Below are 56,892 nucleotides of genomic sequence, written 5' to 3'. Positions count from 1 at the left end.
AGTCGAGTCGGCCTGCGCGGAAGATTTAACGGGGCTCAAACCATACACCGAAGCTACGGGTATCACTTAGGTGATGCGGTAGAGGAGCGTTCTGTAAGCCTGTGAAGGTGAGTTGAGAAGCTTGCTGGAGGTATCAGAAGTGCGAATGCTGACATGAGTAACGATAATGGGTGTGAAAAACACCCACGCCGAAAGACCAAGGTTTCCTGCGCAACGTTAATCGACGCAGGGTTAGTCGGTCCCTAAGGCGAGGCTGAAAAGCGTAGTCGATGGAAAACAGGTTAATATTCCTGTACTTCTGGTTATTGCGATGGAGGGACGGAGAAGGCTAGGCCAGCTTGGCGTTGGTTGTCCAAGTTTAAGGTGGTAGGCTGGAATCTTAGGTAAATCCGGGATTCTAAGGCCGAGAGCTGATGACGAGTTAACTTTTAGTTAACGAAGTGGTTGATGCCATGCTTCCAAGAAAAGCTTCTAAGCTTCAGGTAACCAGGAACCGTACCCCAAACCGACACAGGTGGTTGGGTAGAGAATACCAAGGCGCTTGAGAGAACTCGGGTGAAGGAACTAGGCAAAATGGCACCGTAACTTCGGGAGAAGGTGCGCCGGTGAGGGTGAAGCATTTACTGCGTAAGCCCACGCCGGTCGAAGATACCAGGCCGCTGCGACTGTTTATTAAAAACACAGCACTCTGCAAACACGAAAGTGGACGTATAGGGTGTGACGCCTGCCCGGTGCCGGAAGGTTAATTGATGGGGTTAGCTAACGCGAAGCTCTTGATCGAAGCCCCGGTAAACGGCGGCCGTAACTATAACGGTCCTAAGGTAGCGAAATTCCTTGTCGGGTAAGTTCCGACCTGCACGAATGGCGTAACGATGGCGGCGCTGTCTCCACCCGAGACTCAGTGAAATTGAAATCGCTGTGAAGATGCAGTGTATCCGCGGCTAGACGGAAAGACCCCGTGAACCTTTACTATAGCTTTGCACTGGACTTTGAATTTGCTTGTGTAGGATAGGTGGGAGGCTTTGAAGTGTGGACGCCAGTCTGCATGGAGCCAACCTTGAAATACCACCCTGGCAACTTTGAGGTTCTAACTCAGGTCCGTTATCCGGATCGAGGACAGTGTATGGTGGGTAGTTTGACTGGGGCGGTCTCCTCCTAAAGAGTAACGGAGGAGTACGAAGGTGCGCTCAGACCGGTCGGAAATCGGTCGTAGAGTATAAAGGCAAAAGCGCGCTTGACTGCGAGACAGACACGTCGAGCAGGTACGAAAGTAGGTCTTAGTGATCCGGTGGTTCTGTATGGAAGGGCCATCGCTCAACGGATAAAAGGTACTCCGGGGATAACAGGCTGATACCGCCCAAGAGTTCATATCGACGGCGGTGTTTGGCACCTCGATGTCGGCTCATCACATCCTGGGGCTGAAGCCGGTCCCAAGGGTATGGCTGTTCGCCATTTAAAGTGGTACGCGAGCTGGGTTTAGAACGTCGTGAGACAGTTCGGTCCCTATCTGCCGTGGACGTTTGAGATTTGAGAGGGGCTGCTCCTAGTACGAGAGGACCGGAGTGGACGAACCTCTGGTGTTCCGGTTGTCACGCCAGTGGCATTGCCGGGTAGCTATGTTCGGGAAAGATAACCGCTGAAAGCATCTAAGCGGGAAACTTGCCTCAAGATGAGATCTCACTGGAACCTTGAGTTCCCTAAAGGGCCGTCGAAGACTACGACGTTGATAGGTTGGGTGTGTAAGCGCTGTGAGGCGTTGAGCTAACCAATACTAATTGCCCGTGAGGCTTGACCATATAACACCCAAGCAATTTGCGCCCTTGAATACAAGAGCCTGCAAGTTGCGGTGTGTGAAGACGATACAAACCGAAAGTTTGCGACTCACAAAACACCACTCTATTACATACCCATTCGCTGGAGCGTAAGCCGAAAGGCAAACGACCTGGCTACAGAATTTCTTGACGACCATAGAGCATTGGAACCACCTGATCCCATCCCGAACTCAGTAGTGAAACGATGCATCGCCGATGGTAGTGTGGGGTTTCCCCATGTGAGAGTAGGTCATCGTCAAGATTAAATTCCAAAATCCCTGTCTGCTCACGCAGTCGGGGATTTTGTTTTTGTATAAGTACAAGCTTTGTAAAAAGCGTGTGCTGTTAACCAGGCCATTTGCCTGGCTAACAAGTAGATTGAACGTAGCAGGAAATAAGGTGTTGACAGCAGCGTGTAACGCTGTAGAATTCGCCTCCCGCTAACGAGAGATCGAAAGCGCAAGTGGTTGATGTTACAAAGGAAACTTTGAAAACATCTTAAAATAACCGCTTGACAGCAACAGAGGCTGCTGTAGAATGCGCGCCTCGGTTCAGCGAAAGCTAACCAACCGCTCTTTAACAACTGAATCAAGCAATTCGTGTGGGTGCTTGTGGAGTCAGACTGATAGTCAACAAGATTATCAGCATCACAAGTTACTCCGCGAGAAATCAAAGATGTAACCAACGATTGCTGAGCCAAGTTTAGGGTTTCTTAAAAACCCAAAGATGTTTGAACTGAAGAGTTTGATCATGGCTCAGATTGAACGCTGGCGGCAGGCCTAACACATGCAAGTCGAGCGGTAGAGAGAAGCTTGCTTCTCTTGAGAGCGGCGGACGGGTGAGTAATACCTAGGAATCTGCCTGATAGTGGGGGATAACGTTCGGAAACGGACGCTAATACCGCATACGTCCTACGGGAGAAAGCAGGGGACCTTCGGGCCTTGCGCTATCAGATGAGCCTAGGTCGGATTAGCTAGTTGGTGAGGTAATGGCTCACCAAGGCTACGATCCGTAACTGGTCTGAGAGGATGATCAGTCACACTGGAACTGAGACACGGTCCAGACTCCTACGGGAGGCAGCAGTGGGGAATATTGGACAATGGGCGAAAGCCTGATCCAGCCATGCCGCGTGTGTGAAGAAGGTCTTCGGATTGTAAAGCACTTTAAGTTGGGAGGAAGGGCAGTTACCTAATACGTGACTGTCTTGACGTTACCGACAGAATAAGCACCGGCTAACTCTGTGCCAGCAGCCGCGGTAATACAGAGGGTGCAAGCGTTAATCGGAATTACTGGGCGTAAAGCGCGCGTAGGTGGTTTGTTAAGTTGAATGTGAAATCCCCGGGCTCAACCTGGGAACTGCATCCAAAACTGGCAAGCTAGAGTATGGTAGAGGGTAGTGGAATTTCCTGTGTAGCGGTGAAATGCGTAGATATAGGAAGGAACACCAGTGGCGAAGGCGACTACCTGGACTGATACTGACACTGAGGTGCGAAAGCGTGGGGAGCAAACAGGATTAGATACCCTGGTAGTCCACGCCGTAAACGATGTCAACTAGCCGTTGGGAGTCTTGAACTCTTAGTGGCGCAGCTAACGCATTAAGTTGACCGCCTGGGGAGTACGGCCGCAAGGTTAAAACTCAAATGAATTGACGGGGGCCCGCACAAGCGGTGGAGCATGTGGTTTAATTCGAAGCAACGCGAAGAACCTTACCAGGCCTTGACATCCAATGAACTTTCTAGAGATAGATTGGTGCCTTCGGGAACATTGAGACAGGTGCTGCATGGCTGTCGTCAGCTCGTGTCGTGAGATGTTGGGTTAAGTCCCGTAACGAGCGCAACCCTTGTCCTTAGTTACCAGCACGTAATGGTGGGCACTCTAAGGAGACTGCCGGTGACAAACCGGAGGAAGGTGGGGATGACGTCAAGTCATCATGGCCCTTACGGCCTGGGCTACACACGTGCTACAATGGTCGGTACAAAGGGTTGCCAAGCCGCGAGGTGGAGCTAATCCCATAAAACCGATCGTAGTCCGGATCGCAGTCTGCAACTCGACTGCGTGAAGTCGGAATCGCTAGTAATCGTGAATCAGAATGTCACGGTGAATACGTTCCCGGGCCTTGTACACACCGCCCGTCACACCATGGGAGTGGGTTGCACCAGAAGTAGCTAGTCTAACCTTCGGGAGGACGGTTACCACGGTGTGATTCATGACTGGGGTGAAGTCGTAACAAGGTAGCCGTAGGGGAACCTGCGGCTGGATCACCTCCTTAATCGACGACATCAGCTGCTCCGTAAGTTCCCACACGAATTGCTTGATTCATTGAAGAAGACGATAGAAGTAGATCAAAATTGGGTCTGTAGCTCAGTTGGTTAGAGCGCACCCCTGATAAGGGTGAGGTCGGCAGTTCGAATCTGCCCAGACCCACCAATTTTGTTTGGAAATTACCTGTAGAAATATGGGGCCATAGCTCAGCTGGGAGAGCGCCTGCCTTGCACGCAGGAGGTCAACGGTTCGATCCCGTTTGGCTCCACCATTACTGCTTCTGTATCGCAAAGCTTAGAAATGAACATTTTCTCGAAAGAGAGTGAATGTTGATTTCTGATCTTTTGATTAGATCGTTCTTTAAAAATTTGGGTATGTAATAGAAAGTTAGACTGGATAACACTTTCACTGGTGTTTATTCAGGCTAAGGTAAAATTTGTGAAGTTCTTAATTGAACATGCGAATTTTCGGCGAATGTCGTCTTCATAGTATAACCAGATTGCTTGGGGTTATATGGTCAAGTGAAGAAGCGCATACGGTGGATGCCTTGGCAGTCAGAGGCGATGAAAGACGTGGTAGCCTGCGAAAAGCTTCGGGGAGTCGGCAAACAGACTTTGATCCGGAGATGTCTGAATGGGGGAACCCACCTAACATAAGTTAGGTATCTTAAGCTGAATACATAGGCTTAAGAAGCGAACCAGGGGAACTGAAACATCTAAGTACCCTGAGGAAAAGAAATCAACCGAGATTCCCTTAGTAGTGGCGAGCGAACGGGGACCAGCCCTTAAGCTGTATTGATGTTAGCGGAACGCTCTGGAAAGTGCGGCCATAGTGGGTGATAGCCCTGTACGCGAAAACATCTTTGCAGTGAAATCGAGTAGGACGGAGCACGAGAAACTTTGTCTGAATATGGGGGGACCATCCTCCAAGGCTAAATACTACTGACTGACCGATAGTGAACTAGTACCGTGAGGGAAAGGCGAAAAGAACCCCGGAGAGGGGAGTGAAATAGATCCTGAAACCGTATGCGTACAAGCAGTGGGAGCCTACTTTGTTGGGTGACTGCGTACCTTTTGTATAATGGGTCAGCGACTTATTTTCAGTGGCAAGCTTAACCGAATAGGGGAGGCGTAGCGAAAGCGAGTCTTAATAGGGCGTCTAGTCGCTGGGAATAGACCCGAAACCGGGCGATCTATCCATGGGCAGGTTGAAGGTTGGGTAACACTAACTGGAGGACCGAACCGACTACCGTTGAAAAGTTAGCGGATGACCTGTGGATCGGAGTGAAAGGCTAATCAAGCTCGGAGATAGCTGGTTCTCCTCGAAAGCTATTTAGGTAGCGCCTCATGTATCACTGTAGGGGGTAGAGCACTGTTTCGGCTAGGGGGTCATCCCGACTTACCAAACCGATGCAAACTCCGAATACCTACAAGTGCCGAGCATGGGAGACACACGGCGGGTGCTAACGTCCGTCGTGAAAAGGGAAACAACCCAGACCGTCAGCTAAGGTCCCAAAGTTATGGTTAAGTGGGAAACGATGTGGGAAGGCTTAGACAGCTAGGAGGTTGGCTTAGAAGCAGCCACCCTTTAAAGAAAGCGTAATAGCTCACTAGTCGAGTCGGCCTGCGCGGAAGATTTAACGGGGCTCAAACCATACACCGAAGCTACGGGTATCACTTAGGTGATGCGGTAGAGGAGCGTTCTGTAAGCCTGTGAAGGTGAGTTGAGAAGCTTGCTGGAGGTATCAGAAGTGCGAATGCTGACATGAGTAACGATAATGGGTGTGAAAAACACCCACGCCGAAAGACCAAGGTTTCCTGCGCAACGTTAATCGACGCAGGGTTAGTCGGTCCCTAAGGCGAGGCTGAAAAGCGTAGTCGATGGAAAACAGGTTAATATTCCTGTACTTCTGGTTATTGCGATGGAGGGACGGAGAAGGCTAGGCCAGCTTGGCGTTGGTTGTCCAAGTTTAAGGTGGTAGGCTGGAATCTTAGGTAAATCCGGGATTCTAAGGCCGAGAGCTGATGACGAGTTAACTTTTAGTTAACGAAGTGGTTGATGCCATGCTTCCAAGAAAAGCTTCTAAGCTTCAGGTAACCAGGAACCGTACCCCAAACCGACACAGGTGGTTGGGTAGAGAATACCAAGGCGCTTGAGAGAACTCGGGTGAAGGAACTAGGCAAAATGGCACCGTAACTTCGGGAGAAGGTGCGCCGGTGAGGGTGAAGCATTTACTGCGTAAGCCCACGCCGGTCGAAGATACCAGGCCGCTGCGACTGTTTATTAAAAACACAGCACTCTGCAAACACGAAAGTGGACGTATAGGGTGTGACGCCTGCCCGGTGCCGGAAGGTTAATTGATGGGGTTAGCTAACGCGAAGCTCTTGATCGAAGCCCCGGTAAACGGCGGCCGTAACTATAACGGTCCTAAGGTAGCGAAATTCCTTGTCGGGTAAGTTCCGACCTGCACGAATGGCGTAACGATGGCGGCGCTGTCTCCACCCGAGACTCAGTGAAATTGAAATCGCTGTGAAGATGCAGTGTATCCGCGGCTAGACGGAAAGACCCCGTGAACCTTTACTATAGCTTTGCACTGGACTTTGAATTTGCTTGTGTAGGATAGGTGGGAGGCTTTGAAGTGTGGACGCCAGTCTGCATGGAGCCAACCTTGAAATACCACCCTGGCAACTTTGAGGTTCTAACTCAGGTCCGTTATCCGGATCGAGGACAGTGTATGGTGGGTAGTTTGACTGGGGCGGTCTCCTCCTAAAGAGTAACGGAGGAGTACGAAGGTGCGCTCAGACCGGTCGGAAATCGGTCGTAGAGTATAAAGGCAAAAGCGCGCTTGACTGCGAGACAGACACGTCGAGCAGGTACGAAAGTAGGTCTTAGTGATCCGGTGGTTCTGTATGGAAGGGCCATCGCTCAACGGATAAAAGGTACTCCGGGGATAACAGGCTGATACCGCCCAAGAGTTCATATCGACGGCGGTGTTTGGCACCTCGATGTCGGCTCATCACATCCTGGGGCTGAAGCCGGTCCCAAGGGTATGGCTGTTCGCCATTTAAAGTGGTACGCGAGCTGGGTTTAGAACGTCGTGAGACAGTTCGGTCCCTATCTGCCGTGGACGTTTGAGATTTGAGAGGGGCTGCTCCTAGTACGAGAGGACCGGAGTGGACGAACCTCTGGTGTTCCGGTTGTCACGCCAGTGGCATTGCCGGGTAGCTATGTTCGGGAAAGATAACCGCTGAAAGCATCTAAGCGGGAAACTTGCCTCAAGATGAGATCTCACTGGAACCTTGAGTTCCCTAAAGGGCCGTCGAAGACTACGACGTTGATAGGTTGGGTGTGTAAGCGCTGTGAGGCGTTGAGCTAACCAATACTAATTGCCCGTGAGGCTTGACCATATAACACCCAAGCAATTTGCGCCCTTGAATACAAGAGCCTGCAAGTTGCGGTGTGTGAAGACGATACAAACCGAAAGTTTGCGATTCACAAAACACCCCTCTATTACATACCCATTCGCTGGAGCGTAAGCCGAAAGGCAAACGACCTGGCTACCGAATTTCTTGACGACCATAGAGCATTGGAACCACCTGATCCCATCCCGAACTCAGTAGTGAAACGATGCATCGCCGATGGTAGTGTGGGGTTTCCCCATGTGAGAGTAGGTCATCGTCAAGATTAAATTCCAAACCCCCTGTCTGCTCACGCAGACAGGGGGTTTGTTTTTGTGCCGAGAAAAGTTGCAGGCAACCTGCATCAGCATCCCCCTAAGCCCAAGCACTCTGCCTTGCAGCTTGAACTCCACCAATCTTGCCGAGCAATGTTAAGGTTCGCCTTTGGATTTTGCCTTCTCCTAAGGATGCCGTCATGCCGGTTGCTACGTCCCTCAATGCGGGTTTTATGGTGGTTCACGGTAACCGCCTCGATGAGTTACGCAGCCTGGTCGTCAGTTGGATGCGCCGCTATCCCCTGGCGCCTTTGGAGAACGAAATTGCTCTGGTGCAGAGTAATGGCATTGCCCAATGGTTGAAGCTGGCCCTGGCTGAAGACGCTAGGGACGATGACCTCGGTGGCTGCGGTATCGCCGCAGCAGTGGACGTGCAACTGCCAGGCAGCTTTTTGTGGCAGCTTTACCGACTTGTATTAGGCAGCGAAGAAATCCCCGCCAAGTCCTTGCTCGATAAAGCCCCGCTGACTTGGCGCCTGATGCGCCTGCTTCCGGCCCTTATCGATCAGCCGCACTTCGAGCCGCTGCAGCGCTTCCTGACTCACGACACCGATTTGCGCAAACGCTATCAACTGTCAGAGCGCCTGGCTGACCTGTTCGACCAATATCAGGTCTATCGCGCCGACTGGCTGGAAGACTGGGCTGCTGGCCGTCTTCAACTGCGCAACGCACGAGGCGAAAGCCCGGCCTTGAGCCCGGCTAACTGTTGGCAAGCAGAGCTGTGGCGAGCGCTATTGCTCGATGTCGGTGAAGAGGGCATGTCCCAGAGCCGGGCCGGGGTTCACCAGCGGTTTATGGACAAGATCAGCAGCCTTGAGCAAGCCCCGCCCGGTTTACCTGCGCGGGTGATCGTCTTCGGTATCTCTTCATTGCCCGCTCAGGCACTCGAAGCACTGGCTGGACTCGCGCGGTTCAGCCAAGTGCTGCTCTGTGTGCATAACCCATGTCGTCATCATTGGTCTGACATCGTTGCCGACAAAGATCTGCTGCGCCATCAGTACAAACGTCAGGCCCGCAAAAGCGGAATGCCTACAGCGCTTGATCTGGACACCCTGCATCAACATGCGCACCCATTGCTCGCCGCCTGGGGCAAGCAAGGTCGCGACTATATCAACCTGCTCGACAGCTACGACGATCCCAACAGCTACCGTGCTGCCTTTCGTGATGGCCGCATCGATCTGTTCAGCGAAGTCGAACCACTCAACCTGCTCAACCAGTTGCAGGACGACATTCTTGAACTGCGGCCACTCAACGAAACCCGCGAGTTGTGGCCCGCAATTGATTTGGAAAAAGATCGCTCAATCCGCTTCCACATTGCTCACAGCGCACAACGGGAAGTCGAGATCCTCCACGACCAGCTACTTGCACGATTTAGCGAAAACCCTCAATTGCAGCCACGCGATGTGATTGTGATGGTGCCGGATGTCGACAGTTACGCGCCGCATATCCGTGCCGTGTTCGGGCAGATCGAGCGTGATGATCGGCGCTTTATCCCCTTCACCTTGGCCGACCAGGGCCAGCGTGGCCGTGATCCGTTGCTGATTGCTCTCGAGCATCTGCTCAAGCTGCCCGACAGTCGATTCCCCGTCAGTGAAATTCTCGACTTGCTCGATGTTCCTTCGCTGCGGGCCCGCTTCAACGTGCAAGAGCGCGACCTGCCAACCCTGCATCGCTGGATCGAAGGTGCGGGGATTCGGTGGGGCTTGAATGCCGCGCAGCGCGCCGGCCTTGGCTTACCGCAACAACTGGAGCAAAACAGTTGGCGTTTCGGCCTGCGCCGCATGCTGCTTGGCTATGCCGTAGGCAGTGGCGAAGCCTGCGATGGCATAGAGCCTTACGATGAAATAGGCGGTCTGGATGCAGTGCTGATCGGCCCGCTTGTGGCTTTGCTCGATGCGCTGGAAATCGCCCATCAGGAGCTTTCGCAACCTGCGCTGCCGCAGCAATGGGGCGAGCGGCTGCAAGCGCTGGTGCAGCTGTTTTTCCAGGCCGAAACTGAACACGATGACTATTTGCTGGCCCAGCTTGAAGAGCTGCGTGAGACCTGGCTCGAAACCTGTGAGCTGGTTGGTTTGCAAGACGAGTTACCACTGACGGTAGTACGCGAGGCTTGGTTAACCGGACTGGACCAAGGCAAATTGTCACAACGCTTTCTGGCCGGGGCGGTCAATTTCTGCACCTTGATGCCGATGCGTGCGATCCCCTTCAAACTTGTCTGCCTGCTGGGCATGAACGATGGCGACTACCCGCGTGCACAACCGCCGCTGGACTTCGATTTAATGGGCAGCGACTACCGCCCTGGGGACCGTTCCCGCCGCGAAGATGACCGATACCTGCTTCTCGAAGCACTACTCTCCGCACGCGAGCAGCTCTATATCAGCTGGGTTGGGCGCAGTATTCGCGACAACAGCGAACGCCCGGCCTGCGTCCTGATCGGCCAGCTGCGTGACCACCTCGCCAGTGGCTGGCAACTGCAAGGGGGCGGTGACCTGCTCGCGGCCATGACCCAAGAGCATCCGCTGCAACCCTTCAGTACCCGCTACTTTCATGAGGGCAATAGCAACCTGTTCAGCTATGCCCGCGAATGGCAGCGACTGCACGCGCCACAGCCGGAGCCCGTTCAACCCGGCACGCTGGCAGCACACGAACAGGAAGAGCCGCTAAATCTGACGCAGTTGCAGGATTTTCTGCGCAACCCGGTGCGCCACTTCTTCAGTCAGCGCTTGAAAGTCTTCTTTGAAGCAGCCGAAGTGCCTCTGGCCGATGAAGAACCTTTCGTACTCGATGCACTGCAGCGCTACACCTTGAGCGACAGCCTGCTCGAAGCTGCACTGGCGCAGCCCGACGAGATTGAACACGCCTTGTATACCCGCGCCCAGCGTCTGCAAGGTAGTGGCTTGTTGCCTATGGCCGGGTTTGGTGAATGCCTGCAACACGAACTGATCGAACCCTTGCCGGATGTACTACAGCGCTATCAGCAGCTGTTGGCTCTTTGGCCTACACCGCTAAATAGCGCGTTGCCTGTCAGCTTTGAGGATCAAGGTCTGACACTGGAAGGTTGGCTCGGTAACCTGCACCAGCGCAGCGACAAGGGCCTACTGTCCGTTACCACCATTCCTAATAGCATCGGTGCGATTAAAACCCGCAAGTGGCACCGGTTAACCCGGCCTTGGGTAAACCATCTGGCGGCCTGCGCCAGTGGCCTGCCGATGTCCACTGCTCTGGTAGCCAGCGATGACACCCTGCTGCTTGACCCTCTGGACCCCAAGCAGGCCGGTGAAATACTCGGCAACTTGCTGGTAGCCTGGAAAGTCGGCATGAGCCACCCGCTGCCAATCGCCGTGAAAACCGCCTTCGCATGGCTCGCACAGACAGACCCGGCGAAGGCTGACGCGGCGGCACAAAAAGCCTACGAAGGTGATGGTCAAACCAGCGACGGCGAACGCCGCGAAAGCGCGGCTCTGGCCCGCCAGTTCCCTGACTATGTGGCTTTGATGGCTGCTGGAACATTTGAGGAGTGGTGCGATGCCCTCTATCGACCACTTTTTGATGCGCCTTGGCGCTCATTAAACAGCGAGGCGTCACGCTAATGAGCGAGCAAACATTACCGCTGGCCTTGGCCTTTCCCCTACGTGGCAGCCAACTGATTGAAGCCAGCGCCGGCACCGGCAAAACCTTCACCATCTCGGCGCTATACCTGCGTTTGATCCTGGGGCATGGCGGTGAGGGGTCAGGCTTTGGTCGTGAGTTATTGCCGCCGCAAATTCTCGTTGTGACCTTTACCGATGCGGCTACCAAAGAGCTGCGCGATCGCATCCGCACTCGATTGGCAGAAGCCGCGCGGTTCTTTCGTGGCGAGATCGAAGCCCCGGATGCCCTGGTCGAGCAACTGCGTGAGCAGTTTGCTCCCGAGCAGTGGGCCGCTTGCGCAGGACGCCTCGATATCGCGGCCCAGTGGATGGACGAGGCGGCGGTTTCGACCATCCACAGTTGGTGTCAGCGGATGTTGCGTGAGCATGCCTTCGACAGCGGCAGCCTGTTTACCCAGACCCTGGAAACCGACCACAGCGACTTACTGGGTGAAGTGCTGCGCGATTACTGGCGACTGTTCTGCTACCCCATGCACGGCGACGCGTTGAACTGGGTGCGCGCCAACTGGAGTGGCCCGGCCGCCTTGTTGCCGCGCGTGCGTGCACTGTTTGGCAGCTCGCGCTCGCCCGCCAGCACAGAGCAGACCCCAGCGCACATGATCGAAGCCTGCTTGCAAGAGCGCCGTGAGGCGCTATCACAGCTCAAAACGCCATGGCTGCAATGGGCACAGGAATTACGCGATATCTGCCTTCAGGGTGTGGCTAGTAAAGCGGTCGACGGTCGCAAGATGCAGGCTCGCTATTTCGAGCCATGGTTTGAAAAACTCAGTGCCTGGGCGGCCGATGACGCTCAGGAGCAGCTTGATCTCGGCACCGGTTTCACCCGCCTGACCCCCGATGGCATGGCTGAAGCCTGGAAAGGCGCGCCGCCGCAGCATCCGGGGCTGGATGCCATGCATGGCCTCAAGGCCGCGCTAGATGCCTTGCCGACCCCGGATGCGGCAGTTCTGCAACATGCCGCGAATTGGGTAAGCGTGCGTTTCGAGGAAGAAAAACGCCGCCGTGCCGAAATGGGTTTTGACGACATGTTGCTGCGCCTCGACGCGGCATTGCAGGCAGAAGGCGGCGAGCGCCTGGCGACCCTGATTCGTGAGCAGTTCCCGGTGGCACTGATCGACGAGTTTCAGGACACCGACCCCGTGCAGTACCGCATCTTCGAGACCATCTACCGGATTGAAGACAACAGCCCCGACACCGGCCTGTTCCTGATCGGCGACCCGAAACAGGCGATCTATGCCTTTCGCGGAGCCGATATCTACACCTACTTGCGTGCACGCCAGGCTACCCATGGCCGGCTGCACACACTGGGCACCAACTTTCGCTCCAGTCACGCCATGGTCCAGGCGGTAAACCACGTGTTTGAGCGGGCCGAACAGCGCGATACCGGCCGAGGCGCGTTTCTGTTTCGCGAAGGCACTGAAAACCCTGTGCCCTTTGTGTCGGTTAAATCCCAGGGGCGCAAAGAAGTCCTGCAACTGGATGGCCACCCTGTCAGTGCATTGACGCTTTGGCAGTTGCCCTCCGAGCAACCCGTATCGGGCCTCATCTATCGTCAACAACTGGCGGCAGCCTGTGCCAGCCAGATCGTCGAGCTGCTCAATGGCGGCCAGCAAGGGCGCTGCGGTTTTGCCAAGGAGGGCGAAACACTGCGCGGCGTATTGCCTGCGGATATAGCCATTCTGGTGCGTGACGGCAAGGAAGCGCAGGCAGTGCGGCGAGAATTGTCGACTCGTGGCGTACGTAGCGTTTACCTGTCGGATAAGGACTCGGTCTACGCTGCGCAGGAAGCACACGATGTACTGGCCTGGCTCAAGGCCTGTGCCGAACCGGACGTCGAACGCCCGCTGCGTGCTGCGCTAGCCTGCATCACCCTGGATCTGCCGCTGATTGAACTGGAGCGTTTGAACCAGGATGAATTGGCCTGGGAGCAGCGCGTGATGCAGTTCCGCGGCTACCGCGAAACCTGGCGCAAGCAAGGGGTGCTCGCCATGCTGCGCCGTTTGCTGCACGACTTTGAATTGCCCCAAGCCCTGATTGCCCGGCCTGACGGCGAGCGTGTCTTGACCAACGTGCTGCACCTGTCCGAACTGTTGCAACAGGCCGCTGCCGAACTGGACGGCGAACAGGCGCTGATCCGCCATCTGGCCGAGCATCTGGCCTTGTCCGGGCAGGCAGGTGAAGAGCAAATCCTGCGCCTTGAAAGTGACGAGCAACTGGTCAAGGTGGTGACTATCCACAAATCCAAGGGGCTGGAATACCCATTGGTGTTCTTGCCGTTTATCTGCTCGACCAAACCTGTGGATGGTAGCCGTTTGCCGCTGCATTACCACGACGTGGCGGGCAACGCCCAAGTGAGCTTGAAGCCGACCCCAGAGCTGATTGCCCAAGCCGATGACGAGCGTCTGGCCGAAGACTTGCGCCTGCTTTATGTGGCCCTGACCCGCGCCCAGCACGCTTGTTGGCTCGGTGTTGCGGACCTTAAGCGCGGCAATAACAATCGCTCGGTTTTGCACCTCTCGGCCTTGGGCTATTTGCTGGGCGGCGGGGCGATGTTGGCCGAATCCGTTGGATTGCAGAGCTGGTTGGCAGATGTGCAGCAAGACTGCGCCGCCATACAGTGCGAACCCGTGCCAGCCGCTTGCGAGGCGCATTTTTATCCACCGCTCAATCAGGCCACTTTGCTTGAGCCGCTGATCCCGAGCCGCCGCGCCGCAGAAAACTGGTGGATTGCTTCCTACAGCGCACTGCGTATCGGTGACAGCCTCAGCCCCGTCGAAGCACCTGAAAGTGCCTTGGCACAAAAGCTCTCGGATGATGAGCGACTCGATCCTGATGCGCCGCGCGATGTGTTACTCAGTGGCGGCGATATACACCGCTTCCCTCGTGGGCCAAACCCCGGAACCTTCCTTCACGGCCTGCTTGAATGGGCTGGCACTGAAGGATTCAAGGCTGACCCACTGTCGATACAGGACGCCGTGGCGCGGCGCTGTAACCGGCGCGGCTGGCAAGGCTGGATCGAGACCCTGAGCGATTGGTTGCAACATCTGCAAGATGAACCCTTGCGTCTGAATAATGGCCAACCGGCTGTGGTACTCAGTGAGTTGAGCCAGTACCAGATCGAGATGGAGTTTTGGTTTGCCAGCCATAAGGTCGATGTTGTGCAACTGGATACGCTGGTGCGCCAGCACACCCACGGCGGTGCACCGCGTGCCGGGGCCGAGCCGAGTTTGCTTAATGGCATGTTCAAGGGTTTTATCGACCTGACCTTCGAACATCAGGGGCGTTATTACGTTGCGGACTACAAATCCAACTGGCTGGGCGCTGACGATTCGGCTTACACCGAACAAGCAATGACCACCTCGATTCTGGACAACCGCTATGACCTGCAATACGTCTTGTACCTGCTGGCCTTGCACCGCCAACTGAAGGCCCGACTGCCCGACTATGACTACGACCAGCACATGGGAGGCGCGCTGTATCTGTTTTTGCGTGGCACCCGATCCCAGGGGCAGGGTGTGTATTTCACCCGGCCACCGAGAGTCTTGATCGAAAGCCTGGACCTTATGTTCCAGGGCAAACCTGTGCCGAAAACAGCTGAACCGGCGTGGGAACAGGGAGTGTTGTTATGAGCCGTTCGTTTGCCGAGTTATTGCCCACACCGTTGACGGCCGAGAGCCTTGCCCTGCTGCAGCCCTTGGGCCGTGCCGATGACCTGCTGTTGTTGCTGGAGCGCTGGGTCGAGCGCGGCTGGTTGCGCGCACTGGATAAAGCCTTCGTTGCGTTCTTGCATGAGCGCGACCCGCAAGGCGACCCCCTGGTGCTGTTGGCAGCGGCCTTGACCAGTCATCAGCTGGGCCACGGCCATGTGTGTCTGGATCTGTTCGAAACCCTTAAAGAGCCCGACTTCGCACTGTCCTTGCCACCCGAAGGCGATGTACAAACCGGCGCCATGCTGCTGCCCTCGCAACTGCTTGAGGCGCTGGATGGCGATGCCTGGTGCAAGGCCCTGCAAGCCAGCCCTTTGGTTGAGTACGCTGGCCAGTCGTCAGCGGATGCGGCCAGTCGGCCATTGGTACTGAGTGAGCGCCGTCTGTATTTGCGTCGTTACTGGAGTTATGAGCGCCGAATCGACTGCGCTTTGCGTCAGCGTCTGGCGATAACTGAAGTGACCCCCGATGACTTGCCCGCACGGCTGAACGGCTTGTTCGGCAGCCCGGCATTGAATGCGCCGATTGACTGGCAAAAACTCGCCTGTGCCTTGGCCACCCGGGGGGCTTTCAGCATCGTCACCGGTGGCCCCGGCACCGGTAAAACCACCACAGTGGTGCGTTTGCTGGCTTTGCTACAGGCCCCAGCGGTAGAGGCAGGCGCACCCTTGCGCATTCGTCTTGCCGCGCCGACCGGTAAAGCGGCCGCCCGCCTGACCGAGTCGATCAGCCTGCAAGTCAAATCGCTGGAAGTGGACGACAAGGTTCGGCAAAAAATCCCCAGCGACGTGACTACCGTTCACCGCCTGCTCGGCAGCCGCCCCGGCACGCGGCACTTCCGCCATCACGCGGGCAATCGCTTGCCGCTGGATGTACTGGTAGTCGACGAAGCATCGATGATCGATCTGGAAATGATGGCCAACTTGCTCGATGCCCTGCCTGCGCATGCGCGGTTGGTGCTGCTGGGCGACAAGGACCAGCTGGCGTCGGTTGAAGCCGGCGCCGTGCTGGGGGATTTGTGTCGCGATGCCGAAGCGGGCTGGTATACCCCGCAAACCCGTGCCTGGCTGGAGCAGGTCAGCGGCGAAAACCTCGGTGCCAGCGAGTTGCAGCAAGACCTCGACGGTACTCACCCACTGGCGCAGCAAGTGGTCATGCTGCGCCATTCGCGGCGTTTCGGTGAAGGCAGCGGCATTGGCCAGCTGTCGCGTCTGGTCAACCGGCAGCAGCCCCTTGAAGCGCGAGCCTTGCTGGCGGCGGGCAGCCATGCCGACCTCTTTGCCTTGCCCCTCAAGGGCGAGCAAGACCGCGGATTTGAACGTCTGGCACTGGAAGGGCGCGGTGAGCAGGCCAAAGGCTATCGGCATTACCTTGAGGTGTTGCGCGAGCAGCGCCCCGACGCCGAAACCGGGCTTGAAGACCCTTGCTGGGCGGCTTGGGCGGGCAACGTATTGCAAGCATTCGAGGCGTTCCAGGTGCTCTGCGCCGTACGCAAAGGGCCTTGGGGGGTCGAGGGCTTGAATGCGCGCATCACCCAGGCCTTGTTTGCCCGCAAGCTGATTGACAGCGATCAGCACTGGTATGAAGGCCGCCCGGTGTTGATGACCCGCAACGATTACGGCCTGGGCCTGATGAATGGCGATATTGGCATTGCCCTCAGACTTCCCGAGCGCGACGGCCAGGCCCAGCGTCACGTGCTGCGTGTGGCTTTCGCGCGTAACGACGGGCAGGGTGGCATTCGTTTTGTGCTGCCGAGTCGGCTTAATGATGTGGAAACGGTCTACGCCATGACCGTACACAAATCTCAGGGCTCGGAGTTCTCCCACACTGCGCTGGTGCTCCCCGAGGCGCTCAACCCGGTATTGACCAAAGAGCTGATTTACACCGGCATTACCCGGGCCAAAGACTGGTTCAGTCTGGTCGAGCCACGTGCGGGAGTTTTTGAAGAGGCCGTACAGCGCAAGGTCAAACGCTTGAGCGGACTAATGCTGGGGCTGGGCTAACCACCCCCTGTGGGAGCGAGCTTGCTCGCGATGAGATCGCTGCGGTTCGTCAGGGAAACCGAGTCGCTTGAATCGCGAGCAAGCCCGCTCCTACAGGTAATTGGTACGCCTGGGCAGTGCGCAATGTGACCTGGATCACAGTTCATGTGGATGTCGTGCTATCGTTGCGACATTATTCCTACAAAGATTACAGAGAAATCCCGCATGGAAGTGGCTGTCTCTTCCGCAGAACAGCATTTTGGACGGCGGCAGCTGTGGCTATCCCTTTGTCTGTTACTGCTGAGCACTCCCTGCCTGGCGCAACCTGAAGCGTCCATCAACCCGGCTGATCAACGTGCCAAGGCCGTGACCCAAGTGGTCCTTGGCATCCTCAGTTATGCGCGCTGGCCTACCGAACCGGTTCAACTGCAGCTCTGCGTTATCGGCCCCACCGAGTACACCGATGACTTGCTCAAAGGCGCGACCCAATCCAGCGGCAGGCCGGTACAGGTGCGTCGTGTATTGGTGAGCGACCCCAGCATTGTCACCGATTGCAATGCGGTCTACCTGGGCAAGTTAAGCAGTGACGAGCGTAATCAGCTATTTACCAGCCTGAATGCCAAAGCCGTGTTGAGCATCAGTGAAGACGGTGATCAATGCACCGTTGGCAGCCTGTTTTGCCTTCACGTTAGCGATGATCAAGTGTCGTTTGAGGTCAACCTCGATTCTGTCGCCCGTAGCGGCGTGCGCATTCATCCCAGCGTGTTGCAGCTGTCACGCCGTCGGGCGGCTCAGCCTTGAGCCTGTCTAATACGGTTAAAGGTCGGCGCAGGCTGCGCTCGGTGTTGCGTCGTGGGCACTTGGGGGTGGCGCTGGTGGCGGTAACGCTTGCCAGCGCCTCCATGACCCTGCTGGGCGTGCTGGCACTCAAGGTCTACGCCGACCACAACCTGCATCTGATTGCCCGCTCCATCAATTACACCGTGGAAGCCGCCGTGGTATTTGATGACAGTGCGGCTGCAGCCGAAGCGCTGGCCCTGATTGCGTCCACCGAAGCGGTCGCCGAAGCTCGGGTCTATACGGCTGATGGTGAATTGCTGGCGCAATGGCAGCGCCCCGAGACGGGCCTGCTCTCGAGGGTTGAAATGCTATTGGCCGATGGTTTGCTGGAGCAGCCGCTTACCCTGCCGATTTTGCATCAGGGCCAGGAGGTCGGACTGATGACGGTTCGCGGGCATGGCGCCAACATGTTGCGTTTTCTACTCAGTGGCCTGTTCGGCGTTCTGGTGTGTACCGCGCTCAGTGCCTGGAGTGCCGTATACCTGTCGCGTCGGCTGCTAAGCGGTATCACCGGACCTTTGCAGCAACTGGCTGAAGTGGCTCACGCCGCGCGTAGTGAGCGAGCGTTCGATCGTCGCGTGCCGCCTGCGCATATTGCTGAACTGGACAGCTTGGGCAATGACTTTAATGCCTTGCTCGATGAGCTGGAGTCCTGGCAAAGCCATCTGCAAAATGAAAATCAGACCCTCGCGCATCAGGCCAGCCATGACTCACTGACCAATCTGCCTAACCGCGCCTACTTTGAAACGCGGCTGACGCGCACCCTGCGCTCCTTGAACAAAATCACCGAGAAGGCGGCGGTGCTGTTTCTCGACAGCGATCGTTTCAAGGACATCAACGATACTTATGGTCACGCTGCGGGAGACGCGGTGCTGGTCGCCGTGGCCACACGGATTCGTGCCCAACTGCGCGAAGGCGACGTAGTGGCGCGTCTGGGTGGCGACGAATTTGCGATTTTGCTCTCACCGTTACACCGAGTCGAAGACGCACAGCGCATCGCAGACAAGATCATCGACAGCATGCTTGAGACGATTCAACTGCCAGGGCAAATCAGCGTCGTGACCTCGCTCAGTATCGGAATCGCCGTTTACCCCGAACATGGCGCAACTCCGGGTTCGCTGCTCTGTGCAGCCGACTCGGCGATGTACCAAGCAAAGCGTCTCGCCAGAGGCGGACAACATGTTGCGGAGTTGGAGTACCCCGCAACCCCGTAATTATCAGGAGCTACCCCCACCATGTTTGGATTGACCCGGCGTTATTTGCAGTTGTTCAGCGTTGCCCTGTTGTTGCTCACCTTGTCGTTAAGCGGTTGCCAGACCCCACCGCCCAAAGGCCTGACTCCGGCGCAGATTGCGGTCCTGAAGCAGCAGGGCTTTGAATTGACCGAGGAAGGCTGGGCATTTGGCCTCTCGGGCAAAGTATTGTTTGGCAGCGATCTTGAAGTGCTCAACGTGCAAAGCCAGGAAATTGTTGAGCGCATCGGCACCGCCTTGCTCGGTGCCGATATCCAGCGCGTGCGGGTCGACGGCCATACCGATTCCTCGGGCAAGGAGTCCTATAACGAACAACTGTCCGTGCGTCGTGCCAACAGCGTGGTCAAGGCCCTGACCAAAGTCGGCATGCGCCCGGAGAACATTCAGATCCGTGGGTTGGGTAGCCGCGAGCCGGTAGCCAGCAACAATACCCGCGCCGGGCGCACTGAAAACCGCCGTGTGTCGATTGTGGTGATTGCGGAATAAAGGCTGTTACTACCGCCCTGTGGGAGCGGGCTCAGTAGCCGCTGAAGAGCGTAGCGAGGCTGCGATGGGCTGCGCAGCGGCCCCGGATCGAAGGCCCTTCGGTCCTTATCGCAGCCTACGGCAGCGGCTACAGAGATACTTCAAGCCTGCTCGCTCCCACTGAGGGCTTGATCTGGGACAGAGTATCTACAAAGGCAACATTCAATCCGCGAACTTCATTCCACGGGTTTCCCCCAGCAACAACGGCGCATTCAGCTCCGTCACTTCGCGGATGTAATCCCACAACAGGGTGATCCGCTTGAGCTTGCGCAGGTCTTCGCGGCAATACATCCAGAATTGGCGTGTCAGGTTGACCTCGTTGGGCAGAACCGGCAGCAAACGCGGATCCTGGGCGGCCAGAAAGCACGGCAGAATAGCCAGCGAACGACCTTGCTGCGCGGCCACGAACTGCGCAATGACGCTAGTACTGCGCAGGTTGGCGCTGGCGCCTGGTAGCACATTGGCCAGGTACAGCAGCTCGGAGCTGAACGCCAGATCGTCCACATAACTGATAAACGTATGCTCCGACAAATCTGCCGTGCTGCGGATCGGTGGATGCTGGTCCAGATATTCCTGGGTGGCGAACAGTTGCAAACGGTAGTCGCACAGCTTGCAGCACACATAAGGCCCGTGTTCCGGGCGCTCCAGCGCAATGACGATATCGGCCTCGCGCTTGGACAAGCTGATGAAGTGCGGCAGTGGCAGGATATCCACCGAAATCGCCGGGTAGGCGTCCACAAAATGGCTGAGCTGCGGGGTGATAAAAAAGCTCCCGAAACCTTCGGTGCAACCCATGCGCACATGCCCCGACAACGCCACGCCAGACCCTGACACTTGCTCGCAGGCCATGTGCAGCGTGCTTTCGATCGACTCTGCATAACCCAGCAAGCGCTGGCCTTCATTGGTCAGGGTAAAGCCATTGGTACGCGATTTTTCGAACAGCAAAGTACCGAGCGCAGCTTCCAGTGAGCTGATCCGCCGTGACACGGTGGTGTAGTCCACCGCCAACCGTTTGGCGGCGCTGCTGGCTTTGCGGGTGCGGGCCACCTCCAGAAAAAACTTCAGGTCATCCCAGTTCAGTGCGCTTAACGATGTGATGTTTTTTTGCATGTTAGACCGGCTTTTATGTGCGTTCTTATTAGAAGAACGCACACCTATACTCCAAAAACAGTCCTGCGACCAATTGGACGCCCGTACTCACAAAAATAATTTCGGAGACTTCCATGAGCGTTTCTAACACCCCGTATCAAAACGCCCGCTTGCTGATCGACGGCGAATGGGTCGAGTCGCAGACCACTGAGTGGCACGACATCGTTAACCCGGCCACTCAGCAAGTGCTGGCCAAAGTCCCGTTTGCCACCGCTGATGAAGTCAACGCCGCCATTGCCGCTGCCCAACGCGCCTTCCAGACCTGGAAGCTGACGCCGATTGGCGCACGCATGCGCATCATGCTCAAGCTGCAAGCCCTGATCCGTGAGCACTCCAAACGTATTGCCACCGTCCTCAGTGCTGAACAAGGCAAAACCATTGCCGACGCCGAGGGCGATATTTTCCGTGGCCTGGAAGTAGTCGAACACGCGTGCTCCATCGGCACCTTGCAGATGGGGGAATTCGCAGAAAACGTCGCAGGCGGAGTAGACACCTACACCTTGCGCCAACCAATCGGCGTCTGTGCAGGGATCACGCCTTTCAACTTCCCGGCCATGATTCCGCTGTGGATGTTCCCGATGGCCATCGCTTGCGGTAACACCTTCGTCCTTAAACCTTCCGAGCAAGACCCGCTGTCGACCCTGATGCTGGTCGAACTGGCAATCGAAGCCGGGGTTCCACCAGGCGTGCTCAACGTTGTCCACGGCGGCAAGGACGTAGTGGATGCTCTGTGCACCCACGCAGATATCAAAGCTGTTTCGTTTGTCGGCTCAACCGCCGTCGGCACCCATGTCTATGACCTGGCGGGCCGTCACGGCAAGCGCGTGCAATCGATGATGGGCGCGAAAAACCACGCAGTGGTGCTGCCCGACGCCAACCGTCAGCAAACCCTCAATGCACTGGTAGGCGCAGGTTTTGGTGCTGCCGGTCAGCGTTGCATGGCCACCTCTGTAGTGGTGCTGGTGGGCGCTGCCAAACAATGGCTGCCAGACCTCAAGGCGCTGGCGCAAAAACTCAAGGTCAACGCCGGCAGCGAAGCGGGTACAGACGTAGGCCCGGTGATCTCCAAACGTGCGAAAGAACGTGTGCTGGGGCTGATCGAAAGCGGTATCAAAGAAGGCGCAGTGCTTGAACTTGATGGCCGTAACATCAAGGTCCCGGGTTTCGAACAGGGTAACTTTATCGGTCCGACCCTGTTTTCAGGCGTCACCACCGACATGCAAATCTATACCCAGGAAATCTTCGGCCCGGTGTTGGTGGTGATTGAAGTCGACACCCTCGACCAGGCCATCGCGCTGGTCAACGCCAACCCGTTCGGTAACGGCACCGGCCTGTTTACCCAGAGTGGCGCAGCGGCTCGCAAGTTTCAGAGCGAAATCGATGTCGGCCAGGTTGGTATCAATATTCCGATTCCAGTGCCGGTGCCGTTCTTCAGTTTCACCGGTTCCCGTGGCTCCAAGCTCGGCGATCTGGGCCCGTACGGCAAGCAAGTGGTGCAGTTCTATACTCAAACCAAGACCGTCACCAGCCGTTGGTTTGACGATGAAAGCGTGAATGATGGCGTCAATACCACCATCAATCTTCGTTGAGGGCACACACCATGAACATCGCATTTATTGGTTTGGGCAACATGGGCGCACCGATGGCGCGCAACCTGCTCAAGGCCGGGCACTCGTTGAACCTGTTTGACCTGAACAAAGACATCCTGGCCGAGCTGGAAGCCCTTGGCGGCCATATCAGCGCGTCGCCGCGCGATGCGGCCAAAGGCACCGAGCTGGTGATCACCATGCTCCCGGCAGCGGCCCATGTGCGTAGCGTGTGGCTGGGTGAAGACGGTGTGTTGGCCGGTATCGGTGCCGGTGTGCCGGCCGTGGATTGCAGCACCATCGACCCGCAAACCGCCCGTGAAGTGGCCGCCGCTGCGGCCAAGCAAGGCGTGCAAATGGCCGATGCCCCGGTATCCGGCGGTACAGGCGGTGCGCAGGCGGGCACCCTGACCTTTATGGTGGGTGCTTCCCAGGGCCTGTTCGACACCTTGCACCCGGTGCTCTCGCAAATGGGCCGCAACATAGTCCATTGCGGGGATGTGGGCACCGGCCAAGTGGCTAAAATCTGCAACAACCTGCTGCTCGGGATTTCCATGGTGGGCGTCAGCGAAGCCATGGCCCTGGGCGCAGCGCTGGGCATCGACAGCGAAGTATTGGCCGGAGTTATCAACAGCTCCACCGGGCGCTGCTGGAGTTCGGAGGTGTACAACCCGTGGCCGGGCATCGTTGAAACGGCCCCTGCATCACGCGGCTATACCGGCGGCTTTGGCGCCGAGTTGATGCTCAAGGATCTGGGGCTGGCCACCGAAGCTGCACGCCAGGCCCATCAACCTGTGGTGATGGGCGCCGTGGCGCAACAGTTGTATCAGGCCATGAGTCTGCGCGGCGAAGGCGGCAAAGACTTCTCGGCCATCATCAATAGCTATCGCAAACCCCAATAGGGGGTTTTCCCGGGAGTCCGCGTCGGGCGGATTCCCGGGTTTTTTTCGGGCTTTAGATCAGGCAAAAACGAAATACTTGCGCACGGTTTCCACCACTTCCCACGTGCCTTTCATACCCGGTTCCACCACAAAAATATCCCCGGCCCGCAGATGGATTGGCTCCTTGCCCTCAGGGGTGATGATGCAATAGCCTTCGCGGAAATCGCAGTATTCCCACTTCACGTACTCCACGTACCACTTGCCTGGTGTGCAAATCCACGTGCCCATGATCTTGCTGCCGTCTTCGCTGGTGTAAGCGTTGAGGTTGACGGTGTGCGGGTCGCCTTCGAGTTTTTCCCATTTGCAGGCATCGAGCACGGGCAGGGGATGGGTGTCGCGAAGCACAGTAATTGGCGCAGACATAAGACCTCCGGTGATGGGTTAATAACCCCCACCCTAACCGCAGCAGTGCTCTGACAGATGCCTGATCCCGACCCCCAGATACGCAAAAGCCCCGGCACTGAACGCAGTGACGGGGCTTTTTGTACCGGTTGAACGCTTAGCGTGAGTTGGCCAGCGCCTTGCCAGTGCGCAGGCGCACCAAATAGAACCCGTAGATGATCAGCAGCCACACTGGAATCGCATATACCGAGGCGCGAACATCGGGGATCATCCAGATCACCGACACGATCACCGCCATAAACACCAGGCACAGGATATTGCTGAACGGGAACCAGAACGCCTTGAACGAAGGCGTCACGCCTTGCACCGCCATGGCCTTGCGGAACTTGATATGGGTGAGGCTGATCAGCGCCCAGTTGATCATCAACGAGGCAACCACCAGCGCAAACAGCAACTCCAGCGCCTTGTGCGGGGCCACATAGTTGACCACCACACACAGCAACGTCACCAGCGCCGACACGCCCAGTGCCCGCAGTGGCACGCCATTGTTGGTCAGCTTCATCAGCGCCTTGGGCGCATCACCCTGTTCGGCCAGGCCGAAGAGCATGCGGCTGTTGCAGTACACGCCGCTGTTGTAGACCGACAGCGCGGCAGTCAGTACCACGAAGTTGAGAATTTGTGCCGCCGTGTTGCTACCGATCAGGGCGAAAATCTGCACAAACGGGCTACTGCCGTAGGCATCGCCACCGGCGCCCAATGTGACCAGCAACTGATCCCACGGGTACAGCGCCAACAGCACCGTCAGTGCGCCCACATAGAAAATCAGAATTCGGTACACCACCTGGTTGATGGCCTTGGGGATTACCTTTTTCGGCTCGCTGGCTTCAGCCGCGGTGATGCCCACCAACTCCAGGCCGCCGAAAGAAAACATGATAAAGGCCATGGCCATCAGCAGGCCGGTGCCGCCATTGGGGAAGAACCCGCCGTGGCTCCACAGGTTGCTGATCGACGCTTGCGGGCCGCCGGTGCCGCTGAACAGCAGGTAGCACCCGAGCACGATCATGCCGACAATCGCCACCACCTTGATGATCGCGAACCAGAACTCCATTTCGCCGAACACCTTCACGTTCAGCGTGTTGATCAGGTTGACCAATACAAAAAACACCACGGCGCTGACCCAGGTCGGCACCTCGGGCCACCAGAACTGGATGTACTTGCCCACCGCCGTCAGCTCGGCCATGCCTACCAGTACGTACAGAACCCAATAGTTCCAGCCCGACAGAAACCCCGCATAACCGCCCCAGTACTTATGGGCAAAGTGGCTGAAAGAACCGGCCACCGGCTCCTCGACAATCATCTCGCCCAATTGGCGCATGATCAGAAACGCGATAAAACCGGCAATCGCATAGCCCAGAATCATCGATGGCCCGGCCGACTTGAGTACGCCCGCCGAACCCAAAAACAGGCCCGTACCGATAGCGCCGCCCAGGGCAATCAGCTGGATATGGCGGTTTTTCAAACCGCGTTTGAGTGTGACCGGGGGGGAGTTAGCGTCAGCCATCGGGTGCCCTGTGGGTTGTTATTCTCAAGATCTGATCAAAATACCCGCGGCCAAAGACGCCCCGGGTGTCGCAAGCCCCGGATATTACTCTTGGTAAAAATGCAGGCATACAGCTGAACGCAAAACCGCGACACTTCCTACGGCATTAACTGACTGATAGCGCCTCAAGCAATGCAGCGGCATAGGCGGGCAACTGCTCAAACGAGCGGGCGCACAGCAGCAGTTTGCGATCTGCCCACGGCTCGCTCAGGTTCACCACCTTAAAGGTGCGCGGTGCCTGCCAGCGCGTGATTGTCGCTTGTGGCACGATGCCCAGCCCGGCGCCACGGGCGACCATGCGCAGCACCCCGTCAAAACCTTCGGCACGAATTCGCACGTGCATGCGCAAGCCGCTGTGCAACGCCTGCTCTTCCAGGTACACCGCCAGCGCGCTATTCGCTGACAGCCCGACATAGTCATGGCTCAGGGTGGCGCTGAAGCTGAGCACCGGGTAATCGGCCAGCGGGTGATCGAGCGGTATCACCAGTACCAGCGGATCATCGCGAAAGGGGCGGGTTTGCAGGTTGCGGGTGTCTACCGCGTTGGAAATTACCCCGATATCGGCTGCATCCTGACGCAGTGCATGGGTGATGCGCAGGCTGGTGAGCTCTTGTTGATCGACGCTGATATTGGGGTGCTGGCGCACAAAGTCGGCGAGCAACTCGGGCAGATATTCGGTGTGGGCGGTGGTGTTGCACAGCAGGCGGATCCGGCCTTTAAAGCCCAAGGCATATTCACCCAGATCGTGGTTCATGCGCTCCACCTGCTGCAACAACAACCGTGCATGTTGCGCCAGCGCTTGCCCGGCCGGAGTGGGGCTGATACCACGGCGACTGCGTTGCAAAAAGTCCACGCCCAGGGATGACTCCATGGCTCTGATCCGCGCACTGGCAGCGGCCAGCGACAAATGACTAAGGCTGGCGCCCGCCGTGATATTGCCCGCCTGCAGTACATTCAAGTACAAGCGCAGATCAACCAGATCGAAGTGCATGTAAGCGTCCAGCAGTTAAATGAAGAATCTATGTGGGGTAAATACCTGTAGCAGCAGCCTCGTTCCTCCGGCAGCTGCTACGCAATATAGAGTCTCCCACAGAGAATTTATAATTTGCCTATTGCTGTGCAAGAGGCTGTCTCAGTGTATGCCGCATTTTCAGGCACCTGCCGATGCTCCAGCATACGCCCATGAAAACACTGATCGAGTTTTACCAACATCTGGGCTGGGCCTTGTCACTGCTGGTGATGATGAGCTTTTTGCTGGCGGGCACGGTCAAGGGCGTGATTGGCCTTGGCTTGCCGACTGTCGCCATGGGCATGCTCGGGCTGGCTATTGCTCCGGCGCAGGCTGCGGCACTGTTGATTATCCCCTCCATCGTCACCAACGCCTGGCAGCTGGCTGCCGGTGGGCAGTTGCGGGCGTTGATAAAACGCCTGTGGCCCATGCAACTGGGGATCTTTATAGGCACCGGGCTCGGCGTGCTCTGGCTAAACATTGACGGCGGCAGTTGGGTGGGGCGGGCGTTAGGTGCGGCCCTGCTGCTGTATGCCTTGAGCGGCCTGTTCCTGCCCACCCTGCATGTCGCCCCACAGCGCGAGCGCTGGCTAGGCCCGGTGTGCGGGTTGGTCACCGGGCTTATCACCTCGGCCACCGGGGTGTTTGTAATTCCCGCCGTGCCGTACCTGCAAGCGTTGGGGTTGAGTAAAAACCAATTGGTGCAGGCCTTGGGATTGTCCTTCAGCGTCTCCACATTGGCCCTTGCCGCCGGGCTCTACTGGCGCGGCAACCTGGGCGGCGGTGAGCTGAATGCCTCATTGCTGGCGCTGGTGCCCGCCATGCTCGGCATGTGGCTGGGGCAATGGCTGCGCCAGCGCATCAGCGCCCTGTTGTTCAAACGGGTATTTTTTATCGGTATGGCGCTGCTCGGCAGCCACCTATTGATCAACAATTAACGGATATTCGTGCTGTGACGGCAAAGGTGATTTGACTCACTGCGGGTTTTTCTCACACAAGGGGGTCGATATTCTCTCGGCATATTCTTTACCCCCATGCCGCTCAGCAGCGCTGAGGGTTTAACCCCCTGGAGGCTGATGATGAAAAAAATACTCTTGCTTAACGGCGCCAAAAAATTTGCTCACTCCGATGGTCGTTACAACCTGACCCTGCACGAGACCGCACTGGCGTTTTTTGATCGTCAGGGTTTTGAAGTCAAAGTTACCCATATCGACGAAGGCTACGATATCGCCGAAGAAGTCGAAAAATACCTGTGGGCAGATGTGGTCATTTACCAAATGCCGGGCTGGTGGATGGGCGCACCCTGGATCGTTAAAAAGTACATCGACGAAGTATTCACCGAAGGGCACGGCAAGCTCTACGCCAGTGACGGTCGCACCCGCTCCGACGCTTCGCAGCGCTACGGCAGCGGCGGTCTGATCCACGACAAGAAATACATGTTGTCGCTGACCTGGAACGCACCGCAGCAAGCATTTGACGACCCTGCAGACTTTTTCGAGGGCAAAGGCGTGGACGCGGTGTACTTCCCGTTCCACAAGGCCAATCAGTTCCTGGGCATGACCGGCTTGCCGACCTTCTTGTGTGTCGACGTGATGAAGCGTCCACAGCCTGAAGTCGACGCCGCACGTTACGAGCAGCATTTGGCTGAAGTGTTTGGCCTCAACGCCTGACCCCTGCCGACCAATACCCGTAGCAGTTGCCGAAGGAACGAGGCTACGTTCGGCGACGTAGTCGCCGTAAATCCAGAAAAAACGGTATACCTGAGACACCGGGTAGCATGGTTTTACGACTGCTGCGCAGCCGAACGCAGCCTCGTTCCTTCGGCAGCTGCTACGCAACCTACAGAATCCCCCCACAGTTCGAGACGGTATGTACTATCAACGTCTAGTCAATGAGGGGCACGTGTGAAAGCCAGATCCGATGAGCTGCAAATTTTTGTTTCGGTGATCGAGTGCGGTTCGATTTCTGCCGCCGCCGAGCAGGCCGGGCAAACACCTTCAGCCGTCAGCCGCACGCTGTCACGGCTGGAGGCCAAGCTTGAAACCACGCTGATCAACCGCACCACGCGGCGCATGGACCTGACCGAAGAGGGCAAGTTTTTCTTCGAGCGGGCCAAGCTGATCCTTGAACAGATGGATGAACTTGAAGAGCGTCTGATCTCACACCAGCGCACGCCGTCCGGGCGTTTGCGCATCAATGCCGCCTCGCCCTTCATGCTGCACGCCATCGTGCCGTATCTCCCCGAGTTCCGGGCGCTGTACCCCGAGATTCAACTGGAACTCAACAGCAACGATCTGATCATCGATTTGCTGGAGCAAAGCACCGATATCGCGATTCGCATCGGTACCCTGACCGACTCCACCTTGCATGCCCGCTCCTTGGGTTGCAGCCCGCTGAACATCCTCGCCAGCCCCGACTACATTGCCGCCCACGGCATGCCCGCCAGCGTGGCCGATTTGGCCAACCACACCCTGATCGGTTTTACTCAGAACGATGGCCTTAACCAGTGGCCGCTGCGTTATGCCCAGGGCGATCGCTGGCCCATCCAACCGGCCATCAGCGCGTCGAGCGGCGAGACCGTGCGCCATCTGGCGCTGCAAGGGCAGGGCATCGCCTGCCTGTCGCACTTTATGACTCACGAAGATATCAAGACCGGGCGCTTGCAGGCGGTGCTGGGCGAGTTCAACAGCGGTTACAGGCAGCCGATTAACGCCGTTTACTACCGCAACTCACAGCTGGCACTGCGCATTCAGTGTTTTCTGGATTTTATCCAGGCCAAACTCGCCGGGTACGCGGGCCCGCACTTCAAGGGCTAAGGTGCTTGCTCCTACAGGTATTTGTGTGGCTGGCCCACACAAATAGCAACGTCTGCACCTGCTGCGTCGCTTTCTATTGAGTGATGTTTCCTAGAGAATCCTGAGCGTCTTGTGGCGCTGCAAACGGGTCGATAGTCTCGCCGAGTCGCTGGTTTCAGTGACCGGTTGTGACAGGCCGTTGAGAGTGACAAGACAGCCTCATAGACATTTCATCGTGTTATGGCGGCTGTGTGCGGGGCACTTTCGAGTGCGCCGAGTCTTGTCAGCTCTCCTCGGTCTGTCACCCGCACGCAGCTGCCACCTTCACCGATTGACAGCGGGACAGAGGCAGTTCTTTCAGCCATTTTTTTGAGTTGACGCCATGAAGAAAATTGTCCCCGATCCTCCGCTGTATACCTGCGCCCATCAGGGCACTTCGCTGTTCAGCATCAACCCCGGCGTGCCTGTTCAGGACGCGCTCAAACACGCATCGTTGTTGCTCAAGGGCGCGGAATTGACCGCCGACGATATCCGCTCCCACCTCAGCGGCTTTGAAGCCGAACAGCTATGGAACGTGATTCACAGCGTGGAAATGGCCCGTGGCCTGGTGGATGCACTGATAACCGAAGCCCATACATAACTCTCCCGTAGCAGCTGCCGAAGGCACGAGGCTGCGTCCGGCGACGAAGTCGTCGTAAATCCGGTAAACGCGGTCTACCAAAAACACCGGGTTGTATGGTTTTACGACTGCTACGCAGCCGGACGCAGCCTCGTGCCTTCGGCAGCTGCTACGAGCCCAGTTTTGGCGCAGAACTGAGTCTTCCACAAGGTTGTGCGTCGTTCCGCACTTTCGCTTTTGTGGTTTGAAATCATTGCCGAATTCAGACAAGGTTCGGTCACGGTTGATAACAATAAAAGGAAGTATCGAATGCGTATTGTGTGGTTCAAAACCCTGGCCTTGACGGCTGCCATCGCCGCCAGCTCTTCGGCGTATGCCGTCACTCTGGAAGGCGGCGCGGTCGCGGCACCGGATCAATATGGCGCTGAAGTAGCTGCGCAAATTCTCAAAAAAGGCGGTAACGCTGTCGACGCCGCTGTGGCGACCGCCTTCACCCTGGCTGTGACCTACCCCGAAGCCGGCAACATCGGCGGCGGCGGTTTCATGACGATGTATATCGATGGCAAACCCTATTTCCTCGACTATCGCGAAACGGCGCCCAAAGCCGCCAGCCGTGATATGTACCTCAACGAAAAAGGCGAAATCATCGAGAACCTGAGCCTGGTCGGCTCGCGCGCCGCTGGCGTGCCGGGCACGGTGATGGGCTTGTGGGAGGCGCACCAGCGCTTCGGCAAATTGCCGTGGGCCGAGCTGCTGACCCCGGCCGTGGGTTACGCGAAAAACGGCTTCAAGGTGGCTGACCAGCAATTCCAGTACCGCGAAGATGCATTGGCGCTGTTCAAGGGCACCACCAACTTCGGCGATTATTTCGGCAGCATGAAACCCGGCGAAACCTTCAAGCAGCCAGAGCTGGCCGTGACCCTGGAACGCATCGCCGACCAGGGTGCCAAGGACTTCTACCACGGTAAAACCGCCGACCTGCTGGTGGCGCAGATGCAAAAGGACAAAGGCCTGATCACCAAGGAGGACCTTAACGATTACAAGGTCAACTGGCGTGAGCCGATGCGTGTGGATTTCCGTGGCAACACGTTGTACACCGCGCCGCTGCCAAGCTCGGGCGGTATCGCGCTGGCACAGCTGATCGGTATTAAAGAGGACCGTGCGGCGGACTTCAAAGGCGTGGAACTGAACTCCGCCCCCTATATCCACCTGTTGGCTGAGATCGAAAAACGCGTGTTTGCTGACCGTGCCGATTACCTCGGCGACCCGGACTTCGGCAAGATGCCCGTGGCAGAGCTGACCGACCCTGCCTATATCGCCAAGCGCGCAAAAGAGGTCAATCCAAAAGCGATTTCCGAGACCGCCAAGGTCAAGCCGGGCCTGGAACCGCATCAGACCACACACTTCTCCATTGTCGACAAACAGGGCAACGCGGTCAGCAATACCTATACCCTGAACTGGGATTACGGCAGCGGCGTTGTGGTTAAAGGCGCGGGCTTCTTGCTGAACGACGAAATGGACGACTTCAGCTCCAAGCCGGGCGTAGCCAACGCTTTTGGTGTGGTGGGTGGCAATGCCAACGCCATCGAACCGGGCAAGCGCATGTTGTCGTCCATGAGCCCAAGCCTGGTGACCCGCGACGGTCAGGTCACGCTGGTACTGGGCACACCTGGCGGCTCGCGGATCTTCACCTCGATTTTCCAGGTACTCAATAACATCTACGACTACGACCTGCCGCTGGAAAAAGCGGTGGCGGCGCAGCGCGTGCATCACCAGTTGCTGCCTAAAGACACGATCTACTTCGACGCCTATGCGCCGCTCACCGGCAAAGTGGCTGATGAGCTCAAAGCCATGGGTTACACCTTGGAAGATCAGGGCTGGAACATGGGTGACATTCAGGCCATTCGGGTGAACGGCACCCAACTCGAAACCGCCTCCGACCCGCGTGGCCGTGGTGTAGGCAGGGTGGTGAAGTAACAACAGAAACGTGTAGCCGCGCCGAAGGCTGCGATGGGTTGCGAAGCGACCCCGCTTTTCCAGCAGCGAAGCCCCTGGCGGCCTTATCGCAGCCTGCGGCAGCGGCTACAGTTATCTCGCCTCTATTCAATTTGTTACCATCTGTTGCTCGTTACTCCCTCCTAGGTAAATCATGAAATTCTCACGTCTGCGCGCTGATGTCCTGGCCGGGCTCACGACGTCCTTCGCTCTGTTGCCCGAGTGCATCGCGTTCGCGCTGGTTGCCCACCTCAACCCGCTGATGGGCTTGTATGGCGCGTTTATTATTTGCACCCTCACCGCGCTGTTTGGCGGGCGGCCGGGCATGGTCTCCGGTGCGGCCGGGTCGATGGCGGTGGTGATCATCGCGTTGGTGGTGCAACACGGCGTGCAGTATTTATTGGCCACCGTTTTGCTAAGTGGGCTGATCATGCTGGCGTTCGGTCTGCTCAAACTCGGCAAGCTGGTACGCATGGTGCCGCACCCGGTGATGCTGGGTTTTGTGAACGGCCTGGCGATCGTGATTGCCATGGCGCAACTGGATCACTTCAAAGACGGCGACACCTGGCTCAGTGGCATGGCGCTATACATGATGATCGGGCTGGTGGCCGCGACCATGGCCATCGTCTACCTGTTGCCGCGTCTGACCCGCGCCGCGCCGCCTGCGCTGGTGGCGATTTTGGGCGTAGGCCTGGCGGTTCATTTTATGGGTTTGCCGACCCGAACCTTGGGCGATATGGCGCATATCGCCGGTGGTTTACCGAGCTTTAGCCTGCCGCAGATTCCCTGGACCCTGGAAACCCTGAGCATCATCGCGCCTTACGCCATCGTGATGGCGGTGGTCGGGCTGCTGGAAACCTTGCTGACCCTCAACCTGACTGACGAAATCACCGAGAGCCGTGGCTACCCGGACCGTGAGTGCGTAGCACTGGGCGCAGCCAATATGGTTTCGGGGGCGTTAGGTGGGATGGGCGGTTGCGCGATGATCGGGCAAACCGTGGTCAACCTCAGCTCCGGTGGGCGTGGTCGGTTGTCCGGGGTGACCGCCGGGGTGATGATTTTGCTGTTTGTGTTGTTTCTGTCGCCGTTTATCGAGCGCATCCCGCTGGCAGCGCTGGTGGGGGTGATGTTCGTGGTATCGCAGCAGACCTTTGCCTGGGCCTCTTTGCGGGTACTGAACAAAGTACCGCTTAACGATGTGCTGGTGATCATCGCTGTGACGGTGATTACCGTGTTCACCGACCTGGCGGTGGCGGTGATGTGCGGGGTCATTATTGCTGCGCTCAACTTCGCCTGGCAGCAGGCCCGCCAGCTATACGCCGACGCTGATCTGCAGAGCGATGGCAGCAAACTGTACCGGGTCCATGGCACGCTGTTTTTTGCCTCTACCACAGCCTTTCTCAAACAGTTCGATCCGGCCAATGACCCGGCGCAGGTAACGCTTGATTGCGCTCATTTGACCTTCGTCGATTATTCGGCGATTGCGGCACTCGATACCCTGCGCGAGCGCTATCGCAAGGCGGGCAAGCATTTGCGAGTGCTGCACCTGTCCGAGCGCAGCAAAAAACTGCTTAAACGCGCCCGTGTGCATCACGAGTGAAAATACGTCCCCCGGATTTTCATTTTTGACTGTTGCTCATACCTGAACACGACACGACGTATCGGTCAGCGAAAGTAATTTTCATAAAGATTGATAACGCTCCCCGGTAATGCTTTCTGAGTTTCATAAGAACTCAAAAAATATTGCCGGGGGAACCTCTTATGACGCCATCTTCGGGCTACGGGCTGCTGCTCTACGCGGCCATTGCCATCATTGCGCTGATCGTTCTGATTGCGCGCTACAAGATCAATCCGTTTATCGTCATCACCCTGGTTTCAATCGGGCTGGGCCTGATGGCGGGCATGCCTGCAGGCAGTGTGATGGGGGCTTATGAGGGCGGTGTCGGTAAAACCCTGGGGCACATTGCACTGGTGGTGGCGCTGGGCACCATGCTCGGCAAGATGATGGCCGAGTCGGGGGGCGCCGAGCAGGTGGCGCGCACCTTGATTGACCGTTTTGGTGAGCGCAACGCGCACTGGGCCATGGTCTGCATCGCGTTCCTGGTGGGCTTGCCGCTGTTTTTTGAGGTCGGCTTTGTGCTGCTGGTGCCGATTGCCTTCACCGTTGCGCGCCGGGTTGGGGTGTCAGTGCTGATGGTCGGCTTGCCGATGGTGGCCGGTTTGTCGGTGGTGCACGCACTGGTGCCGCCGCACCCGGCGGCGATGCTGGCTGTGCAGGCGTATCAGGCTTCTGTTGGGCAAACCCTGATGTACGCGATTCTGATCGGCATCCCTACGGCGATCATCGCCGGGCCGCTGTTCGCCAAATTTATCGTGCCGCGCATTCAGTTGCCTGCCGACAACCCGCTGGAAAAGCAATTTATCAACCGCGAACCCCGGGCACGCTTGCCGAGTTGCAGCATCACCCTGGGCACGATCCTGCTGCCGGTGGTGCTGATGCTGATCGGCGGCTGGGCCAATCTGATTTCTACCCCGGGGAGCGGGTTCAATCAGTTTTTGCAGTTCATCGGTAACTCGGTGATGGCGCTGCTGATCGCTACGGTGGTGAGTTTCTGGACCTTGGGGCTGGCCCAGGGGTTTAACCGTGAATCGATTTTGAAATTCACCAACGACTGCCTTGCGCCCACCGCCAGCATCACCTTGCTGGTGGGGGCGGGTGGCGGGTTGAACCGCATTCTGATCGATTCGGGCGTGACCACCGAAATTGTTGGCCTGGCTCAGGAGTTTCAGTTGTCGCCGCTGTTTATGGGCTGGGTGTTTGCTGCGCTGATGCGCATTGCCACCGGCTCGGCCACTGTCGCCATGACCACCGCTTCGGGGATTGTGGCGCCAGTGGCGATTGGTCTGGGTTATCCACACCCTGAATTATTGGTGCTGGCCACGGGCGCAGGGTCGGTGATTTTTTCTCACGTGAACGACGGCGGCTTCTGGCTGGTGAAGGAATACTTCAATATGACCGTCGCCCAAACCTTCAAGACCTGGACGGTGCTGGAAACCCTGATTTCCGTGGTGGCGTTTGGTTTTGTCCTGATCCTCTCAGAGCTGATTTAAATGGACATCCTGTATCAAATTCGCGTTCGCCAGGACAGCTTCAGCGCCGCCGAAGCGCGGATTGCCCGGCTGATGCTCAGCGACATCGGCTTTGCCGCCAGTGCCAGCCTCGACGAACTGGCTCTGCGGGCCGAGGTCAGCAGCGCCACCTTGTCGCGCTTTGCCCGCAGCGTCGGTTGCCGCGACTTGCGTGACCTGCGCTTGCAATTGGCCCAGGCCAGCGGCGTGGGTAACCGCTTTCTGGATAGCGCGAGCATGCCCGAGCAATCGGCGTTTTTTCGCCAGATCGTGGGGGATATCGAGTCGACGCTGCATGAGCATCTGGCCGGTTTCAACGGTGAAAGATTTGCCGATGCGGTCCGGGTGCTCAGCGAGGCGAGGATGATTCACGCGTTCGGCATGGGCGGTTGCTCCAGTGGGTGCAGTGATGAATTGCAGGTGCGCCTCGTGCGGCTGGGCTACCCCATCGCTGCTTGCCGCGACGCCGTGATGATGCGGGTGGTGGCCGCGACCCTCGGGGCGGAACACGCCGTTATTGTGTGCTCTTTGACGGGGCAGACCCCGGAGCTGATCGAGGCGGTAAAGCTGGCCCACAACTATGGCGCCAAGGTGATTGCGATCACCCGTCCCGACTCGCCGCTGGCTGAACTGGCGGATGTGGTGCTGGCGCTGCAAGGGGTGGAAACCAGCTTTATCTACAAGCCCACGGCGGCCCGTTACGGCATGTTGCTGGCTATTGATGTGCTCGCCACCGAGCTGGCGTTGTCGATGCCCGAAGCCAACCAGGAGCGCTTGCGCCGGATCAAGCTGGCATTGGATGACTATCGTGGCGGCGACGACTGCCTGCCGTTGGGGGATTGAAATGCGCTACGACACACTGATTCGCAATGCACGGCTGATTGATGGCACTAACGCCCCGGCCTATACGGCTGATGTGGCGGTGCGCGGGGGGCGTATCGAGCGTATCGGCGACTTGAGCGATGCACGCGCCGCCCACGAAACTGACGCCGCTGGCCGGGTGCTGGCGCCGGGCTTTATTGATGTACATACCCACGATGACACAGTGGTTATCCGCCAGCCGCAGATGTTGCCAAAACTCAGTCAGGGCGTGACCACGGTGATTGTCGGTAACTGCGGCATCAGCGCATCGCCCGTGACCCTGCGCAATGAACCGCCGGATCCGATGAACCTGTTGGGGGCCAAGGCTGCGTTTGTATACCCGCGTTTCAGTGACTATCGTGCCGCGGTCGAGGCGGCCAGCCCTGCAGTGAATGTTGCCGCGCTGATCGGTCATACGGCCTTGCGCAGTAACCATATGGACGATTTGCAGCGCACCGCCAGCGCCAGTGAAATCCAGGCCATGCGTCAACAACTGCGCGAAAGCCTGGAAGCGGGGGCTTTGGGGTTATCCACAGGGCTGGCCTACGCCAGTGCATTCAGTGCCGAGACCGACGAAGTGCTGCAACTGGCTGGCGAACTGACTGCGTTCGGGGCTTTGTACACCACCCATTTGCGCAGTGAGTTCGAACCCGTGCTGGAGGCGATGGACGAAGCGTTTTTGATCGGACACCAGGCTCGAGTGCCGGTAATCATTTCCCATCTCAAATGCGCCGGTGCGGGCAATTGGGGGCGCAGCCCGCAGTTGCTGGCGGCGCTGGAGCAGGCGGCGAAGACCCACCCGGTGGGCTGCGATTGCTATCCCTATGCGGCGAGTTCTTCGACCCTGGACCTCAAGCAAGTGACTGATGCGTTTCGCATCACCATCACCTGGTCGACGCCGCACCCTGAGATGGGTGGGCGTGATTTACAGGACATTGCCGGGCTTTGGGGCTTGTCGTTACTGGACACGGCGCAGCGTTTGCAACCTGCAGGCGCGGTGTATTACGGGATGGATGAAAGCGATGTGCGCAGGATCCTCGCGCATCCGTTATCGATGATCGGCTCGGACGGGTTGCCTGAAGACCCGTTTCCGCATCCGCGTCTGTGGGGGGCGTTTCCAAGGGTGTTGGGGCATTACAGCCGAGACGTGGGCCTGTTCCCGTTGCACACGGCAGTACACAAAATGACCGGGTTGTCGGCGCAGCGTTTTGGTCTGAGGGAGCGGGGCGAAATACGCGAAGGCAACTGGGCGGACCTGGTGCTGTTCGACGCCAGGACAGTGCGCGATGTGGCAGATTTCAACCAACCGCAGCAGGCAGCTGAAGGGATAGACGGGGTGTGGGTCAACGGCGTGTTGAGTTATCAACAGGGCGCAGCCAGTGGCAATCGCGCCGGAGTGTTTTTAGCTCGCTGATATTGCTGTTGTGGGCGCGAGCAAGCCCGCGCCCACAGGCTCGAGTGGTTACACCTTGAAGTGGCTCACCATCTCTTGTAGCTGATTACCCAACCGCGCCAGTTCAACGCTGGACTTGGCCGTCTCGTCGCTGGCCGCTGCGGTTTGCTCGGAGACGTCGCGCACGTTGACGATGCTGCGGCTGATCTCTTCGGCCACTGCGCTTTGCTGCTCGGCGGCTGCGGCAATTTGCTGGTTCATCGACTGAATATTCGACACCGTGCGGGTGATGCCTTGCAGCGACGTGCCTGCCTGGCGTGTGAGAGTCACGCTGCTGTCGGTCAGGTTGCGGCTGTTGTGCATCACGCTGGCCACGTGCTGCGTGCCGCTTTGCAGGGCTGCAACCAGGGTCTGGATTTCTTCGGTGGATTTTTGCGTGCGCTGGGCCAGACCGCGCACTTCATCGGCAACCACGGCAAAGCCACGGCCTGCGTCACCGGCACGGGCCGCTTCAATGGCGGCGTTGAGGGCCAGCAGGTTGGTCTGTTCGGCCACAGCCTTGATCACGTCCATCACGCTGCCGATCTTGTCGCTTTCCTGTTGCAGCACGGCCATGGCTTCAGTCGAACGGCCGACTTCTACCGCCAGACGCTCGATCTGATCAATCGCCTGGTTGACCACGGTGTCGCCTTCGCGGGCTTCATTGTCTGCCGCGGCCGCCGCTTGCGAGGCCTGTTCGGCGTTACGTGCGACTTCCTGCACGGTGGCGGTCATTTCATGCATCGCAGTGGCTACTTGATCGGTCTCGATCTTCTGGCTGTTGACCCCGGCGCTGGTTTGCTCGGTGACGGCCGACAGCTCTTCGGCAGCACTGGCGATCTGGCTGACACCGTCGCGAATACCGCTGATCAACTCACGCAGGGTTGTGCCCATGCGCGCAATACCTTGTTGCAGTACGCCCAGTTCATCGCGACGGGTCACCCGCAGGTTCTGCGAGAGGTCGCCACTGGCAATGCGATCAACTACGGCCAGGGTTTCACGCAGGGGCACGGTGATCTGGCGAGTGATGATGACGGCTGCAGTGATGCCAAACAGCAACACCAGCAAGGTGGTGATCAGTTGCATGCTGTTGGCCGTGGCGCTTTCGATATCGCGGCGTTCCAGTTGGAGCTTGTACAACTCATCGCTGTGGCCAAGGATACTGGTGCCGTACTCGGTCATGTCCTTGCGCATGGCGATGATGGTGTTGTCGGTGCTGGCGTACAGCTGCAGCGCTTGTTTGTACTGCGCCATGGTCTGGGTCAGGGTGCGCAGGGTGTCGCCGGCATTCGCGCCGAAATGCGCGGTCAAGCGTTCAAGACTGGCGACGGCGCTGTCCAGTTGCTGGCGTGCAGCCTTCTCGGTGGTGGGGTTGGGCGCGGCAATATAGGCGCGCACCTGATAACGCGAGAGCAGGAACTGCTCGCGTACCTCGGATACCGTCTGGAACATGTCGAAACGGCTTTCATCACCCACAGGCAGTTGCAGGGCACGGGCAATCAGGGTCGCGATGGCGTCCTGTGCCAGTGTGGCGTTGCGGTCCATGCTGGCTCGCGACGCGGCAGACTCAATATACGCCTTGCGCATGTTCGCCAGTGCACGCTCGTAACGGCCGATGACCTCTTGCTGCTCCTTGAGCAACTTGAGGTTTTCAGGGCTTTGAAAAGTGCTGATCAGCTCATTTTGCTGGGTCTTAAACGCATCAATGCTGGTTTGTACATTCTGTGCGGCAGTTTCGTCGCCGTCCGTCAGCATGTACTGCAAGCGCGTGACCCGCAGGTTGGTAAACGCGGTATTGAGGCGCGTGATGTCGCTCATCCAGTTACTGCGATCAATCATCTTGTCCAGACTGATCCAGTTGCAGACGGCCATCACGCAGGTTAGGGCCAGTACCAGGCCAAAGCCCAGGGACAGTTTCAGGTTGACGCTGATGTTGCTCAGCCATCTGTTCATTGAGTTCTCCAGGAACGCTGCACGCATGATCTAAGTTCGCTGGAGGGTTTTATTTTTTTGGCCCAGCCGAGTGTTGTATTCGGCTATATCGGCGGCATTTGTCAGAGCTGAAACGTTTTCTTGTGTGCGTCGTTCATTAACGGCTCACGTTTTTTTTCACATTTGTTTCACCTGTCACTGACCTGCGCTTTTTTAAACTCGTGTTCAGCTAATAGAAAACCACATTGTGTAAGTCTATTTCTTGCAGCAGGGACGCTAAGCGACCCGTTGTCATATTCGGGCTATAGGGTGGCGGCCAGTGTCGTTCACTGACTGCCATAGGAGCGTGTGTACTGTGACGTTGAGTCTTGGTTTGAACGCAATCAATCGCGTAATGCTGCGCTGTGGGCTGGCCCGCTATAAAAATACATTGGTGGTGATCTTTGCCGCCGTGCTGGCCGTAGCACTGACATTGGCGATATTGGCTCCCGCGTCCCCGGCCAATCTGGGGCAGCCGAGCCATGCCGATCAGGTGTTGCAACTGACTAACAGTTGGGCCAAGGGCGATGTGATTGTGCTGGTGCGGCATGCCGAACGCTGTGATCGCTCGACTACGCAGTGCCTTGGCCCCGCAGACGGGGTGACGGTGCGCGGTGCGCAGGCGGTCCAGGTATTGGGTGCAGACTATAAGCAGCTGGGGCTCAATAACGCCGATATCTATAGCAGCCTGCTGACCCGGGCCCGGCAAACGGCCAACGCCATGTTTGATCGACCGGTAGAGGCACAGGACTGGTTGTTCAACTGCCGTGGCACGATGTTGCGTGATGCGCTCAAGCACAAAGTGCCGGGTCACAATCTGATACTCGTGAGCCACAGCGAGTGCATGGACCAAATGCTGGTGGACATGCACCTGTCAACGGACACTACCTTTGGCTACGGCGCTTCATTGTTTATCAACACCAATGGTGTGAACGCAGCGCCGCAGATGCTCGGTTATATCGAGACCAAGGACTGGGCGAGCATTGTACCGGTGGTGACTACACACCACGGGATTGAATCCTCACAATTCTGAAACACTCTGCGGTGAAGGCCCGTGTGACCCCGTCTGTGGGAGCGAGCCTGCCCGCGAAGGTGTCCTCGCTTCGCGAGCAGGCTCGCTCCTGCTGAGTCACTGCATACCCATCAAATACGCTTTAGCAGGCGGTCCCAGTTTTGCTCATCGGGCAACGGCAGGTCGCTGAGTTCGCGGGCCACCACATTTTCGATATCGCTGGCGCTGAGCACTTTTTCATCCAGCCACGGCCAGGTCGCATCCGCGTCACGGAAGTTGAGCTGGCTGTTCAATTGCTCGATGGCAAGGGCGAGCAAATGCAGCAGCACCCATTGGCTGGTGATATAGGGCTTTTGCGGCGCAGGGATACGACTGAGCAGGGTTGTCACGTCGGTCAAATCCGCACTGGGCGATACGTTGCTGTGCAGGTTCCAGACAATCGAACCGTTGTTCGATACATCCTGATTGGCCAGTGCCGGGTCGGTGCTGACCTCCACGTGGAGCTTTACGCGCTGCTGTTCAAGTTGATCAATCAGGTAATTGGCCAGATCCGATTTGCGTAGAAACGCGGTGGCGGTGTTGAAGGCCAGATTAGCGTCGTAGTCGCTCAGGGTCTTGCTGGTGATGCTGATGGTCATGACAGGCTCCTTGGCTGGGAATCGCCCAAGGAGCGTAGCCAATGCACCACGATCGGCCACGCCATCTGCGTATCTGTTGCCTCGGATCAAGTTTATGGGGTGGGTGCTGCCAGGCTGACGAAGTAAAAGTGGTGACGCCCCACACTGACCTTGTCCAGTACGTTCAAGGAGATGCCCGGTATTTCGGGCTTCTCGACAAGGGCGATATTGTCAGGCGATGCACTGAGAAACGCTTGCAGTTCGTCCGTGGTCTTGAGCGTGTGCTGCAATTGCTGGGTGTAAAACACCACGGCACCCAGGCGCTCGTCGGGTCTGAGCAGCGCCACCTGTTTGCCACTGGCTTGCAGGTCCATGACATGGGCGGCGATGGGCTGGAATGACTCTTCCTTGTCGGCTCGCGGGGCCCAATGCGCTGCCAGCATATAGGCGGCCACCAGGCCAGCTAACAGCGCGATGGCTAGAGGACGGTGGTAATCGCTGAGGAACCTGGCTGTTGCCGACTCCGGGCTTTTTTTGCGCAGCCACTCCAGAATCACCCGGGCGTATTCTGCGGCAATGACGGCGGCGGCTGGCGCCAGCGACATCATGTATACCGCGCGTTTGCTGGAGGCGAAGTTCAACAGTAGAAATTGCGCCACCAGCCACACACAGAAGAACAGCAGAAACGGGTTGTCGCGCAGCTGCTTGCGAAAGTGCCACAGGCCCAGATAGGTCAGCAGGTTCCACGGCAGGAAGGCTTCGGGCAGTTTTCTCAGGTAGTAGTAAAACGGTTCGTAATGCCCGGCTTCGACAAACGATCCGCTAAAGCGCCCAACGCTGTTGGTCCATAACAGTTCGCTTACCGCCTGCATCCCGCCGCGCTGATACAGCACACACAGCCAGATCAGTAGTGGGACCAGTCCGAGCAGAGTCAGCAGGGCGGGGCGCAGCCAATTGTGCAGGGCGAAGCGTTTTTCGATCAGGTTTTCACACAGCAAATAGACAAAAATCACCACCCCCGGAAGGGCAAGTCCCAGTACGCCTTTGCTCAAGGTCGCAATGGCAATCCCAGCGGCAAACAACAGCCAACTGCCCCAGGCAAAACGAAGCTGGCGGCTGGCATAAAAAAACGCCAGCAACGCCATGGTTACCCCCAAGGTCAGCAGAGAGTCTTCGCCCACTTGGCGGGCGTTACCCCAAAAAATCCCCATGGTTGCCAGCATCGCCGCTGCAGTCCAGGCCAGAGCGGTTGGACGCCCGAGTTTACGTAACATGGCGTACAGCAACAGCACGCTAAATAAGCCGGCGAAGGCAGAGGCCAGGCGCACCGCGAACAACTCGGCGCCGAACAGGCGAATGGCGCCTGCATCCAGCCACAGGCTCAGGGGTGGTTTTTCGAGGAAGGGGTCATTGAGCAAATTGGGCGTTACCCAATCGTCGCTCAAGTGCATTTGCATGGCGATGCCCGCCACCCGAGATTCGGTAGAGCCTTGTAGTTGATGATTGCCCAGTGCAAAAAACAGCAGGACACAACCGAGCAGCAATAACAGCAAAGCAGGACGAGTCAGACGCATTGGGCTACCAGGCAGAAATCGAATGGAATACTGCGCTGGAGTATAGGAGGGCAATTCTTAACAAATTGTGAAACCTGCCTGCCCAATTTGCCGCTGAGGAGCGAAGCGATCGTTAAAGTCTTTTACGACTGTTTTGCACTCGATCGCAGCCTTTGTTCCTCGTCAGTGGAGAGAGATACTTCAAGCGTGGGAGCGAGCCTGCTCGCGAAGAACATTCGCGAGCAGGCTCGCTCCCACTGGGGGCTTGATCTGGAACAGAGTATTTACAGAGGGTTGTCGGTCAGAACGTGGCTTTAACCTGCAATCCCGCGACCAGCGCATTGCTGCGGCTGGCGCCGTAGAAGGCCCCCGGCTCGATGATGTATTGCAGGTCCGGGCGCAACAGCAACCACGGCGTGACTTGCGCGCCATAGTTGAGTTCGAGCAACTGCTCGCCGCTGTCCAGGTTAGCGATCATGTCCGCTTGTTCCGGGCTGCTGGCCGCCGCTTCTTGAACATCCCGTGAGCGTGAGTTGAACACGGCGCGGCCATAGGCGAAGGCGATGCTGTCTTTGGGGCGGCTGGCAAACGGCTTTTGCTTGACCAGGCCCACCGAGTACCAATGGCTCATCGGCGAGGTTGCAGCATTGCTGCTGGCCGCCTGGCCAAAGGCGCGCAACACGCTTTCGGGGTCTTGCTCGTCACGCCAGATGGCCTGGTCGACCAACACATAGGCGCCGGTGCGATTGTTGGCCTTTTGTGTGCTGCCAATTTTGCGGGTGTTGGACGTGTCGTAGTACCAGCCCACTTTGTATTGGCCATTGAGCCAGGCGTTGTTGGTGAAGATCGCTTCCAGCGGCATGATCGCCCCCGTGGTGCCTTTGGTGGTCATGCTGAAGGCTTCGGAGGAACGGCTGTTGTACTCGGGGTTGACCTGGAACACGGCGGTTTGCAGGGTCAGTGCCGGGCTCACGGTGTAGCGCAACTCACCGCCCCAGTGGCCGGTGGGGTAGTTGGTCCAGCCACTGCCATTGGACTGGGTCAGCGGGTGGGCGCAAAAACCGGCGTTGACGAAGCTGGTCAGCAGCGGCATGCCACCGAAGTCATTGCCCATCGGCAAGAAGCCCAGCTTGGTGGTCAGGTCTTCGGAAAACAGGGTGCGCTGGTAGCTGAACTCGGACAGACGGGTGAAGTTACCGCCGGCGTTTTCCTGGATCGGCAAGCGGTTGCCTACCAGATCTTCGGAAGCACTGTGACCGCGACGATCATTGACGGTGATTTGCACCAGGCCAGCATCGGCGGTGCCGAGTATTTTGCTCAAGTCGAACTGGGCACCGATGCGCACTTGTTGCGAGTAACGAGTGCCGTGCTTGATCCCGCCCTGCAGGTTGGAAAAGGTTTCGGAGTTGTAATCGCCGGTCAGCTTGACGCCTTTGTCGATCAGCTTTTGGCGCTCGCCGCCCCAGTCGCCGGTCAGGGTCGAACGGTTCATCAGGTTGTCGGTGGTATCGGCCAGTACGCAGGCAGGCGCCAGGGCCAGCAATGACAAGCCGCCGCACAGGCTGGTGTTCAGCAGGGCGCGGGAAGAGAAAAACATCTACGGGTGCTCCTTTATATGAAGTGTCGGCGACAGGGCGCGACACGATGCCGCACATTATGAACTAGTTAGTTAATAATTTTCATATTTGGTTACACGGCATCCCCGTAATGACTAAGGGCGTCGGTAGCCCCCATCCGCTAGACTCCCGCGTTTATCCGTACCAAGGGATGTTCATGATCTGGTTTCTTGAAGGGCAATCCAGCCAACGCGACGTGATTGCAGGTGCCCGAGCGGCGCTACCGGATGCGGTACGGGTTTATGCTTCACACCGACAAAGTCGCCCTGAAATTACCGGGTTGGCCGATGTCGCCTGGCGCGAGCCGCAGGACAATCAAGAACGCATCGACTGGGTCATCGAGCAGGCGCGGGCCCATCAGATCAAGGTGGTGCTGGCCGGGCGCGTGGGTCAGGTTTATGAAGCGCACCGTGGCGAGTTCGAATCTGCGGGGCTGCAACTGATCACCGGTGCTCTGGACCTGGACACCTTTGAACGGGTTGATGACAAGTCGGCGTTTACTCGTGAGGCATTGGCGGCGGGACTGGCGTGTATTCCGGCGATTACCGTGAGCACCCAGGCCGAGCTGCAAGAGGCCTACGCCCAACTGGCCCGCGACGGTCAGGTCTGTGTAAAGCCAACGCGCGGCATTTACGGCCAAGGCTTTTGGCGTTTGGCCGATGATGTCGACTCGTTTCGCAGTTTTGCCAACGCTGACGCCCATGAAGTCAACGCGACCGTGTTTGCCCAGGCCTATGGCCTGTCCGAGACGCCCAAGCCGTTGCTGGTCATGCCTTATATGCCAGGTAGCGAATGCTCGGTAGACATGGTGTGCGAGGCCGGTGAAGCCGTGGCTTATGTCGGGCGACGCAAGCAAGGCCTGATGCAGACATTCGAGCGCGACGGCCCAGCGGTTGAGCTGGCGATCAAGGCCGCACGGCACTTCAAGTGCGACGGTATCGTCAACGTGCAAACCCGTGACGACGCGGCGGGCCAGCCACATTTGCTGGAGATCAATCTGCGTTACTCCGGTGGCATCGGCTACACCCGTGAAGCCGGGGTCAACCTGCCCGGTATTTTTGCCGCTCGCCGCCTCGGCATGCCCGTGCCTGCCAGCGTCTGGCGCGATGATATTCAGGTAAAGGCGATCACGGTCGTGGTTCCGGTACGCGGGGACTCGCTACCAGGTTGAGTTGACGTTTCCGGTAACTATTTATCGCTTGTCTAAAGTTATCGACTCGCTGATCGTCCCCCACTTTTTAAGTATTTTCAGGTAGTAAATGTTGATGAATAGCGCTAACCCCACGACTGAACCCAAGGTTTTGCATGCAAACCTCAAGCGCGGTCGTCTGGAGGTAGAGGTCAATGCATCGACCTTTGATCCACAGGCACTTTTCGATTTTGCCGAGCGGCGCAATCCAAAGCGGGCCTTTTTGTTTGTCTCCCGGGTACTGGGTCGCCATATCCCGGCCCGTCCATCGTTGATGGCTGAAAGCTTCAATGCCCTGGCCGCCAAGATTCCTGCCGACTTGCCCGGCCCGGTGTTGGTGATCGGCATGGCTGAAACGGCCGTCGGTCTGGGTGCTGGCGTACACCGCGCCTTGAGCCAGACCCGCAATGACAGCGTGTATCTGTGCAGCAGCCGTCACCCCACGGGCAGCGAACTGTTTGCCCGTTTTGAAGAAGAACACAGCCACGCCAGTTCGCACCTGCTGCATCTGCCACAAGATGCGCAAACCCGCGAAATGATGCTCAACGCCCGCTCGCTGGTGCTGGTGGACGACGAAGCGTCGACCGGCAATACCTTTATCAACCTGTCACGGGCGCTGGCCGAGGCGGGGCTCGATTCGATTGAACGCATCGTTACCGCGACCCTGACCGACTGGTCCCAGGATGCGGTGCGCAAGGCGATGGGTGACCACGTCACTAGCGTCTCTTTGCTCGACGGTCGTTACACGTTCGCCGAAGATCCAACCGCAGAGCTGCCGGATATGCCTGAAGTAGGCAGTGTGGCCCAAGGCGACTGGGCGCTCGATTCGAGTCGTGACTGGGGGCGCATGGGCGTTCGCCAACACCTCGACACGCTGGCGCCTGATTTACAGGTCACACCCGGTGAGCGGGTATTGGTGATTGGCACCAGTGAATTTGTCTGGCGCCCCTTTCTGCTGGCCGAGCGCCTGGAGCGGGCGGGTGCCGATGTGCGCTTCAGCTCCACCAGCCGCTCGCCGATTGCCCTGGGGCATGCCATCGACCACGCGTTGTCGTTCTCTGACAACTACGGCCTGGGTATTCCCAACTTTCTTTATAACGTCGCCCCCGGCCAGTTTGACCGGGTGCTGATTTGCAGCGAAACCCCGGCAGCCGCCGTCGACCCGGCGCTGATCAGCGCACTGAATGCGCAGGTAATCGTTGATGAGCAGTAATCGCCCTCTGGTGTTCGTCGATCTGGACGACACCCTGTTTCAAACCGCCCGCAAAATGGGCGATGAGCCACGCTTTGCCGCCACGCTGGATGTGGATGGTCAGCCCAACGGTTTTATGAGCGCGACCCAGAAGAGTTTTGTTGAGTGGCTGCTGGCCACCAGCGACGTAGTCCCGGTGACTGCGCGCAGCATCGAAGCCTATCAGCGGGTGCAATTGCCCTTTGTCCATGGCGCGGTCTGTGCCCACGGTGGGGTGATCCTCAACCCGGACGGCTCGCTGGATGCCCAATGGCATGCCCGCATGTGCGACGAGTTGGCGCTTGAGCAAACCCGGCTGCATCAGTTGAGCGAGCAAACCCTGGCCATTGGCACGGAGCTTGGCTTCTCGTTGCGCGGCTGGGTGGTAGAAGAACAGGGCTTGGCCAATTACGTGGTCACCAAGCACAACAATGAAACCGACCAGGCGTTGCTCACCGTGTTGGCTGAGGTCAAGGCGCGGGGCTTGCTGGACGGGCTGTACGTGCACGGCAATGGCAACAATCTGGCGTTCCTGCCCCAGGCCTTGCAGAAGCGCGAAGCAGTGCGCGAGTGGATCCGCCGTGATCAGGCGATCAACGGCAAGCGCCCGCTGCTGGGCTTTGGCGACAGCGTGTCGGACCTGGGCTTTATGGCCGAGTGCGACTGGTGGGGCACGCCCAAGCGCGGTCAGTTGGCCAGCCATGTGTTGGCGAGTGTCGACCATGAGTAACGCTTTTGCAGGACTGCATACCGTCGGCAGTGGCAGTTATGACGCCGATGACGTGCACTTTTTGCTGCGCGCCATGCAGATTGAAGTCACCGACGTGCAGGAAAAAGAGCGCCTGATCCAGACCCAGCAGCGCCATTACTCCGAGATGATCAGCCAGGAGCATGCACCGTCCGACACCCATAAAAGCCTCTATCAGCTTGCGTTGGCACAGAACGGCGCACGCATGGCAGCGGATGTGCAGGCGCTGGCACAGGCCTTGAACGAACGCTACAGCGGCCCGTCGATTGCGCTGGTGTCGTTTGTACGGGCAGGCTTGCCGTTGGGCGTGTTGCTGCGTCGGGCACTGCTTGATCTGGGGCGCGAGGCTGCGCATTACGGGATCAGTATTATTCGCGACCGTGGAATCGACAACGTCGCACTCGAAGCTATCATCAAGGCCCACGGTGCCGAGAACATCGTGTTTGTCGATGGCTGGACCGGCAAGGGTGCAATCAGCGGGCAGATTCGCGACAGCCTGGCGGGAGACTCGCGTTTCCCGGCAGATCCGCGACTGGTGGTGCTGGCCGACCCCTGTGGGCGCGCCTGGCTGGCGGCTTCGGCTGAAGACTGGCTGATCCCGTCGGGCATCCTGGGGGCTACGGTTTCAGGGCTGGTTTCTCGCTCTATCTGGCCACAAGACCCTGGGCTGCATGGCTGTGTGGTGTACGACCATTTGGCGGAACACGATGTGACCATGAGTTTTATCCACAGCATCGAGACCGAGCGTGCGCAGCTAGCACCGCTGGTCGCTGCACAGCCGTGGATAACGGAGCAGGCCGAAGTTTTGCAACACTCGGCGGTGGCGGCGGTCGAACGTATCTCGACCCGGTTTGCGGTGACCAACCCCAACCGGGTCAAACCGGGTATTGCCGAGGCCACCCGCGCCGTTATGCGCCGGGTGCCGGACCACGTACTGGTCCGCAACCTTGACGATCAGGACGTGCAACTGCTGCTGCACTTGACGCGCCAGGCCAACATCGAGGTCCAGGAAGTCGGTGATGAGTTGGGGCCGTATCGTGCAGTGACCGTAATCAGGAGTGTTCGCTGATGATCAAACATTCAGCCTATGCCTTGGGCGCCACACTTTATATGCCGGCCACCCGTCCCGACATTCTTGACGTGGTGCTGGGGGACAAAATTCAGGGTTTGCGCTCACTGGTGGTGTGCCTGGAAGACGCCGTGGCCGAAACCGACGTGCAGCAGGGGCTGAACAACCTCAAGAGCCTGCTGCTGGGGATTGAGGCACGTGGTGGTCGACCGTCTACCGGGCCGATCCTGTTTGTGCGGCCCCGGGATGCCGCCATGGCGGCGGTGCTCAACGAGTGGTCGCTGATGCGCCATGTTGACGGCTTTGTAGTACCCAAACTCAGCCTGGGTAATATTCGCGAGTGGCAGCAGGCGGTTACCCGCGACGACTTGATGCTGATGCCTACCCTGGAAACCCCTGAAGTCTTTGTGCCCAATGCCATGGTTGAGCTGCGCAGCGCCATGCTGGAGCAATTGCCGGGGCGCATTATTGCCCTGCGCATAGGCGGCAATGACTTGATGGGCTGCCTGGGCTTGCGTCGCCCACAGACCATGACCCTGTACAGCACACCCATGAGCTATGTGATTCCCATGTTATGCGGGATTATGGGCTCGGCAGGCTTTGCCCTGACCGCACCGGTGTTTGAACAACTGAACGCACCGCACTTGCTGGAGCAAGAGCTGGCGCTGGATATGGCCCACGGGCTTGTGGGTAAAACCGCTATTCATCCGTCGCAAATTGCAGTTATCCACAGGGCGTTGCAAGTCAGCCTTGAAGATCTCAACAGCGCACGCCACATACTGAGTGAGGCGGCGCCTGCGGTGTTCAAGTTCAATGACGCCATGTGTGAACCCGCGACCCATTACAAATGGGCGCAGACAATTATTGAACGAGCACATTGGCAAGGGGTTCGTCCCGAAGTTGCCAGCTCGTCAGACACTTTTGGAGGCAGCCTGCGATTGGCTGAATTAGTGGGTTGAACGACGTTTTGAAGACACCGATCAATGGCAAGCAAGTTCTGTCGGCTTTCGACTTTGATGGCACGCTGACCTATCACGATACTTTTGTGCCTTTTTTGCGCTTTGCCTTTGGTAATCGGCTGTTCGCGATGCGTTTGCTGCGGATGATCCCGGCCACCGCTTGCTATCTGCTGGGTAGGATTTCGCGCAATGATTTGAAAGAAAAACTGATCGCCGTCTACCTGACCGGTGCCAAAGAGGCGTGGGTAAAAGAACGCGCCGAAGCATTTTGTGACGTTTCCTGGCAGCGTCTAATGCGTCCTTTAGGATTAACATCCGTCGCCAACCAAGTTGAGCAGGGCGCCAACGTCACTATTTGCTCGGCGTCCCCGGAGCTGGTGCTTACACCGTTCGCCCAAAAACTCGGTATCGGCCTGATCGGTACCCGGCTGGCTTCAGTCGATGGCGTACTGACGGGGCAGATCGACGGTATCAACTGTCGTTGTGAGCAAAAAGTCATTCGGTTAGAGGCGCAATACGGGCCTTTGGACCAATACATCTTACGCGCCTGGGGTGACACCGTAGGCGATGAACAAATGCTCGGGGCCGCTCAGGAGCCACATTGGCGCGAATTTCACGCGCTGTGGCGCCGCAAGCGGCCACTTGACGTGTGTTTACGTGAAGGGCTGTAAGCCAGGCGTAAGCAAAGCGTGTCAATAATCAGCAATTACCTATCGTGCTTCAGCGCAGACAAGGAGACGCTTCATGGCCATTTCGCTGTCCAAGAATCAAACCATTTCTCTCGAGAAAGAAGCCGGAACCGGTCTTAAAAAAATCCGTATGGGCCTGGGCTGGGACCCGGTCAAGCCGAGCGGTTTTTTTGCCAAACTGCTGAGCAGTGACACCGCTATCGATCTGGATGCTTCGTGCATCCTGCTCGACAGTGCCAAACAACCGACAGACCTGGTGTGGTTCCGCCAGCTCAAGTCCAATGACGGCTCCATCGTTCACTCCGGCGACAACCGCACGGGTGAGGGCGATGGCGACGACGAATCGATCCAGGTCAATCTGGAGCAACTGCCAGCCGGGGTTAAACACCTGGTGTTTACCGTGAACTCGTTCACCGGGCAAAATTTTGAAGCGGTCGAAAACGCCTACTGCCGCATCGTTGACGAGCTGACCGGCAAAGAGCTGGCGCGCTTCAACTTGTCGGACAAGGGGCGTCACACCGGGGTGGTCATGGCGTACATCAGCCGCACCTCGGCGGGCTGGGACCTGACCGCTATCGGAACCGTGGCCAATGGCCGTACCGCACAAGACCTGGCCAGTGATGCGGCCAAGGCGGTGCGCGCATGACGACTTTGACGCCTGGCGCCAATACGGGCGTTGCCTCTGGCACCCTGAGCGTGACCATCAGCTACACCCCGGTGGCGGGCGCTGATCTGGACGTGTCGGCCTTCCTGCTCAATGAGTCGGGCAAGGTGCGTGGCGACAACGACATGTGCTTCTTCGGCCAGCAGAGCGTCAACAATGGCGCGGTCAAGCTGGTCGAGTCGGCTGCCGGGCGCAGTGTGTTCAGCGTCAACCTGGAGGCCATTGACCCGGCCATCGAAAAAGTCGCACTGACCGCGACCATTTACGAGAACAAGGCCCGTTTCGATGCCTTCCCACAGCTGAATGTAGCGGTGAGTGGCGGTATTGAAGCGCCGATTCCTACCCAGGGTATGCAAGAAACTGCGTTGATCCTCGGCGAATTCTATCGCCGTCAGGGCGCATGGAAATTCCGCTGCGTCGCCCAGGGCTTTGCCGGTGGCCTTGCGCCATTGGCTCAGCATTTTGGCGTTGATATTGCCGCGCCCGCTCCGGCTGCCGCTCCGACGCCAGTGCCGTCTCCAGCACCTGCTGCACCTGCTGCGCCTGCGCCTGCTCCGGCGTCGAAGATCAACCTGTCCAAGATCACCCTGGACAAGCAGCGCCCGTCCATCAGCCTTGAGAAAAAGGACGGTGACTTTGGCGAGATCAAGATCAACCTGAACTGGAACCGCACCAACCCGAACGACAGCGCGGGCAGTGGCGGTGGCGGTTTTTTCGCGACCCTGCGTAACAAGGCGACCGGCAAGTCGGGCGGTATCGATCTGGACGTGGGTTGCCTGTACGAAATGGAAAACGGCCGCAAGGGCGCGGTTCAGGCCCTGGGCAATGCCTTTGGCGACTTCCGTGACGAGCCGTTTATCCAGTTGATGGGCGACGACCGTACCGGCTCGGTGAGCGACGGCGAGTGGCTGCGTATCAACGGCAAGGAGTGGCGCAAGATGCGTCGCGTGCTGGTGTATGCGTTCATCTACGAAGGCGCACCGAACTGGCAGGCGACTGACGGCGTTATCACCTTGTATATCCCGGGTGAACCGCCGATTGAAGTGCGTCTGAGCGAGGAGGGTGGCACCAAAGGCATGTGCGCCATCGCATTGCTTGAAAACATCGGAGGCAGTGTGAAGGTCAACCGCAGGGTTGAATTTTTCAAGGGCCATTCCGATATGGATAAAGCGTTCGGTTGGGGTATGCGCTGGGCTGCTGGCTCCAAATGAGCGCTATGTAATTGGCCACCTGCTGACGCAGGCGCCGCTCCCATAATTTCTGACAAGGTGACTCCAATGCTCGAATGGCTCAAAACCAACGCCACTGCCGCCCGTGACAAGCTCTCGACGGAAGTCAGCAAGTTCAAAAACCGTGAGTTCATGGAAGCCGTAGTTTCCGGGTGCGCACTGGTGGCCGCTGCCGATGGCAATATCAGCAGCGACGAAAAACAGAAGATGGTCGGGTTTATTCAGAACTCGAATGAGCTGAAGGCCTTTGACGTTAAAGACGTGATCAAGGCATTCAACGCCGTCTGCGAAAAATTTGAGTTTGACCAGCAAATCGGCCGCGCTGAAGCGCTTAAGTCGATTGGTCAGCTGCGTAAAAAAGAAGATGCCGCCCGTCTGCTGGTGCGTGTTTGCTGCGCAATCGGTAGCGCCGACGGCAACTTTGATGAAAGTGAGCGGGCTGCTTGCCGCACCATCTGCAATGAGCTGGGGCTGAACCCTGGCGATTTTGATCTCTGAGGACATCATGGAAAACACGGCAATTGGCTTTCCGCCAACTACCATCGCTGTATTTGTGGCTCTGGCGGTCATTGCTCTGGCAATCGACCTGTTTACCCACAAAAGCGATAAACCGGTCACGCTGACCAACGCCGCCGTCTGGTCGGTATTCTGGGTGCTGATCTCCCTCGCATTTGCGGGCTACCTGTATTACGCCCACGGCCCAAGCGTGGCCAGCCTGTTCGTAACCGGTTACGCGCTGGAAAAAGTTCTCAGCGTCGACAACCTGTTCGTGTTCATGGCGATCTTTGCCTGGTTCAAGATCCCGGACGCGCTGCGTCACCGTGTTCTGTACTGGGGCATCATCGGCGCCATCGTGTTCCGTCTGATCTTCGTGGCGATCGGTACTGGTCTGCTGGCGTTCGGCCCTTGGGTCGAAGTGCTGTTTGCGGTGGTCGTGGCCTGGACGGCGATCATGATGCTGCGCAGCAAGGAAGAGGACGAAGAGGAGGATTACTCCACGCATATGGCCTACCGTTTTGCGAAAAAACTGTTCCCGGTTTGGCCGAAGCTGCACGGACATAATTTCTTTGTTTCACGTACAGAGCTTGAAAAAGAGATCACGAAGCCGCAGAACAAGGGAATGACCCTTGTAGGTAAGGGCGCTCTTTTTGCAACACCACTGTTTTTGTGTGTGGTGGTGGTTGAGGTTTCAGACATTCTGTTTGCCTTCGACTCCGTACCGGCAGTGATTGCCGTGAGCCGTGAACCCTTGATCGTGTACTCGGCCATGATGTTTGCAATTCTGGGCCTGCGTACCATGTACTTCGTTCTCGAAGCGCTGAAACGCTACCTGGTACACCTGGAGAAATCGGTTATCGCACTGCTGTTCTTTATCGCCGGCAAGCTGGCCCTGAACGCAACCGATCACCTGTTTGGCCACGGTATCAGCATTGATCCAAACACCAGTTTGATCGTGGTGTTGGTGGTATTGGCCATTGGTATTGTGGCCAGCATCATCTTTCCCGGTAAGGAAGAAGAGCAGTCCGACGTTAAAAACGACACGAACGCTTGATCGCACATTACTAAGGAGAACTACACATGGCACTTTCCCTTTCCAAAGGCGGCAACCTGTCTCTGTCCAAAGAAGCTCCGGGGATGACTAAAGTCCTCGTGGGTCTGGGCTGGGATGCACGCTCCACCGATGGTCAAGACTTCGACCTGGATGCGAGCGCTTTCTTGCTCAAGGCTGACGGTAAAGTACGCGCTGACTCCGATTTCATTTTTTACAACCAGCTCAAAAGCACCGATGGTTCGGTTGAGCACACGGGCGACAACCGTACCGGTGAAGGCGACGGCGATGACGAGGCGATCAAGGTCGACCTGTCCAAGGTGCCAGCCGACATCGACCGGATTGCATTTACCGTGACCATTCACGAAGCTGACGCACGCCGTCAAAACTTCGGCCAGGTACGCAATGCTTTCATCCGCATTGTGAACCAGGACAACAACAATGAAGTGGCGCGTTATGACCTGGCTGAAGACGCCAGCACCGAAACCGCGATGATCTTTGCCGAGCTGTATCGCAATGGCGCCGAGTGGAAGTTCCGCGCTGTCGGTCAAGGGTTTGTCGGTGGTCTCAAGCCATTGGCTGAAAGCTACGGTCTGAAATTTTAATCCGCAACCCATCAACTTTTCATATAAGGGTTCACGCACATGGCAGTAAGTCTGAGTAAAGGCGGCAACGTTTCCCTGACCAAAGAAGCTCCGGGCCTGACCGAAGTTATCGTAGGTCTGGGTTGGGACCCACGAGTGACTGACGGTCAGGAATTCGACCTCGACGCTTCGGTGTTTATTGTTGGCGAGAGCGGCAAAGTGCTGAATGACGGCAGCTTTGTGTTCTACAACAACAAGACTTCGCCGGACGGCAACGTTGTGCACCAGGGCGACAACCGCTCGGGCGCAGGCGATGGTGACGACGAGCAAGTGAACGTCAACCTGGCGGGCCTGTCGCAAGAAGCTAAAAAACTGGCTTTCGCGGTGACCATTCACGACGCTGATGGCCGCAAGCAAAACTTCGGTCAGGTTTCGAACGCTTACATCCGCGTTCTGAACAAGGCAGACGGCAAAGAGCTGGCACGTTTTGACCTGAGCGAAGACGCTTCGACCGAAACCGCGATGGTCTTCGGCGAGCTGTATCGTAATGGCGAAGAGTGGAAGTTCAAGGCTATCGGACAAGGCTTTGCAGGTGGCCTGGCGCCATTGGCATCGAACTTTGGCGTTAACCTGGGCTAACCCCCGGCGTTAAGCAAAAGGCCCTCCCCGGTTTCGGGGAGGGCCTTTTTTTTTGTGCGTGAAACGCAACCCCTGTAGCAGCTGCCGAGGAACGAAGGCTGCGTTCGGCGGCGAAGCCGTCGTGAAATCAGATGCTGCGGTGTGCCAGTTAAAACCGGCTCTCAAGGTTTACGACGGCTTCGCCGCCGAGCGGCTACGTTATCAAAAACTCATTTGCCATTGCCCCATCAGCCCGTGATTGCGGCTGTTGCTGCCGATATCGCCGGTATACCCCACGCCCAGTGTTTGACGGGCCGATACGCCAATATCCAGCCCTGCCTCCAATACCAGGCTGTTGCGGTCCAGCGCGCTGCCTTCGACATTGAAGGCAGAACCACCGAGCACAAAGGCCTGGCTGGTTGTGCTGCTGACATCGCCATAGGTGTGCTTCCAGCCTGCGCTCAGGCGTGGAGTGACGCTCATGCCGTTTTCCAGTTGGCTCAGATGCGCCAGACGCACCCCCAGGGTGCTGTTGAAGTTGTCCTGTGTTTGCTGATCGACCTGTAACGCGGCAGCACCGCCTTTTTCGGTGTAGCGATCACGCTGGTAACGCTGATAACCAAGATTGGCAAACGGTTCGGCACTCAGGCGCCCGCTGCCCAAGGCGTAGCCCAGTTCGGCAAAGGCTTGCTGGCTGCTGGCCTGGTAATCGCCCTTGGGCTGATCGCTGAAACCGTTAAACACCACGCTGCGTTTGCTGTCACCGTTATGGCCGCTATAGGCCGCGCCCAGACGCAGGGCCAGCGCGCCGCTCTGGCGGATCGCATAGGCACCCGCATGCCAGCTGTTGACGGTGCCATCCATGCCGGTGCTGTTCACGTCGGTTTTTGAGTAGCCGCCGAGCACGCCCATGCGCCAGTCGGGTGTCAGCGCCCAGTCGGCACCGAGCAGTCCGCCTTTGGTGCGTTGGGTCAGATCGCTGTTGCCATGTGTCCCATCCAGGCGGCCATAGCTGCCCAGGCCCTGAAGCCAGAGCCGACCCTGGGCATTCGGGTCATTGAGGTTGCGCACACCCGCAGGTACGCCAGTGGCGGCCAGGGCCGGGGTGTCGCTGGCAGCACTGGCAACCTGCAATCCACCGGCTGCGCCCAAGGACTGCATGGCCGTCAACATGCTGCTGCCCACTTGTGAGGTGGCGCCCAACGTTGCGCTGCTCAGGCTTGCAGTGCTGCTACCCGCCAGTTGTTCGATGGCCGCTCCCGCCGTTTGCGTGCTGGTGTTGAGCAAGGCGTTATACAGCGCATTCCCGGCCTTGAGCTGGCTGAGGCCGATGGCGGCACTGCTGCCGTTGGCGCTGCTGGCGTAATTGGCAAAAGCCACGTCATTACGCGCATAGGTCAGCTCGACGCTGGTGGGGCTGTAGCTGAGGGTCGGGGTGAGGAAGGCGTAGTCGCTGGTGACCTTGGCGAAGGTGCCGTCGACGCCCCCTGCGTTGAGCACCGTGTACTGGCTGAGCCACGGGTAGTTGCCGCTACCGGCATTGATCGCCAGCGTTGCGCCGTTGAGCCAGGCAGTGCCACCGACCTTTACCGGCGCACTGCTGCCATCGGCACTGACGCCATAGGCCAGGGTCGCGTCGCTGGTCATGGTCAGGTCATGGATGATACTTGGACCTCCCAACTGCGGGTTAGCTTGCAGCGTGCCGTTGACCAGCAGGTTGGCAACACTGCCACCACCGGCATACACGCCACCTTCGTCGACGATCAGGGCACCGCTGATGGTGCCCTGATTGATCAGGCGGGCGCCGCTGAAAATCACGCCGCCGTCACTGAAATCGTTCTGGCTGGTAAGTGTCCAGCTACCGGACCTCACGTCCAGCCATTCAAAGTTCTGGCTATTGCCGAAACTGCCACCGGCCGGGTCATCGAGCGTGACCTGATCAAAACCGCTGCCGCCATCCACCACCCCGTCGAAGTGGCTGGCGCTACCCAGCGTCAGCTGGTCATTGCCGCCGCCCAGATCCAGCGCCTGGCCATTGCTGCCACTGATCAGGCCATTGTTGATCACCACATCATCGAACTCGCCCACAAACTTCACGCCAAAACCGTCCAGCCCCTTGATCGTGCCGTGGTTGATCAAGGTGGTGGCGGCGAGCCCTGAGCCATCGCTGCCGTCATCCACCAGCACTGCATTGTTGGCGCCGCTGACCAACGCGCCTTGAGCGTTGTAGATATAACCACCGCCCAGCGCGATACCTTCGCTGCCGTTGGCAAAGCCGTTTTTATCGACACCGCCCGCGCCGGTGCCCTGAATCACGCCGTAGTTTTCGATGTGGGCGATAAGGTCGATATCAACTCCGTCGCCATCACCGTT

The 56,892-nt window shown here is 57.8% G+C and carries 39 protein-coding genes, 2 tRNA genes, 5 rRNA genes and 1 pseudogene (2 of these 47 running past the window's edge); 37 read left to right on the top strand and 10 right to left on the bottom strand.

Annotation, left to right across the window (positions count from 1 at the left end):
• From N7D90_RS21405 to N7D90_RS21345, 13 genes are all read left to right on the top strand, one after another.
• Positions 1 to 1,796 (top strand): 23S ribosomal RNA (locus N7D90_RS21405); it begins 1,096 nt to the left of the window's first position.
• A 161-nt stretch (positions 1,797 to 1,957) separates the two neighbouring features.
• Positions 1,958 to 2,073: ribosomal RNA gene (gene rrf / locus N7D90_RS21400) — 5S ribosomal RNA — on the top strand.
• A 470-nt stretch (positions 2,074 to 2,543) separates the two neighbouring features.
• Positions 2,544 to 4,080 (top strand): 16S ribosomal RNA (locus tag N7D90_RS21395).
• An 81-nt stretch (positions 4,081 to 4,161) separates the two neighbouring features.
• Positions 4,162 to 4,238: transfer RNA gene (locus N7D90_RS21390), tRNA-Ile, on the top strand.
• 30 nt (positions 4,239 to 4,268) lie between these two features.
• Positions 4,269 to 4,344, top strand: a tRNA-Ala gene (locus N7D90_RS21385).
• A 244-nt stretch (positions 4,345 to 4,588) separates the two neighbouring features.
• A 23S ribosomal RNA gene (locus N7D90_RS21380) occupies positions 4,589 to 7,480 on the top strand.
• A gap of 161 nt (positions 7,481 to 7,641) precedes the next feature.
• A 5S ribosomal RNA gene (rrf, locus tag N7D90_RS21375) occupies positions 7,642 to 7,757 on the top strand.
• The 16S, 23S and 5S rRNA genes sit together here with 2 tRNA genes alongside, the layout of an rRNA operon.
• Positions 7,758 to 7,946: 189 nt before the next feature.
• Complete coding sequence (gene recC / locus N7D90_RS21370) at positions 7,947 to 11,396, top strand: exodeoxyribonuclease V subunit gamma (RefSeq protein ID WP_261739845.1); 3,450 nt, start codon at positions 7,947 to 7,949, stop codon at positions 11,394 to 11,396.
• Complete coding sequence (gene recB, locus N7D90_RS21365) at positions 11,396 to 15,085, top strand: exodeoxyribonuclease V subunit beta (RefSeq protein ID WP_261739844.1); 3,690 nt, start codon at positions 11,396 to 11,398, stop codon at positions 15,083 to 15,085. The genes recC and recB overlap by 1 nt, the downstream gene beginning before the upstream one ends.
• Positions 15,082 to 17,166: an exodeoxyribonuclease V subunit alpha gene (recD, locus tag N7D90_RS21360; protein ID WP_261739843.1), complete on the top strand. Its 2,085-nt coding sequence runs from the start codon at positions 15,082 to 15,084 to the stop codon at positions 17,164 to 17,166. The genes recB and recD overlap by 4 nt, the downstream gene beginning before the upstream one ends.
• A 204-nt stretch (positions 17,167 to 17,370) precedes the next feature.
• Positions 17,371 to 17,946, top strand: coding sequence for a YfiR family protein (locus N7D90_RS21355; RefSeq protein ID WP_261739842.1), 576 nt, complete (start codon positions 17,371 to 17,373; stop codon positions 17,944 to 17,946).
• Positions 17,943 to 19,199: a diguanylate cyclase domain-containing protein gene (locus N7D90_RS21350; RefSeq protein ID WP_261739841.1), complete on the top strand. Its 1,257-nt coding sequence runs from the start codon at positions 17,943 to 17,945 to the stop codon at positions 19,197 to 19,199. The genes N7D90_RS21355 and N7D90_RS21350 overlap by 4 nt, the downstream gene beginning before the upstream one ends.
• 21 nt (positions 19,200 to 19,220) lie before the next feature.
• Positions 19,221 to 19,724, top strand: coding sequence for an OmpA family protein (locus N7D90_RS21345; protein ID WP_261739840.1), 504 nt, complete (start codon positions 19,221 to 19,223; stop codon positions 19,722 to 19,724).
• A 201-nt stretch (positions 19,725 to 19,925) separates the two neighbouring features.
• Here N7D90_RS21345 and N7D90_RS21340 read toward each other — a convergent pair whose 3' ends face one another.
• Complete coding sequence (locus tag N7D90_RS21340) at positions 19,926 to 20,873, bottom strand: LysR family transcriptional regulator (protein WP_261739839.1); 948 nt, start codon at positions 20,871 to 20,873, stop codon at positions 19,926 to 19,928.
• 113 nt (positions 20,874 to 20,986) lie between these two features.
• Between N7D90_RS21340 and N7D90_RS21335 the strand changes: the two genes are divergently transcribed.
• Entirely contained in the window at positions 20,987 to 22,501 is a 1,515-nt protein-coding gene (locus N7D90_RS21335; RefSeq protein ID WP_261739838.1) for a CoA-acylating methylmalonate-semialdehyde dehydrogenase, read from the top strand.
• An 11-nt stretch (positions 22,502 to 22,512) separates the two neighbouring features.
• Positions 22,513 to 23,400, top strand: coding sequence for a 3-hydroxyisobutyrate dehydrogenase (gene mmsB, locus N7D90_RS21330; RefSeq protein ID WP_261739837.1), 888 nt, complete (start codon positions 22,513 to 22,515; stop codon positions 23,398 to 23,400).
• Between the two features lie 57 nt (positions 23,401 to 23,457).
• Here the strand turns inward: mmsB and N7D90_RS21325 are convergent, their stop codons facing one another.
• The 3 genes from N7D90_RS21325 to N7D90_RS21315 form a co-directional block, all read right to left on the bottom strand.
• Positions 23,458 to 23,802, bottom strand: a complete 345-nt coding sequence (locus N7D90_RS21325; protein ID WP_016783536.1) for a cupin domain-containing protein — start codon at positions 23,800 to 23,802, stop codon at positions 23,458 to 23,460.
• A 136-nt stretch (positions 23,803 to 23,938) separates the two neighbouring features.
• Positions 23,939 to 25,342 carry an amino acid permease gene (locus N7D90_RS21320; RefSeq protein ID WP_261739836.1) on the bottom strand — a complete coding sequence of 468 codons (1,404 nt, stop codon included), beginning with the start codon at positions 25,340 to 25,342 and terminating at the stop codon, positions 23,939 to 23,941.
• Between the two features lie 145 nt (positions 25,343 to 25,487).
• Positions 25,488 to 26,372 (bottom strand): LysR substrate-binding domain-containing protein, encoded by an 885-nt coding sequence (locus tag N7D90_RS21315; RefSeq protein ID WP_261739835.1) that lies wholly within the window; start codon positions 26,370 to 26,372, stop codon positions 25,488 to 25,490.
• 191 nt (positions 26,373 to 26,563) lie between these two features.
• On the opposite strand from N7D90_RS21315, the gene N7D90_RS21310 reads away from it, so the two are divergent.
• The 9 genes from N7D90_RS21310 (at position 26,564) to N7D90_RS21270 (ending at position 37,203) form a co-directional block, all read left to right on the top strand.
• Positions 26,564 to 27,328, top strand: coding sequence for a sulfite exporter TauE/SafE family protein (locus N7D90_RS21310; protein ID WP_261739834.1), 765 nt, complete (start codon positions 26,564 to 26,566; stop codon positions 27,326 to 27,328).
• 141 nt (positions 27,329 to 27,469) lie between these two features.
• Complete coding sequence (locus N7D90_RS21305; protein ID WP_261739833.1) at positions 27,470 to 28,060, top strand: NAD(P)H-dependent oxidoreductase; 591 nt, start codon at positions 27,470 to 27,472, stop codon at positions 28,058 to 28,060.
• A 234-nt stretch (positions 28,061 to 28,294) separates the two neighbouring features.
• Entirely contained in the window at positions 28,295 to 29,206 is a 912-nt protein-coding gene (locus tag N7D90_RS21300) for a LysR family transcriptional regulator (RefSeq protein ID WP_261739832.1), read from the top strand.
• A 361-nt stretch (positions 29,207 to 29,567) separates the two neighbouring features.
• On the top strand, positions 29,568 to 29,825 hold the full coding sequence (locus tag N7D90_RS21295) for a DUF3077 domain-containing protein (RefSeq protein ID WP_261739831.1): 258 nt from the start codon (positions 29,568 to 29,570) through the stop codon (positions 29,823 to 29,825).
• Between the two features lie 288 nt (positions 29,826 to 30,113).
• Entirely contained in the window at positions 30,114 to 31,781 is a 1,668-nt protein-coding gene (gene ggt, locus N7D90_RS21290) for a gamma-glutamyltransferase (protein ID WP_261739830.1), read from the top strand.
• A 172-nt stretch (positions 31,782 to 31,953) separates the two neighbouring features.
• Entirely contained in the window at positions 31,954 to 33,399 is a 1,446-nt protein-coding gene (locus N7D90_RS21285) for a SulP family inorganic anion transporter (RefSeq protein ID WP_261739829.1), read from the top strand.
• A gap of 161 nt (positions 33,400 to 33,560) precedes the next feature.
• Positions 33,561 to 34,910: a GntP family permease gene (locus tag N7D90_RS21280; RefSeq protein ID WP_261739828.1), complete on the top strand. Its 1,350-nt coding sequence runs from the start codon at positions 33,561 to 33,563 to the stop codon at positions 34,908 to 34,910.
• Positions 34,911 to 35,771, top strand: coding sequence for a MurR/RpiR family transcriptional regulator (locus N7D90_RS21275; protein ID WP_261739827.1), 861 nt, complete (start codon positions 34,911 to 34,913; stop codon positions 35,769 to 35,771). It abuts the gene before it with no gap.
• Between the two features lies 1 nt (position 35,772).
• Positions 35,773 to 37,203: an N-acyl-D-amino-acid deacylase family protein gene (locus N7D90_RS21270; RefSeq protein WP_261742503.1), complete on the top strand. Its 1,431-nt coding sequence runs from the start codon at positions 35,773 to 35,775 to the stop codon at positions 37,201 to 37,203.
• 48 nt (positions 37,204 to 37,251) lie between these two features.
• On the opposite strand, the gene N7D90_RS24745 is transcribed toward N7D90_RS21270, so the two are convergent.
• Together N7D90_RS24745 and N7D90_RS24740 are read right to left on the bottom strand one after the other, a co-directional pair.
• The gene (locus N7D90_RS24745) at positions 37,252 to 37,956 is read right to left on the bottom strand and encodes a methyl-accepting chemotaxis protein (RefSeq protein ID WP_395247893.1); all 705 of its coding nucleotides are present in this window, start codon (positions 37,954 to 37,956) and stop codon (positions 37,252 to 37,254) included.
• 198 nt (positions 37,957 to 38,154) lie between these two features.
• A pseudogene (locus N7D90_RS24740) lies at positions 38,155 to 39,039 on the bottom strand (methyl-accepting chemotaxis protein); the annotation flags it as partial.
• A gap of 508 nt (positions 39,040 to 39,547) precedes the next feature.
• Between N7D90_RS24740 and N7D90_RS21260 the strand changes: the two are divergent.
• Complete coding sequence (locus N7D90_RS21260) at positions 39,548 to 40,225, top strand: histidine phosphatase family protein (RefSeq protein ID WP_261742502.1); 678 nt, start codon at positions 39,548 to 39,550, stop codon at positions 40,223 to 40,225.
• A 110-nt stretch (positions 40,226 to 40,335) separates the two neighbouring features.
• Here N7D90_RS21260 and N7D90_RS21255 read toward each other — a convergent pair whose 3' ends face one another.
• From N7D90_RS21255 to N7D90_RS21245, 3 genes are all read right to left on the bottom strand, one after another.
• Complete coding sequence (locus N7D90_RS21255; protein ID WP_261739825.1) at positions 40,336 to 40,842, bottom strand: hypothetical protein; 507 nt, start codon at positions 40,840 to 40,842, stop codon at positions 40,336 to 40,338.
• A 92-nt stretch (positions 40,843 to 40,934) separates the two neighbouring features.
• Complete coding sequence (locus N7D90_RS21250) at positions 40,935 to 42,395, bottom strand: ArnT family glycosyltransferase (RefSeq protein ID WP_261739824.1); 1,461 nt, start codon at positions 42,393 to 42,395, stop codon at positions 40,935 to 40,937.
• A 280-nt stretch (positions 42,396 to 42,675) separates the two neighbouring features.
• Complete coding sequence (locus N7D90_RS21245; RefSeq protein ID WP_261739823.1) at positions 42,676 to 43,971, bottom strand: carbohydrate porin; 1,296 nt, start codon at positions 43,969 to 43,971, stop codon at positions 42,676 to 42,678.
• Positions 43,972 to 44,147: 176 nt separating this feature from the next.
• Here N7D90_RS21245 and N7D90_RS21240 point away from each other — a divergent pair, with 176 nt between their 5' ends.
• The 12 genes from N7D90_RS21240 (at position 44,148) to N7D90_RS21185 (ending at position 54,540) form a co-directional block, all read left to right on the top strand.
• Positions 44,148 to 45,161: an ATP-grasp domain-containing protein gene (locus tag N7D90_RS21240; RefSeq protein ID WP_261739822.1), complete on the top strand. Its 1,014-nt coding sequence runs from the start codon at positions 44,148 to 44,150 to the stop codon at positions 45,159 to 45,161.
• Between the two features lie 94 nt (positions 45,162 to 45,255).
• Positions 45,256 to 46,392, top strand: a complete 1,137-nt coding sequence (locus N7D90_RS21235) for a phosphoribosyltransferase domain-containing protein (RefSeq protein WP_261739821.1) — start codon at positions 45,256 to 45,258, stop codon at positions 46,390 to 46,392.
• Positions 46,382 to 47,140, top strand: coding sequence for a trehalose phosphatase (locus tag N7D90_RS21230; RefSeq protein ID WP_261739820.1), 759 nt, complete (start codon positions 46,382 to 46,384; stop codon positions 47,138 to 47,140). The genes N7D90_RS21235 and N7D90_RS21230 overlap by 11 nt, the downstream gene beginning before the upstream one ends.
• Positions 47,133 to 48,227: a cysteine protease StiP family protein gene (locus N7D90_RS21225; RefSeq protein ID WP_261739819.1), complete on the top strand. Its 1,095-nt coding sequence runs from the start codon at positions 47,133 to 47,135 to the stop codon at positions 48,225 to 48,227. Before N7D90_RS21230 ends, N7D90_RS21225 begins: the two co-directional genes overlap by 8 nt.
• Positions 48,227 to 49,186, top strand: a complete 960-nt coding sequence (locus N7D90_RS21220; RefSeq protein ID WP_261739818.1) for an HpcH/HpaI aldolase/citrate lyase family protein — start codon at positions 48,227 to 48,229, stop codon at positions 49,184 to 49,186. The genes N7D90_RS21225 and N7D90_RS21220 overlap by 1 nt, the downstream gene beginning before the upstream one ends.
• Positions 49,183 to 49,857, top strand: coding sequence for an HAD-IB family hydrolase (locus N7D90_RS21215; protein WP_261739817.1), 675 nt, complete (start codon positions 49,183 to 49,185; stop codon positions 49,855 to 49,857). Before N7D90_RS21220 ends, N7D90_RS21215 begins: the two co-directional genes overlap by 4 nt.
• Positions 49,858 to 49,930: 73 nt before the next feature.
• On the top strand, positions 49,931 to 50,521 hold the full coding sequence (locus N7D90_RS21210; protein WP_261739816.1) for a TerD family protein: 591 nt from the start codon (positions 49,931 to 49,933) through the stop codon (positions 50,519 to 50,521).
• Entirely contained in the window at positions 50,518 to 51,750 is a 1,233-nt protein-coding gene (locus N7D90_RS21205; RefSeq protein ID WP_261739815.1) for a TerD family protein, read from the top strand. Before N7D90_RS21210 ends, N7D90_RS21205 begins: the two co-directional genes overlap by 4 nt.
• Before the next feature lie 66 nt (positions 51,751 to 51,816).
• Positions 51,817 to 52,266 carry a tellurite resistance TerB family protein gene (locus tag N7D90_RS21200; RefSeq protein WP_261739814.1) on the top strand — a complete coding sequence of 150 codons (450 nt, stop codon included), beginning with the start codon at positions 51,817 to 51,819 and terminating at the stop codon, positions 52,264 to 52,266.
• A 7-nt stretch (positions 52,267 to 52,273) separates the two neighbouring features.
• Positions 52,274 to 53,320 (top strand): TerC/Alx family metal homeostasis membrane protein, encoded by a 1,047-nt coding sequence (locus N7D90_RS21195; RefSeq protein ID WP_261739813.1) that lies wholly within the window; start codon positions 52,274 to 52,276, stop codon positions 53,318 to 53,320.
• 26 nt (positions 53,321 to 53,346) lie between these two features.
• Positions 53,347 to 53,922 carry a TerD family protein gene (locus tag N7D90_RS21190; protein WP_261739812.1) on the top strand — a complete coding sequence of 192 codons (576 nt, stop codon included), beginning with the start codon at positions 53,347 to 53,349 and terminating at the stop codon, positions 53,920 to 53,922.
• A gap of 39 nt (positions 53,923 to 53,961) precedes the next feature.
• Positions 53,962 to 54,540: a TerD family protein gene (locus N7D90_RS21185; protein WP_261739811.1), complete on the top strand. Its 579-nt coding sequence runs from the start codon at positions 53,962 to 53,964 to the stop codon at positions 54,538 to 54,540.
• A 201-nt stretch (positions 54,541 to 54,741) separates the two neighbouring features.
• Here N7D90_RS21185 and N7D90_RS21180 read toward each other — a convergent pair whose 3' ends face one another.
• Positions 54,742 to 56,892, bottom strand: partial view of an autotransporter domain-containing protein gene (locus tag N7D90_RS21180; protein WP_261739810.1) — the 3' portion only. Its footprint extends 819 nt past the window's final position; the window shows 2,151 of its 2,970 coding nt (coding positions 820-2,970); its start codon lies beyond the right edge, outside the window — the gene reads right to left on this strand; its stop codon occupies positions 54,742 to 54,744.

Source organism: Pseudomonas fragi (genome assembly GCF_025426255.1).
GTDB classification, from domain to species: domain Bacteria; phylum Pseudomonadota; class Gammaproteobacteria; order Pseudomonadales; family Pseudomonadaceae; genus Aquipseudomonas; species Aquipseudomonas kulmbachensis.
This window is presented reverse-complemented; position numbering and strand designations above follow the sequence as displayed.

Excerpts from the sequence above, each read along its gene's own strand:
- N7D90_RS21200 (WP_261739814.1), top strand. The coding sequence starts at position 51,817 with ATGCTCGAATGGCTCAAAACCAACGCCACTGCCGCCCGTGACAAGCTC.
- recC (WP_261739845.1), top strand. The coding sequence starts at position 7,947 with ATGCCGGTTGCTACGTCCCTCAATGCGGGTTTTATGGTGGTTCACGGT.
- N7D90_RS21325 (WP_016783536.1), bottom strand. The coding sequence starts at position 23,802 with ATGTCTGCGCCAATTACTGTGCTTCGCGACACCCATCCCCTGCCCGTG.
- N7D90_RS21220 (WP_261739818.1), top strand. The coding sequence starts at position 48,227 with ATGATCAAACATTCAGCCTATGCCTTGGGCGCCACACTTTATATGCCG.
- N7D90_RS21235 (WP_261739821.1), top strand. The coding sequence starts at position 45,256 with ATGAATAGCGCTAACCCCACGACTGAACCCAAGGTTTTGCATGCAAAC.
- N7D90_RS21275 (WP_261739827.1), top strand. The coding sequence starts at position 34,911 with ATGGACATCCTGTATCAAATTCGCGTTCGCCAGGACAGCTTCAGCGCC.
- N7D90_RS21335 (WP_261739838.1), top strand. The coding sequence starts at position 20,987 with ATGAGCGTTTCTAACACCCCGTATCAAAACGCCCGCTTGCTGATCGAC.
- N7D90_RS21320 (WP_261739836.1), bottom strand. The coding sequence starts at position 25,342 with ATGGCTGACGCTAACTCCCCCCCGGTCACACTCAAACGCGGTTTGAAA.
- N7D90_RS21270 (WP_261742503.1), top strand. The coding sequence starts at position 35,773 with ATGCGCTACGACACACTGATTCGCAATGCACGGCTGATTGATGGCACT.
- N7D90_RS24745 (WP_395247893.1), bottom strand. The coding sequence starts at position 37,956 with ATGACCGCCACCGTGCAGGAAGTCGCACGTAACGCCGAACAGGCCTCG.
- N7D90_RS21230 (WP_261739820.1), top strand. The coding sequence starts at position 46,382 with ATGAGCAGTAATCGCCCTCTGGTGTTCGTCGATCTGGACGACACCCTG.
- N7D90_RS21280 (WP_261739828.1), top strand. The coding sequence starts at position 33,561 with ATGACGCCATCTTCGGGCTACGGGCTGCTGCTCTACGCGGCCATTGCC.
- ggt (WP_261739830.1), top strand. The coding sequence starts at position 30,114 with ATGCGTATTGTGTGGTTCAAAACCCTGGCCTTGACGGCTGCCATCGCC.
- N7D90_RS21210 (WP_261739816.1), top strand. The coding sequence starts at position 49,931 with ATGGCCATTTCGCTGTCCAAGAATCAAACCATTTCTCTCGAGAAAGAA.
- N7D90_RS21355 (WP_261739842.1), top strand. The coding sequence starts at position 17,371 with ATGGAAGTGGCTGTCTCTTCCGCAGAACAGCATTTTGGACGGCGGCAG.
- recB (WP_261739844.1), top strand. The coding sequence starts at position 11,396 with ATGAGCGAGCAAACATTACCGCTGGCCTTGGCCTTTCCCCTACGTGGC.
- N7D90_RS21245 (WP_261739823.1), bottom strand. The coding sequence starts at position 43,971 with ATGTTTTTCTCTTCCCGCGCCCTGCTGAACACCAGCCTGTGCGGCGGC.
- N7D90_RS21255 (WP_261739825.1), bottom strand. The coding sequence starts at position 40,842 with ATGACCATCAGCATCACCAGCAAGACCCTGAGCGACTACGACGCTAAT.
- N7D90_RS21190 (WP_261739812.1), top strand. The coding sequence starts at position 53,347 with ATGGCACTTTCCCTTTCCAAAGGCGGCAACCTGTCTCTGTCCAAAGAA.
- N7D90_RS21340 (WP_261739839.1), bottom strand. The coding sequence starts at position 20,873 with ATGCAAAAAAACATCACATCGTTAAGCGCACTGAACTGGGATGACCTG.
- N7D90_RS21260 (WP_261742502.1), top strand. The coding sequence starts at position 39,548 with ATGCTGCGCTGTGGGCTGGCCCGCTATAAAAATACATTGGTGGTGATC.
- N7D90_RS21295 (WP_261739831.1), top strand. The coding sequence starts at position 29,568 with ATGAAGAAAATTGTCCCCGATCCTCCGCTGTATACCTGCGCCCATCAG.
- N7D90_RS21185 (WP_261739811.1), top strand. The coding sequence starts at position 53,962 with ATGGCAGTAAGTCTGAGTAAAGGCGGCAACGTTTCCCTGACCAAAGAA.
- recD (WP_261739843.1), top strand. The coding sequence starts at position 15,082 with ATGAGCCGTTCGTTTGCCGAGTTATTGCCCACACCGTTGACGGCCGAG.
- mmsB (WP_261739837.1), top strand. The coding sequence starts at position 22,513 with ATGAACATCGCATTTATTGGTTTGGGCAACATGGGCGCACCGATGGCG.
- N7D90_RS21310 (WP_261739834.1), top strand. The coding sequence starts at position 26,564 with ATGAAAACACTGATCGAGTTTTACCAACATCTGGGCTGGGCCTTGTCA.
- N7D90_RS21345 (WP_261739840.1), top strand. The coding sequence starts at position 19,221 with ATGTTTGGATTGACCCGGCGTTATTTGCAGTTGTTCAGCGTTGCCCTG.
- N7D90_RS21315 (WP_261739835.1), bottom strand. The coding sequence starts at position 26,372 with ATGCACTTCGATCTGGTTGATCTGCGCTTGTACTTGAATGTACTGCAG.
- N7D90_RS21205 (WP_261739815.1), top strand. The coding sequence starts at position 50,518 with ATGACGACTTTGACGCCTGGCGCCAATACGGGCGTTGCCTCTGGCACC.
- N7D90_RS21250 (WP_261739824.1), bottom strand. The coding sequence starts at position 42,395 with ATGCGTCTGACTCGTCCTGCTTTGCTGTTATTGCTGCTCGGTTGTGTC.
- N7D90_RS21225 (WP_261739819.1), top strand. The coding sequence starts at position 47,133 with ATGAGTAACGCTTTTGCAGGACTGCATACCGTCGGCAGTGGCAGTTAT.
- N7D90_RS21305 (WP_261739833.1), top strand. The coding sequence starts at position 27,470 with ATGAAAAAAATACTCTTGCTTAACGGCGCCAAAAAATTTGCTCACTCC.
- N7D90_RS21285 (WP_261739829.1), top strand. The coding sequence starts at position 31,954 with ATGAAATTCTCACGTCTGCGCGCTGATGTCCTGGCCGGGCTCACGACG.
- N7D90_RS21195 (WP_261739813.1), top strand. The coding sequence starts at position 52,274 with ATGGAAAACACGGCAATTGGCTTTCCGCCAACTACCATCGCTGTATTT.
- N7D90_RS21240 (WP_261739822.1), top strand. The coding sequence starts at position 44,148 with ATGATCTGGTTTCTTGAAGGGCAATCCAGCCAACGCGACGTGATTGCA.